General features: G+C 70.0%; 40 protein-coding genes. 20 read left to right on the top strand and 20 right to left on the bottom strand.

Annotated features, from left to right (window positions below; all coding sequences use genetic code 11):
* Positions 1–579: M23 family metallopeptidase (locus tag HKK74_RS35180; protein ID WP_187247744.1), on the bottom strand; the 579-nt coding region annotated here is incomplete at its 3' end.
* A gap of 63 nt (positions 580–642) precedes the next feature.
* Positions 643–825 carry a hypothetical protein gene (locus tag HKK74_RS35175; RefSeq protein ID WP_187247743.1) on the bottom strand — a complete coding sequence of 61 codons (183 nt, stop codon included), beginning with the start codon at positions 823–825 and terminating at the stop codon, positions 643–645.
* A gap of 533 nt (positions 826–1358) precedes the next feature.
* Between HKK74_RS35175 and HKK74_RS35170 the strand changes: the two genes are divergently transcribed.
* Positions 1359–4382 carry an AfsR/SARP family transcriptional regulator gene (locus HKK74_RS35170; RefSeq protein WP_187247742.1) on the top strand — a complete coding sequence of 1008 codons (3024 nt, stop codon included), beginning with the start codon at positions 1359–1361 and terminating at the stop codon, positions 4380–4382.
* A 109-nt stretch (positions 4383–4491) separates the two neighbouring features.
* Here HKK74_RS35170 and HKK74_RS35165 read toward each other — a convergent pair whose 3' ends face one another.
* The 3 genes from HKK74_RS35165 to HKK74_RS35155 all read right to left on the bottom strand — a co-directional run bounded on the left by HKK74_RS35165 (position 4492) and on the right by HKK74_RS35155 (position 8281).
* Entirely contained in the window at positions 4492–5685 is a 1194-nt protein-coding gene (locus HKK74_RS35165; protein WP_187247741.1) for an acyl-CoA dehydrogenase family protein, read from the bottom strand.
* A gap of 207 nt (positions 5686–5892) precedes the next feature.
* On the bottom strand, positions 5893–7299 hold the full coding sequence (locus HKK74_RS35160) for a CPBP family intramembrane glutamic endopeptidase (RefSeq protein WP_187247740.1): 1407 nt from the start codon (positions 7297–7299) through the stop codon (positions 5893–5895).
* A 43-nt stretch (positions 7300–7342) separates the two neighbouring features.
* On the bottom strand, positions 7343–8281 hold the full coding sequence (locus HKK74_RS35155; protein ID WP_187247739.1) for an HpcH/HpaI aldolase/citrate lyase family protein: 939 nt from the start codon (positions 8279–8281) through the stop codon (positions 7343–7345).
* A gap of 53 nt (positions 8282–8334) precedes the next feature.
* Here HKK74_RS35155 and HKK74_RS35150 point away from each other — a divergent pair, with 53 nt between their 5' ends.
* Positions 8335–8847, top strand: coding sequence for a hypothetical protein (locus tag HKK74_RS35150; protein WP_187247738.1), 513 nt, complete (start codon positions 8335–8337; stop codon positions 8845–8847).
* Between the two features lie 88 nt (positions 8848–8935).
* Here HKK74_RS35150 and HKK74_RS35145 read toward each other — a convergent pair whose 3' ends face one another.
* Positions 8936–9823 carry an RNA polymerase sigma-70 factor gene (locus tag HKK74_RS35145; RefSeq protein ID WP_187247737.1) on the bottom strand — a complete coding sequence of 296 codons (888 nt, stop codon included), beginning with the start codon at positions 9821–9823 and terminating at the stop codon, positions 8936–8938.
* A 127-nt stretch (positions 9824–9950) separates the two neighbouring features.
* Between HKK74_RS35145 and HKK74_RS35140 the strand changes: the two genes are divergently transcribed.
* From HKK74_RS35140 to HKK74_RS35130, 3 genes are all read left to right on the top strand, one after another.
* Complete coding sequence (locus HKK74_RS35140) at positions 9951–11273, top strand: magnesium transporter MgtE N-terminal domain-containing protein (RefSeq protein WP_187247736.1); 1323 nt, start codon at positions 9951–9953, stop codon at positions 11271–11273.
* Positions 11270–11764 carry a DUF1003 domain-containing protein gene (locus HKK74_RS35135; protein WP_187247735.1) on the top strand — a complete coding sequence of 165 codons (495 nt, stop codon included), beginning with the start codon at positions 11270–11272 and terminating at the stop codon, positions 11762–11764. Before HKK74_RS35140 ends, HKK74_RS35135 begins: the two co-directional genes overlap by 4 nt.
* Before the next feature lie 157 nt (positions 11765–11921).
* Positions 11922–13064 carry an Mrp/NBP35 family ATP-binding protein gene (locus tag HKK74_RS35130; protein WP_187247734.1) on the top strand — a complete coding sequence of 381 codons (1143 nt, stop codon included), beginning with the start codon at positions 11922–11924 and terminating at the stop codon, positions 13062–13064.
* 82 nt (positions 13065–13146) lie between these two features.
* Here HKK74_RS35130 and HKK74_RS35125 read toward each other — a convergent pair whose 3' ends face one another.
* The 5 genes from HKK74_RS35125 to sigE form a co-directional block, all read right to left on the bottom strand.
* The gene (locus HKK74_RS35125) at positions 13147–13494 is read right to left on the bottom strand and encodes a sec-independent translocase (RefSeq protein WP_187247733.1); all 348 of its coding nucleotides are present in this window, start codon (positions 13492–13494) and stop codon (positions 13147–13149) included.
* Positions 13495–13582: 88 nt separating this feature from the next.
* A complete protein-coding gene (locus HKK74_RS35120; RefSeq protein WP_187247732.1) occupies positions 13583–15121 on the bottom strand; it encodes a S1C family serine protease in 1539 nt (512 codons plus the stop codon).
* Between the two features lie 111 nt (positions 15122–15232).
* A complete protein-coding gene (locus HKK74_RS35115) occupies positions 15233–16312 on the bottom strand; it encodes a sigma-E factor regulatory protein RseB domain-containing protein (RefSeq protein ID WP_187247731.1) in 1080 nt (359 codons plus the stop codon).
* 100 nt (positions 16313–16412) lie between these two features.
* Positions 16413–17006, bottom strand: coding sequence for an anti-sigma factor family protein (locus HKK74_RS35110; RefSeq protein ID WP_187247730.1), 594 nt, complete (start codon positions 17004–17006; stop codon positions 16413–16415).
* Positions 17007–17022: 16 nt separating this feature from the next.
* Positions 17023–17673: an RNA polymerase sigma factor SigE gene (sigE, locus tag HKK74_RS35105; protein WP_312882093.1), complete on the bottom strand. Its 651-nt coding sequence runs from the start codon at positions 17671–17673 to the stop codon at positions 17023–17025.
* 213 nt (positions 17674–17886) lie between these two features.
* Here sigE and HKK74_RS35100 point away from each other — a divergent pair, with 213 nt between their 5' ends.
* The 4 genes from HKK74_RS35100 to HKK74_RS35085 all read left to right on the top strand — a co-directional run bounded on the left by HKK74_RS35100 (position 17887) and on the right by HKK74_RS35085 (position 26550).
* Positions 17887–18489 (top strand): O-methyltransferase, encoded by a 603-nt coding sequence (locus tag HKK74_RS35100; protein WP_187247728.1) that lies wholly within the window; start codon positions 17887–17889, stop codon positions 18487–18489.
* 135 nt (positions 18490–18624) lie between these two features.
* On the top strand, positions 18625–22473 hold the full coding sequence (gene hrpA, locus HKK74_RS35095; protein ID WP_187247746.1) for an ATP-dependent RNA helicase HrpA: 3849 nt from the start codon (positions 18625–18627) through the stop codon (positions 22471–22473).
* Between the two features lie 176 nt (positions 22474–22649).
* Positions 22650–23741 (top strand): FKBP-type peptidyl-prolyl cis-trans isomerase, encoded by a 1092-nt coding sequence (locus HKK74_RS35090; protein ID WP_187247727.1) that lies wholly within the window; start codon positions 22650–22652, stop codon positions 23739–23741.
* A gap of 265 nt (positions 23742–24006) precedes the next feature.
* On the top strand, positions 24007–26550 hold the full coding sequence (locus tag HKK74_RS35085) for a transglycosylase domain-containing protein (protein ID WP_187247726.1): 2544 nt from the start codon (positions 24007–24009) through the stop codon (positions 26548–26550).
* Between the two features lie 46 nt (positions 26551–26596).
* Here the strand turns inward: HKK74_RS35085 and HKK74_RS35080 are convergent, their stop codons facing one another.
* On the bottom strand, positions 26597–27997 hold the full coding sequence (locus HKK74_RS35080; RefSeq protein WP_187247725.1) for an SLC13 family permease: 1401 nt from the start codon (positions 27995–27997) through the stop codon (positions 26597–26599).
* A 300-nt stretch (positions 27998–28297) separates the two neighbouring features.
* On the opposite strand from HKK74_RS35080, the gene HKK74_RS35075 reads away from it, so the two are divergent.
* The 4 genes from HKK74_RS35075 (at position 28298) to HKK74_RS35060 (ending at position 34185) form a co-directional block, all read left to right on the top strand.
* A complete protein-coding gene (locus HKK74_RS35075; RefSeq protein WP_187247724.1) occupies positions 28298–29461 on the top strand; it encodes a pyridoxal-phosphate-dependent aminotransferase family protein in 1164 nt (387 codons plus the stop codon).
* The gene (locus tag HKK74_RS35070) at positions 29458–32457 is read left to right on the top strand and encodes an FAD-binding and (Fe-S)-binding domain-containing protein (RefSeq protein WP_187247723.1); all 3000 of its coding nucleotides are present in this window, start codon (positions 29458–29460) and stop codon (positions 32455–32457) included. The genes HKK74_RS35075 and HKK74_RS35070 overlap by 4 nt, the downstream gene beginning before the upstream one ends.
* Positions 32458–32559: 102 nt before the next feature.
* A complete protein-coding gene (locus HKK74_RS35065; protein ID WP_281398172.1) occupies positions 32560–33342 on the top strand; it encodes an IclR family transcriptional regulator in 783 nt (260 codons plus the stop codon).
* Positions 33343–33429: 87 nt separating this feature from the next.
* The gene (locus HKK74_RS35060; protein ID WP_187247722.1) at positions 33430–34185 is read left to right on the top strand and encodes a 2-keto-4-pentenoate hydratase; all 756 of its coding nucleotides are present in this window, start codon (positions 33430–33432) and stop codon (positions 34183–34185) included.
* Between the two features lie 73 nt (positions 34186–34258).
* On the opposite strand, the gene HKK74_RS35055 is transcribed toward HKK74_RS35060, so the two are convergent.
* The gene (locus HKK74_RS35055; protein ID WP_187247721.1) at positions 34259–34624 is read right to left on the bottom strand and encodes a hypothetical protein; all 366 of its coding nucleotides are present in this window, start codon (positions 34622–34624) and stop codon (positions 34259–34261) included.
* Between the two features lie 265 nt (positions 34625–34889).
* Here HKK74_RS35055 and HKK74_RS35050 point away from each other — a divergent pair, with 265 nt between their 5' ends.
* From HKK74_RS35050 to HKK74_RS35035, 4 genes are all read left to right on the top strand, one after another.
* Positions 34890–37556 (top strand): SseB family protein, encoded by a 2667-nt coding sequence (locus tag HKK74_RS35050; RefSeq protein WP_187247720.1) that lies wholly within the window; start codon positions 34890–34892, stop codon positions 37554–37556.
* Positions 37553–37921: a UCP033725 family protein gene (locus HKK74_RS35045; RefSeq protein ID WP_187247719.1), complete on the top strand. Its 369-nt coding sequence runs from the start codon at positions 37553–37555 to the stop codon at positions 37919–37921. The genes HKK74_RS35050 and HKK74_RS35045 overlap by 4 nt, the downstream gene beginning before the upstream one ends.
* A gap of 163 nt (positions 37922–38084) precedes the next feature.
* Positions 38085–38981, top strand: coding sequence for a hypothetical protein (locus HKK74_RS35040; protein ID WP_187247718.1), 897 nt, complete (start codon positions 38085–38087; stop codon positions 38979–38981).
* 375 nt (positions 38982–39356) lie between these two features.
* Positions 39357–42584, top strand: coding sequence for a DUF4132 domain-containing protein (locus tag HKK74_RS35035; protein WP_187247717.1), 3228 nt, complete (start codon positions 39357–39359; stop codon positions 42582–42584).
* A 74-nt stretch (positions 42585–42658) separates the two neighbouring features.
* On the opposite strand, the gene HKK74_RS35030 is transcribed toward HKK74_RS35035, so the two are convergent.
* Entirely contained in the window at positions 42659–44935 is a 2277-nt protein-coding gene (locus HKK74_RS35030; RefSeq protein ID WP_187247716.1) for an ATP-binding cassette domain-containing protein, read from the bottom strand.
* A 95-nt stretch (positions 44936–45030) separates the two neighbouring features.
* Complete coding sequence (locus tag HKK74_RS35025; RefSeq protein ID WP_187247715.1) at positions 45031–45417, bottom strand: VOC family protein; 387 nt, start codon at positions 45415–45417, stop codon at positions 45031–45033.
* A gap of 88 nt (positions 45418–45505) precedes the next feature.
* Here HKK74_RS35025 and HKK74_RS35020 point away from each other — a divergent pair, with 88 nt between their 5' ends.
* The gene (locus HKK74_RS35020) at positions 45506–46285 is read left to right on the top strand and encodes a TetR/AcrR family transcriptional regulator (protein ID WP_187247714.1); all 780 of its coding nucleotides are present in this window, start codon (positions 45506–45508) and stop codon (positions 46283–46285) included.
* Here the strand turns inward: HKK74_RS35020 and HKK74_RS35015 are convergent.
* Both HKK74_RS35015 and HKK74_RS35010 read right to left on the bottom strand, forming a co-directional pair.
* On the bottom strand, positions 46282–46548 hold the full coding sequence (locus HKK74_RS35015; protein WP_187247713.1) for a DUF397 domain-containing protein: 267 nt from the start codon (positions 46546–46548) through the stop codon (positions 46282–46284). The genes HKK74_RS35020 and HKK74_RS35015 overlap by 4 nt on opposite strands.
* Positions 46549–46573: 25 nt before the next feature.
* Positions 46574–47428 carry a helix-turn-helix domain-containing protein gene (locus HKK74_RS35010; RefSeq protein WP_187247712.1) on the bottom strand — a complete coding sequence of 285 codons (855 nt, stop codon included), beginning with the start codon at positions 47426–47428 and terminating at the stop codon, positions 46574–46576.
* Between the two features lie 326 nt (positions 47429–47754).
* Here HKK74_RS35010 and HKK74_RS35005 point away from each other — a divergent pair, with 326 nt between their 5' ends.
* The gene (locus HKK74_RS35005) at positions 47755–48510 is read left to right on the top strand and encodes a nucleotidyltransferase family protein (RefSeq protein ID WP_187247711.1); all 756 of its coding nucleotides are present in this window, start codon (positions 47755–47757) and stop codon (positions 48508–48510) included.
* Positions 48511–48818: 308 nt separating this feature from the next.
* On the opposite strand, the gene HKK74_RS35000 is transcribed toward HKK74_RS35005, so the two are convergent.
* The 3 genes from HKK74_RS35000 to bla all read right to left on the bottom strand — a co-directional run bounded on the left by HKK74_RS35000 (position 48819) and on the right by bla (position 51479).
* The gene (locus HKK74_RS35000; RefSeq protein WP_187247710.1) at positions 48819–49076 is read right to left on the bottom strand and encodes a hypothetical protein; all 258 of its coding nucleotides are present in this window, start codon (positions 49074–49076) and stop codon (positions 48819–48821) included.
* A 148-nt stretch (positions 49077–49224) separates the two neighbouring features.
* Positions 49225–50499 carry an MFS transporter gene (locus tag HKK74_RS34995; RefSeq protein ID WP_187247709.1) on the bottom strand — a complete coding sequence of 425 codons (1275 nt, stop codon included), beginning with the start codon at positions 50497–50499 and terminating at the stop codon, positions 49225–49227.
* Positions 50496–51479, bottom strand: a complete 984-nt coding sequence (bla, locus tag HKK74_RS34990; RefSeq protein WP_187247708.1) for a class A beta-lactamase — start codon at positions 51477–51479, stop codon at positions 50496–50498. The genes HKK74_RS34995 and bla overlap by 4 nt, the downstream gene beginning before the upstream one ends.
* 616 nt (positions 51480–52095) lie before the next feature.
* On the opposite strand from bla, the gene HKK74_RS34985 reads away from it, so the two are divergent.
* The coding region (locus HKK74_RS34985; RefSeq protein WP_187247707.1) for a hypothetical protein at positions 52096–52316 on the top strand (221 nt) is incomplete at its 3' end.

Here is a 52316-nt window from a genome sequence, read left to right as displayed (position 1 = left end):
AGGCGGAGCGCAGCCGTTGTTGCTGGTGACATTGCGCCAGGTCATGCCGTCAGTCGTGCCGTAGTTCACCCCATTGAAGACGGCGGCCACCCGTTCGGTGCCCTCGGCTCCCCAGGTGGCGCTGCCGTTGTTGTCGGCGTCGATGGCCTGCTCCATGTGCAGATGCGGATGGCCGTTGGAGGTCGGCCCTGTCTTGCCGACCCGCCCGATCGTCGCTCCCTGCGCCACGTTGGCGCCCACGCCGACCGCCCGCGACTGCAGATGGATGTAGGTCGTGAACCACCCACCACCGTGATCGATCTGAATCATGTTCCCGGCGTTGGAATGGTAGAACGACTGATTCACCCGCCCCGCCGCCGGAGCCACCAGCAGCGCGCCCTCCGTCCCGACCTGATCAGGCTCTTTCACCATGTCCAGCGCCGGAGCATGAGCCCACGTATCCAGCCGCCATTTCTGCCCACAAGGGAACGGCAACTGAAACGCCGGCCGCGGCCCCGCCGCACTCGCCGGCGACGACAACACCGTCACCAGACCACCGGCCACCACAATCCCCGCCGCACCCGCGACGAAGGACCTCACACCCCTCCCACGAATCGACCTCACGAACCGTTCGACGAATGGACTCATCGGGCGTACCTCTCTTCAGAAGATAGCTGTCATCGACTGCTGGCCGATGCCCACCAGGACCCGGCCGCCGGCCCACATTCCCGTACCAATGACATCCGTCGCACTATGCGGATACGCGAACAGATCACCATTCGCCGCACGAGCGATCAGATCCACCCGGTCATCACCATTCACATCCGCCGCCATAATCGCCGTCATCGACTGACGGCCGACCCCTCCCACGAACCGACTTCACGAGCCGTTCGACGCATCGGTGCATCTGTGTTCCCTTTCTCCTGTGCCATCCCATGCGATGGGAACGGATCCGGCCGTCCCACTGACGAACCAGGGATGTCGTGGTGCGGAACCGGGTGTGGCACCCTACGAGAAGGTGTCAGCGGACAAAGCGTAAGTAGCGCTCCTTGCAAATCGCTTACACACTGCGGTGACCTGCGATTTCGCCTTCCACGAAACGCTCTACCCGGCCCGCGCATCACGGTTTTGCGGGATCCGCCGCGAGAAAGGTGGGCGTGCGGGTCGCGCGTCCAGAACCGGTGTGTCACCCTGCAGTAGTGCATCAGCGCGCAGAGCGTAGGACGGGCCGGCTCTTAGCTCGCACCCTGATTCCGTTGACTTGCACCTCCGCAATCATGTGACGCACTCTTCCTCTCGGGCCGCTCGCCTTTCATCACCGCCGTACCGGCTCGAGCGCCGATCGACCGGCGCTCGGGTACGGAACGGGGAGGGGACACATGAACGAGCCGCGACTTCGTTTCGGTGTACTTGGGCCTCTGGTCGCAGAGAAGCACGGCCGGCCGATCGACCTGCCCCGGTCAAAGATCATGCGGGGGCTGCTGGGCGTCCTGCTGCTCGCCCAGCCGCAAGCGCTGTCCGCGGAGCGAATGCTCGACCTGGTGTGGTCGGCGCGCGGCTCCCGTACCGGCCGCGGCACCGTGCAGGTCGGCATCTCCCGCCTCCGGGAGTGGCTCACCGAGTTCACCGCCGGCGAGCCCGGCCTGATCAGCGTCGATCACGACGCGTCCGGCTACCGCCTGTCCGTGGATCCGTTGGCCGTGGACATGTCACGGTTCCGGCTGCTGACCGCCGAGGCCGAGGGCGCCGCCCCGGCCGAGCGCCGGCGGCTCCTGGAGCGGGCCGTGGAGTTGTCACGGGGCCCCGTCCTCGCCGACCTCCCCCATCTGGCCTTGGGCGACCGGCTGCTGCGCAGTGCCCACGAAGAGGTTCGCGCCACCTTCCTGGCGTTCGCCGAGACGGCGCTGGCGGAGGGCCGGCCGCACGAGGCCCTCGGGCCCCTCGACGCGATGGCCGCCGCGGCCCCGCTCGACGAACCCGTGCACGCGTGGCTGCTGAAGCTGCTGGCGGCGTGCGAACGGCCGGCGGAGGCCCTCGCGCGCTATGAGTCCCTGCGCACCAGGCTCACCGAGAACCTCGGGGTGAGCCCGAGCACGGAGGTACAGCAGGCGCACCTGGCGATCCTCGCCCGCGACCGCGAGATCATCGTCGCGACCCCGTCGGCTCCGTGCCTTCTGCCGCCCGACATCGTGGACTTCGTCGGCCGCGGCGAGCAGGTGGAGCGGCTGGTGAAACTGCTCGCGGGCGACGGCCGCTCAATGGCGACGGCACTGGTCGTCGGCGAGGGCGGGATCGGCAAGACCACCCTCGTCACGCACGTGGCGCACCGGGTCAGGACGGCCTTCCCCGACGGCCAGATGTACGTCGATCTGCAGGGGGCCGAGGCGCTTCCGGCCGATCCCGGCGAGGTGCTCGGGCGGTTCCTGACCGCACTCGGGGTCGACGGCCGGGCGCTGCCCAAGAGCGTGGCGGAGCGCGCGGAGCGGCTCCGGAGCCTGGTCGCCGACCGGCGCGTCCTCATGGTGCTCGACAACGCCGCCGACGAACGGCAGATCCGGCCCCTGCTGCCCGGCGGCAGCGGCTGTGCCGTACTCGTCAACGGCCGCCGCAGGTTGCCCGGACTCAGCGCCCACACCATGCAGCTCACGGCGTTCGACGCAGAGACCGCGCTTGCACTGCTCCGCCGGATGATCGGGCACAAGCGGGTGCTGTCCGAACCCGACGCGGCCAGGGAGATCGTGGATCTGTGCGGCGGCCTGCCGCTGGCCGTACGGATAGCCGGGGCGCGGCTCGCGGCGCGGGAGCGGTGGAGCCTCGCACACCTCGCGGACCGTCTGCGCCTGGAACGGCGGCGGCTCGACGAACTCTCCGCCGGAGACCTCACCGTCCGGGCGAGCCTGACCATGAGCTACCGGACGCTCGACGCCCCGGCGAGGCGCGCGTTCCGGCTGCTCGGGCTGCTCGATGTACCCGACTTTCCGGTATGGGTCTGTGCGGCGCTGCTCGACATCGCCACTGACGAGGCCGAGGCCCTGCTCGACGCGCTCATGGACGCGCTGCTCCTGGTCTGTGTCGGCACCGACGCCTGCGGCAACTTCCGCTACCGCTTCCACGACCTGGTGCGGCTGTACGCACGAGAGCGCGCCGAGGCCGAGGACGGCTCGGCCGAGTGCGCGGCGGCGGTCGGCCGCGCACTCGGGGCGTGGCTGGCGCTGGCCGAGGCGGCGGACCGCGGGCTGCCCGAGCGCGTGGCCGCCGACATCGACGGCCCGGCCCGCCGTCGGCCGCCGTACCCCCCGATCGAGCCGGTCGCGACGGCCGACTGCCTCAACTGGTTCGACAGCGAGCGCGCGGCTCTCGCCGCCTGCGTCGCGCAGGCCGCCGCGGCCGGGTTCACCGACCTGGCGTGGGAACTGGCGGCGCGCTCGCTCAGCTACTACGCGTTCCGCGGTCTGTACGAGGACTGGTCGCACACCCATGAGGTCGCGCGCCGCGCCTGCATGCTGGCCGGCGACCGCCTCGGCGAGGCCGTCATGGTGCGCAACCTCAGCTGTCTGCGCATGACCGGCGTCAAGGCCGGACCTGGAACGGTCCCAGCGCGCATCGCGGCGGCCCTGCGGACGTTCCGCGAGTCGGGCCTGAGGCACGGCGAGGTAGACATGCTGGGCATGTTCGTCTTCTCGCTCCGTGGCGGTCGCCCGCTCGACGATGTCCTGGCGATGGCGGACGCGGCCATGGACAAGGCCGAGGGCATCGGATACGAGCTCGGCCAGACCCGCCTTTGGTACATGCGGGCGCTGGCCCACCGCGAGCAGGGGCGCTATCCGGACGCCATTCGGTGCGCGGAGCGCTGTCTCGACATGGCCGCCGACGCGGGCACCGCTCACGACCGGGTCCTCGCGCTCTGGGAGATGGCGGCCGCGTGCCACGGCGAGACCGACTCGGCACGGATCTCCGAACGGGTACGGGAGGGGATCGACGTCTGCCGGCGCCGGGGCGAACGGCTGCTGGAGGCCTACCTGCTGCTGTCGCACGGCGAACTCCATCTCCAGGCAGGGCGCCTCACCAGCGCTCGTGCGCAGACCGAGAAGGCCCTCGCGGTGTTCGACGAGCACGTGATCCTGTTCGGCCGGGGGGCCGCACACCGCCTGCTCGGCCGGTTGCACCATGTCGAGAACCGTCCCGCGCTGGCGGTACCGCACTTCATCCGCGCCGAGCGCGCCTTCCTCCGGCTGCGCAACACCCTCGAACAGGCCATGACGCTCAAGGCCATGGCGGAGAGCATGTACGCCAACGGGCAGCACACTGCCGCCGAGCGCACGCGCAGACGGGCGCACACGCTGTTCGTACGCATCGGCAACGGCACCGAGGCCGCCGCCGTACGGGGCCTCGGCGCGCTGTGACACGGCCGGTGCCTCTACGTCTACGTATACGAAGACGACGCCCCGGGCGCCGGGCCCGGCCTCACCTTCTGGCCGGGCCCGGCGCGGCGGCCTTTCCGCGGACCACTCGTCACGCCGATCGCTGCGCGTACTCCTCGAGCAGACGGCGACCGATGATCATTTTCTGGATGTCGGCCGTTCCCTCGCCGATGAGCAACATGGGCGCCTCGCGATAGAGCCGCTCGATCTCGTACTCCTTGGAATACCCGTAGCCGCCATGGATTCGAAAGGCGTCCTCGACGACCTCTTTGCAGTATTCGCCGGCGAGATATTTGGCCATGCCCGCCTCGAGGTCGTTGCGTGCCCCGCTGTCCTTGCGCCGCGCGGCCATGACCGTCATCTGGTGCGCCGCCTCGACCTTGGTGGCCATCTCGGCGAGCCGGAACTGCACGGCCTGGTGGTCGGCGATCCGCTTGCCGAACGTCTCGCGCCGCTGGGCGTACGACGCCGCGAGCTCGAACGCGCGCAGGGCCACTCCGCAGCCGCGCGCGGCCACGTTGACCCGGCCCACCTCGACGCCGTCCATCATCTGGTAGAAGCCCCGGCCGGGCTCGCCGCCGAGGATCTGCCCGGCACCGACGCGGTGACCCGCGAAGATCAGTTCGGTCGTGTCGACGCCCTTGTACCCCATCTTTTCGATCTTGCCTGGCACGGTGAGCCCGGGTTCGACCTCGCCGAAGCCGGGTTCCTTGTCGATGAGGAACGTCGTCATGCCGCGGTGGCCCGCGTCCGGATCGGTCCGGACCAGCGTCGCGACGAGGTTCGCCGACGCCCCGTTGGTCAGCCACATCTTCTGGCCGTCGATGACGTAGTCGTCACCGTCCCGCACCGCCCGCGTCTTGATCGCCGAGACGTCGGAACCGCAACCCGGCTCGGACATGGAGAACGCGCCGCAGATGCTCCCCTCGGCCATCCGGGGCAGATAACGCGCCTTCTGCCGCGGGGTGCCGTGCTGTTCGATCATCCACGCAACGATGAAGTGCGTGTTGATGATGCCCGAGACGCTCATCCAGCCCCGGGACAGCTCCTCCACCACGAGCGCGTAGGTCAGCAGCGACTCACCGAGCCCGCCGTATTCTTCGGGGATCACGAGCCCGAAGAGCCCCATCTCCCGCATGCCCTCGACGATCTGCGATGGGTAGGCGTCGGCGTGCTCCAGCGCGGTCGCGACCGGCAGGATCTCCCTGTCGACGAACTCCCGCACCGTGGCGAGCATCTCGAGCTGGACGTCGGTCAGCCCGTCCGTCTGCGCGAGGCGTCTCACGAAACGCTCCCTTCATCAAGATCCGTCCAGACTCTAACCCTCCCCTCCGGAACCCCTCATCCGGGTCATGCGGAAGGACCGCCGCGGCCCTTCGGCACGTGTCTTCGGGGGCGCTGGACGGCCGCCGGATGGCTCGACCACCCGGCATTCGTGGCCGTGCGCGACGTCATCACCCGCGGCGCGGAGGCCGGTTCGCTGAGGTGAGCGTCACGCAGGCGCGCTCAATGGATCGTTCGGGGATCTTCGTGGGGTGACCGCGTCGAGGCCGCGCCGCCGGAAGGCGAAGAGCACGATCAGGGCGAACACGCCGAGTTGGGCGGCGGTGCCCACGATGCTCTGCCAGGGCGCGTCCGTGACCTGGAGCACGTCGCTCAGCTGCCCGGTCGCCGCCGGCAGCAGGAACGCCACGAGGTTGTTCAGTACGTGCAACGCGATGGGCGCTTCGAGCCCGCCCGTGCGCACTGCCAGCCAGCCCGTCATGAGCCCGAACAGGAAAACGTCGAGCAGCGCCCAGCTCCGGTGGGCGTGACCGGCGGTGAACACCATGGCGCTGATGACGATGGCCGGCCACGGTGTGCGGAAGACGACGCTCGCCGCCCGCCCGATCCGGCCTGTACGCGTCTCCAGAGTGCACGAGGCGATGGCCTGCAGGAGCCAGCCGCGAAAGACGTACTCCTCCGCCGCGGCCTGGAACGGCACCAGCAGAATGATCATCAGCGCGGCGGGCAGGAAGGTCCCCCAGCCGATCCAGCCGACCGTCGAGGAGTCCTCCTCGCCGGTACCGGCGAACGTCATCCACGACACGGCGTACGACGCCAGGCACGCGAGGACGGCGATCCCGGCGCAGACGAGCAGCCAGCGGCCCCGCACTCGGCCCGTGACCGAGGACAACGACCCGGCCGGCCGGCGCTGCACGACCCAGGCCGCCAGCAGTACCACCGGCGTGAGGACGGCGAGCGACACGAGCTGGACCCCGAGGTCCACGGTCGGGTCCTTGAAGATCTGACCGGCGCCCATGTCGGTCATGGGAGCCTCGCCCAGGATGATCGCGACGGTCATCGCGCCCATCGACACGCCCAGCAGCACCGCGAGTCCGACGGCGATGGCGAACAGCGTGCCGACGAGCGGTCGCCACCATCGGTGCACCTGCGTGCGGGCCTGCCGGTGGAAGGCCGTGCCCGGTTCCGGCCGGACGACCCACGATCGCCTCGCGGGCGGCGCCGGGATCCCCGTCGCTCCCCCGCCATACGGCCCGTACGGGCCAGGCCACCCGGCGGGCGCGTTCGGAGGGTAGGGCGCGTACTGCCCTGGGGGTGGGCCCTGTGCGTAGGGAGGGTATTGCCCCTCGGATGCGTACTGTCCCTCGGGCGCGTACTGTCCCTCGGGCGCGTACCGCCCGTCGGGTGCGTACGGCCCGTGGGACGGGCGCTGCTCGTGGGGTGGCTGCTGCTCGGGACGCCGCTTGGGCGGTGCGGGCTCGTGAGCGGGCTCGTGAGCGGGCTCGTGGGAGGGCTCGTGAGAGCTGCCGGCACCGAGTGACGGGACGTGAGGAGGGGGCGCCAGACCAGGGTCGGGCAGAGCCCAGCCCTCGCCCGGTTGGTCGGGCGTCTTCATATTTGGGAGCTTATGGCATATCGCCTAATCTCCCGGTAAGAGGTCATACGGGCGGATTGAACGTTTTAGTCCGCATTAGTCCCGCTATGCGGCCTTTGGCGGCAATGACGAGCGCCATCTTCCGCGATGCCTCGTCGATCATCTCGTCGCCGAGCATGGCCGCCCCGCGCTTCTCGACGGTCGTGTAGTAGTCGTAGGCGTCGAGGATCAGCTCGGCGTGGTCGTAGTCGTCCTGCGCCGGGGAGAAGACCTCGTTGGCCGCGTCGATCTGGCTCGGATGCAGCACCCACTTGCCGTCGAACCCGAGCGCGGCCGAACGGCGGGCCACCCGGGTGAAGGCGGGCACGTCGCGGACGTTGAAGTACGGGCCGTCGATGGCCTGCAGGTCATGTGCGCGGGCGGCCATCAGGATGCGCATGAGGATGTAGTGGTAGGCGTCGCCCTCGGTGTAGCCGGGCGGCTGCTCCCCCACCACGAGCGTCTTCATGTTGATCGACGCCATGAAGTCGCCGGGCCCGAAGACGAGCGTCTCCATCCGGGCGGACGCGGCCGCGATCTCGTCGACACGGGTGAGGCCGCGCGCGTCCTCGATCTGCGCCTCGATGCCGATGCGCCCGACCTCGAGCCCCATGTTCCGCTCGATCTGGGTGAGCAGTCGATCGAGCCACTGGACATCGGCGGGGTCGCGGACCTTGGGCAGCATGACACAGTCGAGGTTGGCGCCCGCGCCCTCGACCACCTCGATCACGTCGCGGTAGGTCCACCGGGTGTCGAGGTCGTTGACCCGGACGACCCGGACCTTGCCCGACCAGTCGCCGTCGTTCAGGGCTGCGACGACACTGCGCCGGGCGTCCTCCTTGGCCGCCGGGGCGACCGCATCCTCGAGGTCGAGGAAGATCTCGTCGGCGGGCAGGCCCTGCGCCTTCTCGATGAAGCGTGGATTGCTGCCCGGCACGGCCAGGGTCGAACGACGGGGACGCATACGGCGGATGCTACCCACGCGGCTCTCGCGCCCGGATATGAGACGCTTCCCATATGAGCGATCTCACGCCGCTGATCGAGGAGGCCTCGAAGAAGTCGGGGATGCTGTGGATCGCGTTGCCCGGCCTGCCGCAACCGAGGGCCGCCTGGCACATCTGGCACGAGGGCTCCGCCTATGTCCTCACCGGCGGCGAAGGCGAGCAGCCGCTGCCCGGCCTGCCCGAGGCCGAGCAGGTCACCGTGATCGTTCGCAGCAAGGACAAGGGCGGCCGGCTGCTGTCGTGGACCGCCGCCGTCAGCGAGGTCGAGCCCGGTGACGAACTCTGGGAGACCGTGGTGCCCCAGTTGGCCAAGGACCGTCTCAACGCGGCCTCCCACGGGGATCAGGCTGATCGCTGGGCGCGCGAGTCCTACGTCATGCGGCTCACCCCCACCGGCGAGGTGTCCGAGGCGCCCGGGAGCCAGCGCGACGACTACGCCGCAGTGCGGCCGGTACCGACGCCCGCGTCGACCGCCGGCAAACGGCCCTTCATGATCGGCGGCCGTCGCCGCCGCGCCGACCGCTGATCCCTGACCGGCGCGACCGATATCGATCAAGGATCGCCATACGCAGAGCTCCCGAAACCCTTGATCGACCCGACCGCCGAACCAGCGGTCACAGCTGTAGTTCCCGGCCTTCGGCGATGGGGCGTAGCTTGTCGGGGTTGGCGACGAGATGGATCGTCTGCGCGCGGCCGTCGGAGTCGACGTCCACGGTCACCGTGCCGAGCAGCCGGTGCGGGCCCTTGATCAGTACGCCCGGCACCCCGTTGATCTCCGCGAGCTCCAGCCGGATGTCCTCGGGCGCGACTCCGTCATAGGGCCGCTCCGCCACGGCCGCGAGCCAGCGCGCCACCCTCTCCGCACCCGTCATCGTACGGAGCGCTGCGCGCACCTTGCCGCCGCCGTCGGTCCACAGCGTGACGTCGGGAGCGAGCACCTCCATCAGCTCGTTGAGGTCGCCGCCGAGGGCCGCCGCGAAGAACCGGTCGGTGGCCTGGCGGCGCTCGGCCGCGCCCGTCTCGAAGCGCGGCCGGCGCGCCTGCACGTGCTCGCGGGCGCGGTGGCCGAGTTGCCGGACCGAAGACTCCGACCGGCCGAGTGCCTGGGCGATCTCGCCGTGCGGGAAGCCGAACACCTCCCGGAGTACGAAGACGGCGCGCTCCAGTGGGCTCAGCGTCTCCAGCACGACCAGCATCGCCATCGACACCGACTCTGCCAACTCCACGTCCTCGGCCACGTCAGGGGCGGTGAGCAGCGGTTCGGGCAGCCACGGTCCCACGTACGACTCCCGCTGGACCCGCGCGGACCGCAGCCGGTCGAGGGCCAGGTTGGTGGCGATCCGGACGAGATAGCCCTTGGGCTCGGCGACGTGGGACCGGTCCGCCGAGGTCCAATTCAGCCAGGCGTCCTGCACCACGTCCTCGGCGTCGGCGACCGTGCCGAGCATCCGGTAGGCCACCGCGAAGAGCAGATTGCGGTGGTCCTCAAAGACCTCGTTCATGTGCGTCCTCCTTCTCCCTTGAACGACGGGACGCCGCGGCCGGATGTGACATCCGCGCGGAACCGGCCGGGGCTGCGGGAGCGCTCCGGTGCCTCCACGGTGCACGATCATCGGTAATCTCGACCCTATGACCGGATTCCCGGCACGGGTCTTCATCGCCCGGCTCGCCGGAGTCGCCGTCTTCGACCCGGCCGGCGATCAGGTAGGGCGGGTGCGCGACGTCGTCGTGGCGCTGCGCGACGGTGTCAAGCCGCCGCGCGTGCTCGGGCTGGTCATCGAGGTTCAGCCGCGCAGATCGGTGTTCCTGCCGATCACCCGCGTGACCACGATCGACGCCGACGCCATCATCTTCGACGGGCGTCTCAACGTGCGCCGCTTCCAGCAGCGCGCGTCCGAGACGCTGGTGATCGGCGAGGTGCTCGACCACACGGTGGAGCTCATCGAGGACGGCGAGACCGTATCGGTGGTCGACGTGGCGATGGAGCAGTCCCGTAACCGCGAGTGGCTGGTCACCAAGGTCGCCGTCCAGCGCGGCGGGCGTGCCATGGGCGGCCGCCGCGCCCGGCTGGGCCTGCGGCGGCGTGGTGAGACCTTCGTCGTCGACTCGGCCGCCGTCCGCGGCCTGACCGTCGTCGAGGAGGGGCAGGGAGCGCAGAACCTGCTCGCCATATTCGAGCGGACCAAACCGGCCGACATCGCCGGGATCCTGCACGAACTGCCCGCCAAGCGACGGTCCGAGGTGGCTGTGGCGCTCGATGACGAGCGGCTCGCCGACGTCCTCGAGGAGCTGCCCAGGAGCGATCAGGTCGCGATCGTCGGCGGGATCGATCCCGATCGTGCCGCCGACGTCCTCGATGTGATGGACCCGGACGCCGCCGCCGACCTGCTCGGCGAGCTGCCGGCCGAGCAGCGTGAGCGGCTGCTGGCCCTGATGGAGCCCAAGGAGGCGGCTCCGGTACGCCGGCTGCTGTCCTACCCCGACGACACGGCCGGCGGCATGATGACCACCGATCCGGTGACCGTGCCGCCGGACGCGACCGTGGCCGAGGCTCTCGCGCAGATCCGCAACCCGGATCTGAACCCGGCACTGGCCGCCCAGGTGTACGTGTGCCGCCCGCCGGTCGAGACGCCGACAGGTCGATATCTCGGGCCGGTGCATTTCCAGCGGTTGCTGCGCGAACCCCCCTCGTCGCTGGTCAGCGGCATCCTGGACACCGAGCTGGCACCGTTGCGGCCGGCCCTGTCGCTGACGACGGTGGCGAGCTATCTGGCCACCTACAATCTGGTCTCGGTGGCGATCGTCAACGAGGCCGGGCAGCTGATCGGCGCAGTGACGGTGGACGACGTCCTCGACCATATGCTGCCGGAGGACTGGCGCGAGAACGTGATGGAGAGCGACACCGACGAGACGGGCGACCCGGAAGAAGAAGCCGTACGGAGCGAATCATGAAGGCACGACTGGATCAGCCGATCGAGGTCCGCCGGACGATGCTGCCCCAGGCGCACTACGACCCCGAGTCCTTCGGCCGGCTCTCCGAGCGGATCGCGCGTTTTCTCGGCACCGCCCGCTTCCTCGTCTACATGACCGGGTTCGTCATCGTGTGGATGGGCTGGAACAGCCTGGCACCGGCCGACCTGAGGTTCGACCCCTTCCCCTTCATCTTCCTGACGCTGGCGCTGTCGCTTCAGGCCTCGTACGCGGCGCCGCTGATCCTTCTCGCGCAGAACCGGCAGGGCGACCGCGACCGCGTGCAGTACGAGCAGGACCGGGCGCAGAACGAACGGTCCGTCGCCGACACCGAGTACCTCGCCAGGGAGATCGCCGGGCTGCGGATGGCCCTGAACGAGGTCGCCACCCGTGACTTCCTGCGCTCGGAGCTGCAGCAGTTCCGCAGGGAACTCGACGGCGACCGCGCCGCGACCGGCGCCTATCCCACCTGACCGCGATCAGGTCCCTGACGCCGACCCGGCGGTGGGTCACGAGGCGACCGTGGGGGCGTGCGGCAGATCACGCGATCGCGACGCGGCACAACCTCCATGACGCGGGTCACTGCCGGCGGATTAGTCGGGTTCGCAGTTGACTCCTTACCATGGACGCATGGCCTCCTCACTCACCGTCGAGACGGTGACCTCCGCGCTCGCGACGGTCAACGACCCCGAGATCCGGCGCCCGATCACCGACCTCGACATGGTCAAGAGCGTCGACATCGCGGCTGACGGCGCGGTGCACGTCGGGATCTTCCTGACGGTCGCCGGCTGCCCGCTGCGCGACAAGATCACCAAGGACGTCACGGCCGCCGTGTCCAAGCTGCCGGGGGTCAGCGCTGTACGGGTCGAGCTCGATGTGATGAGCGACGAGCAGCGCAAGGGGCTGCAGCAGAAGCTGCGCGGCGGCGAGCCCGCCAAGGAGATCCCGTTCGCCAAGCCCAACTCGCTCACCAAGGTCTATGCCGTGGCGAGTGGAAAGGGCGGCGTCGGCAAGTCCTCGATCACCGTGAACCTGGCCGTCGCGATGGCGACCTCGGGGCTCAAGGTCGGGGTCGTGGACGCCGACATCTACGGCCACTCGGTGCCTCGGATGCTGGGCGTGACGGGCACCCCCACCAAGGTCGAAGACATGATCATGCCGCCGTCCGCGCATGACGTGAAGGTCATTTCGGTCGGCATGTTCACGCCGGGCAACACCCCCGTCGTCTGGCGCGGGCCGATGCTGCACCGCGCGCTGCAGCAGTTCCTCGCCGACGTCTACTGGGGCGACCTCGACGTCCTGCTGATGGACCTGCCGCCCGGCACCGGTGACATCGCCATCTCGGTGGCCCAGTTGCTGCCGTCCGCCGAGATCCTCGTGGTCACGACTCCACAGCAGGCGGCCGCCGAGGTCGCCGAGCGGGCCGGGGCCATCGCCGCGCAGACCCACCAGCAGGTCGCCGGCGTGATCGAGAACATGTCGTACCTGCCCTGCCCGCACTGCGGCGAGCACACCGAGATCTTCGGTTCCGGCGGCGGCGAGCAGGTGGCCGAGGCGCTGACCACGACGCTGGGCGCCCGCGTGCCGATGCTCGGCCAGGTGCCGATCGACGTGCGCCTGCGTGAAGGCGGCGACAACGGGCAGCCGCTGGTACTGACCGACCCGGACGCCCTGGCCGCCAAGGAACTGCGCACGATCGCCGACAAGCTGGCCGTCCGCTCCCGTGGTCTCCTCGGCCGTCAGCTGGGCATCAGCCCCATCCGCAAGGGTTGAGCCGACACCGCCGCTGAGCCGCGGCCGAAGCGCGGCCAGGCGTGGTCGGGAAAGCGGCCGGACGTGGCCACCGCGATCGGGGCTACGTCGCCTCGGGGTCGAACGGCGGGCGCTTGCCGTAGTCGAGGGTCGGCGCCGCCTGCGCGGTCTCGAGGCCGCCGCCGAGGTCGTCGGCCGCCTTGAAGTCGTCGTCGAGATCGTCGAACAGATGCTTTCTGACGAAGTTCTTCGGGTGCAGGTCGGTGACGTCGAAGTCGGCGAACTCGGGGCCGAGACCCTCTTTGAGATCACGCTGAGCGGTGTTGGCCAGCTCGCGCAACTGCCGGAGGGCCCGCCCGGCCTGGCTTGCGGCCTTGGGCAACCGATCCCCGAAGATCACCAGGGCGAGCACGACAAGAACCAGCATCTCGCCCAGTCCGACGTCGAACACCCAATCCTCCACGGGGGCCTGAGGGGGGCCGGCCATCCGGTCCGGCCCCCCAAGCGTATCCTCGGCGCCGGTTAACTCGAACTGAACATCAATCCGTCTCGCCGAGCGTGACCTCGACGGTCTGCTCGGCGCTGCCGCGCTTGTAGGTGAGCTTCACCTTGTCGCCGGGCGCGTGACTGCGGATCATGGCGAGCAGGTCGTCGGGACCGCCGACCGGCTTCCCGTCGAAGGCGGTGATGATGTCACCGGCCTTCAGCCCCGCCCGCTCGGCCGGGCCGCCCTTGATCAGCGGCGGCTCGCCGGTCTGCCCTCGCTGCGCGATGCGCACGCCGCTGCCCTGGTACTGAATGTCCATCGTGGCGCCGATTCTCGCGTGCGTCGCCTTGCCGCTGTTGATGATCTGCTCGGCCACCCGCTTGGCCTGGTTGATCGGGATGGCGAAGCCCAGGCCGATGCTGCCGCCCTGGCCCTGGCCGCCGAAGCCGCCGCCCCCGCCGAGCGTGGCGATCGCGGTGTTCATGCCGATGACGCGGCCCTGCGAGTCGACCAGGGGACCGCCGGAGTTGCCGGGGTTGATGGCGGCGTCGGTCTGGATGGCGTTGAGCACAGACGAGTCGCCGCCCTCACGGTTTGTGGGCACCGCCCGGTTCACCGAGCTGACGATGCCCGTGGTGACCGATCCCTGCAAGCCGAGGGGCGATCCGATCGCGATGACGGAGTCGCCGACCGCGATGTCGTCGGAGTTGCCGAGCTGGAGCGCCGGCAGCCGGTTGGTGGTGGCCGGCTTCAGGACGGCGACGTCGGAACTCGGGTCGCGCCCGACGACGGTGGCCGTGGTTTTTGTCTTCTGGTCGTTGAAGACGACTTCGAGATTGCCGCCGACGGCCGGGGCGACGACGTGGTTGTTGGTGATGATGTAGCCGTCCCGGACGATGAAGCCGGTTCCGGCCCCGCTCTCGCCGTTGCCGCCCTGCACCTTGATCATGACGACGCTGGGCAGCAGCCGCTGGGCCACGCCCGCGACCGTGCCGGCCGGGCGGCTCTTGCCGCCGGGGTTGCTGGACGTGCCGCCGAGGTCGACGGAGCCGCCGGCGGTGTCGTTGCCACCGGTGGCGATCACACCCACGCCGGCTCCGACCGCTCCGGCGACGAGCGCGACAACGAGCGCCACGAGGGCGAGCACGCCGAGGCCGGGGGCGCCGCGTGGCGGTGCGGGCGGTGATGGGGCGGGCGCCCAGTTCGGTCCGTTGCCCGGCCCGCCGAAGCCGGCCGGCGGCGCTCCGTGCGCCATCGGCGGCGCCCCGGGGGGCGGCGGGCCGCCGAACGGCGTCCTGGCCGGCGGCGGCGCGGGGTGCTGTGGCGGCCAGCCGAAGGGCGGCGTACCGGCTGGATCCTGGTCATGAGGTACGAAAGCGGGCCGCGGCGGCCGGGGCTGTTCGAGGCCGACGGGCTGGTCGGCCGGCCCCGAGACCAGCAGTTTGTCCGCCGGTGGCGGCGGAGGCTGCTCAGCGGGCGCGTCCGGCGGGGCGAATCCCCACTTCTCGGCCGAGGCGTTGTCGGTCCGCGGCGCCTGCTGGTCCTCTTCGTTCGACGGCGTGCCGACAGACCCGCGGTTGTGTTCCGTCATCCCCGTCTCTCCTTGCGAGCGTGATTCCTCGTCCTATGACCATGGTGCCGGGCACGGCATGTGGTGAGCATAAGACCTTCCGCGACCGGGGCGCGTGATGCCGCAACCCTGTCAATCAAAGGGATTCAGCCGCCGGAAGCCCCGGCCGAGGCGCTGCCAGAAACCGGCCCCGCTCCGGGGCATTGCGGCCGCGATGGCGTCGGAGGTCCCCTCGGGGGCGTCCGCCAGCACCGTGTAGACGTATCCCCCGTTCTCCCACACGGCCCATCGGTGGAGGGCGTCCTGCTGGAACACCGTACGTCCGGCGGTGATCTTGCGATGCCAGCGGGCGAACCGTCGCTCGTCGAGCCGGCCCCGCTGGACGAACACCGACACCATCGACAGGCCGTCGGAGTAGCTGAGATGCACGACCTCACCGGACCGCCGGGCCTCCCGGAGGCTGAGCCCGCCGGGCAGCCCCTCAGGGAGCGCCCAGCCGTGATCACGAAGATCGCCGAGCTCGGCGGAGGCGAGCGGGCGCCCGGGCGGCGGGGATGCGTCGGGGCGCTCGCCCGAGGTGCCCGAGGTGCCCGCCCCCGGCCGGATGACGCTCAGCGAGCGGAACCCCGTGACGTTGGCGACCCGTCCAACCGGGTCGAGCAGTTCTCGGTGCAGCATCAGCCCGGTGTCGCGGTCGATCCAGAACCGGCCGGCCGCCGAGCCGTCGGGGCGGCGGGCCTCGATGACGTGCGCGGTGCGGCCGCAGATGGAACCGTCGTCGGCACGCACCACCGAGTAGTTCCGGGCGAGCAGGTCCAGCATGGACCCGCTGAAGCCGCCGAGCCCGCCGTGGACCTCCTCGACACCGGCCTGCCGGGCGTCCGAGCGCCGGTCGACGGCTCTGCCCCGCACGAAGGTCCCGGTCCCGAGATTGTGCGCCACCCGCTCCTGCGCGGTGGCGGGGGCCCCGCGACTCCAGGTCGTCGTGGTCTGCGTGCCCTCGTACGTCGTGGTACGGGCCGCACCGGCCGCGTCGCCGAGCATCTTGAGCGCGTCGGGATCGCTGCCGGGCCTGCGGGCGGCGATCGCGTCGCCCGCGGTCACCAGCGAGAGCAGGAGCACCGCGGCCGCGAACCCACCCACCACGAGGTTGTGGGCCGGGCCGTCGGCCGGCTGCGCGGCGGGTGCGGGGCGGCGCGACGGTGTGCTCACCCGAGTCGCGATGTGCGACCTCTGTCCGCGGGCCAGGCGGGTGCGGCGCATTTCTCCCTCGGAAGGTCGGTCGGTCTGGTCACGCCTCGTACGCGGAGCGTCAAGGTCCGACAGGAGGATCTCGGAGCACGGTCGGATCGGCGATCGACACATCGCCGGCCGTCAACGCGTGGTCGACCGCGAACTGCTCCAGGGCGGGCGTGACCGGCGGCAGCCGCTCGGGCTGGGCGCCCGCGGCGAAGGACGCCCCCACGCCGAGCACGGCGAGCGTCGCCGCGCCCGCGATGAGATAGCGGCCGCGTGGCGCGTCCCGGCGGGCGGCCACGGCGGGCGCGCGCAGAGCCCCTCCGGCGGGTGCGCGGCGGCCGGGGCGGCGAGTGCGCCGGCGGCGTACGGCCGGAGACGATGACCCGGTTCGGGCCACCGAAGATCCGGTGCGCGCGGACGTGGTGCCTGACGGGTCACCGAAAGGGCCCGGCCGGGTCGGGTCGCCCATGGCGTCGAGACGGTGGAGGAGGCCGGGAGCCGGATCCGCTCCCCGCAGCGCGCGCAGCTGGCTCTTCAGCCGGCGCAACGCCTCGGCCTCGGCCCGGCACTGCTCGCAGGCGGCGAGGTGGGCCAGCGCGCGGTCGCGCTCATCGTGCCCCAGCTCGCCGTCGACCAGTGCGGTGAGGCGCTCCCCGAGATGGCTCACACGTCTCCCCTGTACTTCATCTGGCCTCGGTGGAAGTCGCCTCCGCCGACGCCTCCAGGTGCCGGCGCGGCGCCCGGTGGCCGAGCGCCGCTCGCAGCTGTGCACGCCCCCGATGGATGCGGCTGCGAACGGTGCCGAGCTTGACCCCGAGCGTCGCGGCGATCTCCTCGTACGACAGTCCTTCGATGTCACAGAGCACGACCGCGGCGCGGTACTCCGGCGTCAGCGCGTCGAGCGCGGACTGGATGTCGGCGTCGAGGTTCCGGTCGTCGTACGCCTGCGCGGGTGTGGGCTCGCGGCCCTGCAACCGCTCGGCGGCGTCGTCGCCCAGCCCCTCGAAGCGGATCCGCTGGCGACGGCGCGCCATGTCGAGGAAGAGGTTGGTCGTGATGCGGTGCAACCAGCCCTCGAACGTGCCGGGCGTGTAGTTGGACAGGGAGCGGAACACCCGAACGAAGACCTCCTGGGTGAGGTCTTCGGCGTCGTGCTGGTTGCCGGTCAGCCGGTAGGCCAGGCGGTAAACGCGCGCGGAATGCTCGCGCACGACCTCGTCCCACGTCGGAGGCGTCCATGCGGCCTCTGGCGCATGAGCGCGGTCTCCCAACTTGCCTCCAGCCCTCAGGCGGGGGACGACCCCCGCCACTCCACTGCATGTAAGCGCTGCCACCACCATGGTGCCGTGTGTTCCTCTCTACGCCGCGCGTCGGTACGACATTGGTCTCGCCTGGGCTGGGGCGGTTATGACCGTCGCTTCATTGAACGCCACAGAACGCGCCATCGTTCCCACGCAGCGATAAGGTTCCCCCAGCAGGCTCGTGGCCCTGAGGAGGCAGCCATCGACGAGGTTCAGCGGCGGGGCCCGGATCTGAACCTGGCCTACGTGGAAGATTTCCTCCCCGAGGACGAGGCGCTGGTGACCGCCCGCCGCAACGGCGAGGAGGTCGGCGCGGTGCCCATCGGCCCGGCCGGAGGGGCGACGTTGCGCTTCCTCGCCGCGATGCTCGACGCCCGCACCATCGTCGAGGTCGGCTCGGGGTGCGGCGTGTCGGGCATCTGGCTGCTCCGCGGCATGCGCAAGGACGGCGTGCTCACCAGCGTCGACGTGGAGCTCGAACACCAGCGGCTGGCCAAGCAGGCCTACGCCGACGCCGGGTTCTCCAGCTCCCGCACCCGCATGATCGTCGGACGTGCCCTCGATGTTCTTCCCCGGCTCACCGACGGTGCCTACGACCTGGTCTTCTGCGACGCGATGAAGCGGGAGTACCCCGACTACCTGACGGCGGCGCTGCGGCTGCTGCGGCCGGGCGGGGTCGTCGCCTTCGACAACGCGCTGTGGCACGACCGGGTGGCCGATCCCACTCAGCGCGACGCCGACACCGTGGCGATCCGCGAGGTGGGGCGGCTGGTCAGGGACGAGGAGCGGCTGATGCCGCTGCTGCTCCCGGTCGGCGACGGTCTGCTGTGCGCCCTGAAGCTCGAGTAACGCCGGAGTGATCGACGAGCGGCGAGGGGCGAGGAGCACCGGGCGATAATTCGGTGGCGAAGTGATGGGGCCGCGTGCCTATCCTTGCCGGTTGTGAAGTCGTTCGCCGCTCAGCGTGCCCGTCTGCCTGAGCTGATGCTGCGTGACCGGCACAGGTTGCAGCGCCGGATCGACGGCGCGGGCAAGGTGCGCGATCCCTCGAAGCGGCAGGCGATCGCGGCCGAGATCGCCTCTGACATCGACACGGCCGAGCGGCGGATCGCGCGGCGCCGCGACGTCGTGCCCTCCGTCACCTATCCGCCGGCCCTGCCGATCGCCCGGAAGAAGGACGAGATCCTCGCGGCGATCCGCGATCACCAGGTCGTGATCGTCGCCGGCGAGACCGGCTCGGGCAAGACCACCCAGCTGCCGAAGATCTGCCTGGAGCTGGGGCGGGGCGTGCACGGGCTGATCGGGCACACCCAGCCGCGCCGGCTGGCCGCCCGTACGGTCGCCGACCGCATCGCCGAGGAGCTCGAGACCCCGCTGGGCACGGCGATCGGCTACAAGGTGCGGTTCAGCGACCACTCGGGCGACGACACGCTGGTCAAGCTGATGACCGACGGCATCCTGCTCGCCGAGATCCAGAGCGACCGGCTGCTGCGGCAGTACGACACCCTCATCATCGACGAGGCGCACGAGCGCAGCCTCAACATCGACTTCATCCTGGGCTATCTGAAGCAGTTGCTGCCGAGGCGCCCCGACCTCAAGGTCGTCATCACCTCGGCGACCATCGATCCGGAGCGCTTCTCCCGCCACTTCGACGGCGCCCCGGTGATCGAGGTGTCCGGCCGTACGTATCCGGTCGAGGTCCGCTACCGGCCCGTCGTCGAGGACGCCGAGGATCGGGACCAGATCCAGGCGATCACCGACGCGGTCGGCGAGCTGTGCGCCGAGGGGCCTGGCGACATCCTGGTCTTCCTCAGCGGCGAACGTGAGATCCGCGACACCGCCGACGCCCTGACCAAGCACTTCACCCGGGCGGGAGCGGCGTCCGGCACCGAGGTGCTCCCCCTCTACGCGCGGCTGTCGACGGGCGAGCAGCACCGGGTGTTCCAACCACACCGCGGCCGGCGGGTCGTGCTGGCCACCAACGTCGCCGAGACGTCGCTGACGGTTCCCGGGATCAAGTACGTCATCGACCCCGGCACCGCGCGCATCTCCCGCTACAGCCACCGGCTCAAGGTCCAGCGGCTGCCCATCGAGGCGATCTCGCGGGCCTCCGCCGACCAGCGCAAGGGACGCTGCGGCCGCACCTCGGACGGCGTCTGCATCCGGCTCTACGACGAGGACGACTTCGCCGGCCGGCCCGAATTCACCGATCCCGAGATCCTGCGCACCAACCTCGCCTCGGTGATCCTGCAGATGACCGCGCTCGGGTTGGGCGACATCGCGGCGTTCCCGTTCCTCGAGCCGCCGGACCGGCGCAACATCAAGGACGGGGTCGACCTGCTCCACGAGCTCGGCGCCCTCGACCTCGGCGAGCAGGACGTCCGCAGGCGGCTGACGTCGACGGGCCGGAAGCTGGCACAGCTGCCCGTCGACCCGCGGCTGGCGCGCATGGTGCTGGAGGCCGACGCCAACGGCTGCGTGCACGAGGTACTGGTCATCACCGCGGCGCTGTCGATCCAGGACCCGCGCGAGCGGCCGTCCGACCGGCAGCAGGCGGCCGACCAGCAGCACGCCCGCTTCGCCGACAAAGAGTCGGACTTCATGTCCTTCCTCAACCTGTGGCGCTACCTGCGGGAACGCCAGGAGGAACTGTCGTCGAGCCAGTTCCGCCGGTTGTGCAAGGCCGAGTTCCTGCACTACATGCGCGTACGGGAGTGGCAGGACCTGTACGGCCAGCTGCGCCAGGTCGCCAAGGACCTCGGCTTCACCGTGAACAGCACCCCCGGCGACCAGCAGAAGGTGCACGCGTCGCTGCTGGCGGGCCTGTTGTCGCACATCGGGCTGCGCGATCCGGAGACCCGCGACTATCTCGGGGCGCGCGGCGCCCGGTTCGGCGTCTTCCCGGGGTCGGCGCTGTTCAAGAAACAGCCGCGCTGGGTGATGGCGGCCGAGCTGGTCGAGACCTCCCGGCTGTGGGCACGGGTCGCCGCGAAGATCGAGCCGGAGTGGGTGGAGCCGCTCGCCGGGCACCTGGTGAAGCGCTCCTACAGCGAGCCGCACTGGGAGAAGTCGCAGGGCGCGGTGATGGCGTACGAGAAGGTGACGCTCTACGGCGTGCCGATCGTCGCCTCCCGCAAGGTCGGTTACGGGCGGATCGACCCGCCACTGTCCCGCGAGCTGTTCATCCGCCACGCGCTGGTCGAGGGCGACTGGGAGACCCACCACGCGTTCTTCCACGAGAACCGCAGGCTGCTGGACGAGGTCGAGGACCTCGAGCACCGGGCCCGGCGGCGCGACATCCTGGTCGACGACGAGACGCTGTTCGGCTTCTACGACGAGCGCGTGCCCGCCGACGTGGTCTCCGGCCGGCACTTCGACGCCTGGTGGAAGAAGGCCCGCTCCGAGCAGCCGGATCTGCTCTCCTTCGAGAAGACGATGCTGATCAACGCCTCGGCGGGCGACGTCAGCGAAGAGGACTACCCGGACGTCTGGCGGCACGAAGGCCTGGAGCTGAAGCTGACCTACCAGTTCGAGCCGGGCGCGGACGCCGACGGGGTGACGGCGCACATCCCGCTGCCGATTCTGAACCAGGTGACCGCCGACGGGTTCGACTGGCAGATCCCCGGCCTGCGTGAGGACCTCGTCACCGCGCTGATCCGGTCACTGCCCAAGCCGATCCGGCGCAGCTTCGTGCCGGCGCCCAACTTCGCCAAGGCGGTGCTCCAGCGGGTGACGCCCCGGCGGGAGCCGCTGCTGGACGCCGTCGAACGCGAGCTCCACCGGATGGGCGGCGTCGCGGTGTCGCGCGAGGCCTGGGAGCTGGACCGGGTGCCCGACCATCTCAAGATCACCTTCCGGGTGGTCGGCCGGCGGGGCGGCACGGTGGCCGAGGACAAGGATCTCGACGCGCTCAAGCGGCGGCTGAAGCCCAAGATGCGGTCCACGCTCGCCCAGGCGGCGAGCGGGCTGGAGCGCGAGGACCTGCGCACGTGGGACTTCGGCACGCTTCCGCAGGTGTACGAAGGGGGTGCCGGAGGCGAGGGCTCCGCGCAGGTCAGGGCCTACCCGGCGCTGGCCGACGAGGGCGGCAGCGTCGCCATCCGCACCTTCGGCACCGAGGCGGAGCAGCGGCACGCCATGTGGACCGGCACCCGGCGACTGCTCCTGTTGAACGTCCCCTCCCCCGTGAAACTCGTCAACGCGCGGCTGAGCAACCAGGCCAAGCTGGCGCTCAGCCACAACCCGCACGGCAACGCGGCGGCCCTGCTCGAAGACTGCGTCGCCTGCGCGGCCGACAAGCTGATCGACGAGGCGGGCGGGCCGGCGTGGGACGAGAGCGGCTTCACCCGGCTGCACGACAAGGTACGGGCCGACTTGCACGATGTGACGCTCGACACAGTGGGAAGGGTCGAGCGCGTCCTGGCCGCCGCGCACCGGATCGAGATGCGGCTGAAGGGCACCAAGAGCCTGGCGCTCGTGCCGTCGCTCACCGACGTCCGCACGCACCTGTCGGGACTGATCTTCCCCGGCTTCGTCACGGTGACCGGATGGCGCCGGCTGCCGGATCTGCTGCGTTACCTGCGCGCCATCGAGCACCGCCTGGACAAGCTGCCGGACAATCCGGGGCGCGACCGGCAGCTGACGGCGCAGGTCGAGCGGGTGGTGGCGGCCTGCCGGCCGGTGCTCGACCGGACGCCGCCGTTCGACGGCGCCGAGCGCATCCGCTGGATGATCGAGGAGTTCCGGGTGAGCCTGTTCGCCCAGCAACTCGGCACGCCCTATCCGGTCTCCGAGAAACGTGTTCTCAAGGCACTGGACGAGATCGCTCGTTGATCCCCTGGCGGGGCGACATGACAGATCAAGACGGATCCACGACACTGCCACAGTGGTCTAGGCAGGCGGTAGATTGCGGACTCGGCTTCTTTGAGCCGATTTCACACGGTCTTTAGCCTCAGGCTGACAGGGTGTGTGTGCTCCGCAGTGTCCGTCGAGCCGAAGCAGTGAGGAACATGTCTGAGGATGACAAGCCCCGCGGGGAACCCGCCGTCAAGGCGAAGCTGCCCAGCAGGCGCGACATAGCCCGCAGCGAGTTCACTCCGCATGGCATCGGCGGCCGAAGCAGGAACCGGCCGTCGGCGATGACGGCCGCCAAGGCGAAGCGGCGGCAGCGCCTGCTGGCGGGTGCCCTCGTGGTCGTGGTGCTGGCGTCGACCGGTGTCGGGATCTTCATCGCCACCCGGCCCGAGCCGGCCATCGAGGTCACCGGCAAGTTCGGCCAGGCGCCGAAGGTCGTCATCCCCAAGGAGGTCGTGCAGCCCACGGCGCTCCAGCGGAAGACCTTGATCACCGGTGCCGGCGGCGCCAAGGTGGCCGATGGCGACGTGAGCTTCGTCAACGTCGACAGCTATGTCTGGAGCGGCAAGGGCGTCAAGAAGCCGCTGGACTCGACCTACAAGAACAAGAAGCCCGTCCCCCTGCAGCTCAACGAACAGGTCCTCCCCGGGTTGAAGAAGGGCCTGGTCGGCCAGACGGCCGGCAGCCGGGTCCTGGTGCAGGTCCCGCCCAAGGACGGCCTGGGCGCGCAGGGCAACCCGCAGGCCGGGATCGGCGGCACCGACACCCTCGTGTTCATCGTCGACATCGTGTCCACGATCTCCAAGACCGCCGCCGCGTCCGGCACGGAGCAGCAGCTCGACGACTCGAAGCTGCCCACGGTGACGGCGGGCGAGGTCGGCAAGCAGCCGTCCGACCTGAAGATGCCCAAGAACGACCCGCCGAAGGACCTCGTGTCCAAGACCCTCATCGAGGGCTCGGGCCCGGCGCTCGCCAGCGGCCAGGTCGTGGTGGCGCAGTACAAGGGCCAGCTCTGGCGCAACGGCAAGGTGTTCGACGCGAGCTGGAAGAACGGATCGCTCTTCCTGTTCCCACTCGGCGGACAGGGCGCGATCAAGGGCTTCACCACCGGATTGACCGGCAAGAAGGTCGGCAGCCGGGTCATGCTGGTGATCCCGCCCAAGGACGGCTATGGCAAGCAGGGCAGCGGCGAGATCAAGGGGACCGACACCATGGTCTTCACGGTGGACATCGTCGGCGCGGCCTGAGCCGTCCGGCCCGGAAGATCGCAAAGCGGAAACCGCACAATGACATATCGCACGGCATAAGCCCCACGCGACTCACGCGGCGGACGGCGACCGGCAATTACCGGTCCGGACCGGCCGTCCGCCGCGGAATCGCCCGCGCCACAAGGACAACCGGCCCGCCCCCTCGGCCGTCCTGATGTAGAGGCTGATAGTTACGGTTTCAGCGCGGCCGGACGAGCAGACCCCCTGAGGTATCGTACGGTAACGAACGGGTCACGGGGGGCGTGTGAGCAGCGACGACGAAGACGCGGTGGGCGGTCGGCCCACCGTGGCGGACGACGACGGCACCGACCGCACCAAGGCGATGGCAAGGGTCGAATCCGACGTCGCCGACGATGCGGACTCACGGGCGGGCTCCCCCGCGTCCGGCCCCGGCGACACACCGGGCGAGCCGGAACATAACGACACCGAGGCCGAGCCGCCGAGCGCCGAAACCCAGCCCGACGACACCCCGGCCGACGACTCCTCCGTGGACGAAGGGTCTGCCGCCGGCACACCCGCCGACGTCGATGACACGCCCGCCGACACACGCCACGGCACACCCCACGACACAGCCGACGACACGCCCGTCGACGGCATCCCCGTCGGCGACGTACGGACGGACGGCTCCTCGGGCGGGCAGGCCTCGACCGACACGGCGCCGATCGCGATGGCGGGCGGCCTGCCGCCAGGGCGCAGGCCGCCCGCGAAGCGGCCGCGCGGCCGGTTCGCGCGCTACGCGCGGCGCACCGGGCTCACGATGCTGGGCCTCGTCGGCTTGGGCGTTCTCGGCTTCGCGATCGCCTATCTGCTGACCCCGATCCCGTCGGCGCAGAGCGGCGCCAAGGCCGAGGGCTCGGTGTTCTACTACGCCGACGGCAAGACGGTCATCGCCAAGCAGGGCACCAACCGCGTAGTGGTGCCGCTCTCCTCGGTGCCGGCGCCTGTACGGGCGGCGGTGATCTCGGCGGAGAACCGCAGCTTCTACAACGACCCCGGAGTCTCGCTGACGAGCACGACCCGGGCGCTGTGGTCGACCGTCTCGGGTGAGCAGGTCCAGGGCGGGTCCACGATCACTCAGCAGATGGTCCGCAACTACTACAGCGGGCTCAGCCAGGAGCGCACCGTCTTCCGCAAGCTCAAAGAGATCATGGTCGCGTTGAAGGTCGGCCGGGAGAAGGACAAGGACTGGATCCTCCAGCAGTACCTCAACACGATCTACTTCGGCCGCAACGCCTACGGGATCCAGGCGGCGGCGAAGGCCTACTACAACACCGACGTCAAGAAGCTCACCCCCGAGCAGGGCGCCTACCTGGCGGCGGCCATCCAGTTGCCGTCGTACTTCGCCGATCCCTACGGCGACAAGCGCGCGCCCGCCGAGGCGCGCTGGCGGTACGTCATTGAGGGGATGGTCCGGCTCGGCGCCGTCACGCCCTCCGACGCGGCCGCGATGAAGTTCCCCGTGCCGCCGGAGCAGAAGCACACCGACGTCCTCAAGGGCCAGGTCGGCTACATGATGGACACCGCCAAGGCGGAACTCGAGGCCCGGGGATACGCCGAGGACGAGGTCAACAGGGGCGGCCTGAAGGTGGTCACCACCTTCGACAAGAAGCTGATGGACGCCGCCGCGCGGGCGGTCAACTCCAACGTCCCGGACGACACCTCCAAGAACGTGCTCACCGGGCTGGTGTCGATCAATTCGGCCAACGGTGAGGTCGAGGCGTTCTACGGTGGCCGCGACTACCTGCAGCGGCAGCTCAACTCGTCGTTCGGCTCCTACGCCCAGGCGGGTTCGGGGTTCAAGCCCTACGTCCTGGCCGCCGCGCTCGATGACGGCCTGGGCCTCGACACCACCGTGAACGGCAGTTCCCCGCAGACGTTCAACAACGTGAGCCTGGAGAACAACAACAACACGAGCTACGGCATGGTCGACCTGGTCACCGCCACCCAGCAGTCGATCAACACGGCCTACATCAACCTGGGGCAGGAGGTCGGGCTCGACAAGGTCACCGCCATGGCCGAGAAGCTCGGCATTCCCGAGCGGCAGCTCACCGCGAACAGCGCCAACACCTCACCGACCTTCCCGCTGGGCACGGTGTCGGTGAGCCCGCTGCAGCAGGCGAGCGCCTACGCCACCTTCGCCGCGGAGGGCGTCCACCACCAGCCGCACGTGATCAAGTCGATCACCCGGCCGGGCGGCAAGCCGGAGAAGATCACCGACAAGGGCACGCAGGCGTTCTCGAAGGGCGTCGCGCGTGACGCCACCTACGCGATGTCCAAGGTGGTCGAGGCCGGCACGGGCACCGCCGCCCAGTTGTACGACCGCGAGGTCGCGGGCAAGACGGGCACCACCACCAAGGGCCGCGCCATCTGGTTCAACGGTTTCATCCCGCAGATGGCCACTTCGGTGGGGATCTTCCGGACCGACAACAAGCCGCTGGAGATCCCCGGTTACGCCATCTACGGCGGCGTGCTGCCGGCGCAGATCTGGCGTTCGTACATGGCCGAGGCCACCCAGGACATGCCGGTGAAGAACTTCGCCGGGCCCACCGTCTCGAACAGGATGCCGCGCGACACCGCACCGGCGACTCCCCGGTCCACCGAGAGCACCAAACCCACGCCCACCGCGCCGCCCGAGTTCGAGCCGTCAGAGGAGCCCGTCGAGCCCGTTCCGCCACCCGAGGAGGAGCCGTATGAGCCGCCGATCGAGCCGCCGCCCGGCACGACCGAGCCACGTCCGCGGCTCGTACAGCCTCCTCGCGCCGAACCTCGTGGCGGCCACGCGCCCTGAGCGGGGCCGCCATGAGGTTCGGGTCGGATCCGGTTCAGGTTCGGGTTCACAGCCAGCCGGGGACGACGAGGATGGCCCAGGTGGCGATCGGGGCGAGCACCACCATGCTGAAGCCCCATCGCATCAGGCCCTTGTAGACGTCGTCCCTGCGGTCCTCCGGCGAGTTCGCCACCACGAGCGCGCCGCTGGTCGAGAACGGGCTCGAGTCGACCACCGAGGACGAGATGGCGAGAGCGGTGATGAGCCCGACCGCGCCGACCGCGTCGCCTCCGGTGAGGAACGGAACGGCGAGCGGGATGAGCGCGCCAAGGATGCCGGTCGTCGAGGCGAACGCCGACACCGCACCACCGATGAAGCAGATGATGAGCGCGGCGAGCAGCGGAGCCCCGATGGTGGCGACCTCGTCGCCGAGCCACTTGATGGTGCCGAGGGTCTCCATGACGCTGACGTACATCACGATGCCGCAGACGAGCAGTACGGTCGGCCAGGCGATCTGGTTGACGGCGTCCTTGGCCGAGGTGGGCGAGATGAGGGTGAGCACCGCCGCCACCGTGATCGCCACCATGCCGACGTTCAGGTCGAAGAACAGGGCACCGATGGCGAGGGCGAGCAGGCCGACCAGCGTCAGGCTGCGGTCGCGGTCCAGCGAGACCGCTTCGTAGACCCCGGCCGGTGAGGTGGTGACGGTCGCGACCCCGCCAGTCGCGGTCGCGGCCGGGCTCTTCGGGGCCGCGGAGCCCGCCGGCTCGGCGTCGCCCGGCGTGTCACGGGTCTCGGCCGCCTCGGCCTTGCCCGCGGTGTCGTCGACGAGGTCCTCGGCGCGCCGGCCGAGCAGGTCCTTGCCGCCCCAGAGGAAGAAGACCACCACGCTGATGGCGAGGTTGAAGAAGAACGACGCGAGGAACAGCAGGGTGGGGTTGCCGGGCAGGCCGGCCTTCTCGACCACGCCGTTGGTGATGCCGCCGAAGATGCTCATCGGCGAGAACCCCCCGGCGCTCGCCCCATTGATGATCATGAGGCCCATCAGCAGCGGGTTGATCTTGTAGCGGACGGCGAAGCCCATGCCGATCGGGGCGATGATGGCCACCGACGCCGGGACCACCGCGCCGATCGCGGTGAGACAGGCCGTGACCAGGAACATGATCCAGGGGATCAGTCCCACCCGCCCGCCGACCGCCCGGATGGCCGCGTGCACGAGCCAGTCCACGGTGCCGTTGTTCTTGGCGATGGCGAACAGGTACGTGACGCCCGCGAGGATGATGAACAGGTCGCCGGGGAATCCGGCGAAGATCTCGTCGGTGCGCTCACCGACGTCCGACCCGTCCAGCGCGATGATGCCCAGAACGAAGGCGGCGACGATGGCGAGCGCGCCCAGGTTGATCGGCCGGACGGTGGCCAGGAGGAAAATGCCGACGAGGATCAGGATCGAGACGATTTCTACGGACATACAGCCTCCCGGAGCAGGGGGTCGGGGAGTTCGCTGGCACGGGCGACGGCAGAGGTAGGTTTCCGGAATGTGAAAGCCGTGTTCCGTTTTGGGAGTATGAGGTACCTCACATCCCATGGTCAAGACCCTGCCGCCGACCTCCTTCCGACACCGGGCACGGGACCGGGCGACCGAGTCCGGCCCTGACGAGGCCTGTTGATCATTCTTGGCGCTCTATCGACAAGGCATCCATATTTCGATATAAAGTTTCCGTATCATGGACTATCGATAACGACTTGGTCACGAGAGGCGCCTCTCCGGATGACGCACACTGGTCGCCACTTTCTGCAGATCCCCGGCCCCACCAACACTCCCGATCGGGTGCTGCGCGCCATGGCGGCGCCGACTCTCGACCACCGCGGCCCCGAGTTCGCGGAGCTCGCGGGCGAGGTCATCGACGGCATCCGGCCGGTGTTCGGCACCACGCGGCCGGTCGTCATCTACCCCTCGTCGGGTACGGGCGCCTGGGAGGCGGCCCTCGTCAACACGCTGAGCCCGGGTGACCGGGTGCTCTGCTTCGAGACCGGCCACTTCGCGACGCTGTGGCAGGAGATGGCACGGAACCTGGGCCTCGACGTCCAGGTGATCCCCGGCGACTGGCGGCACGGCGTCGATCCGCAGCGGGTCGCCGACGAGCTGACCGCCGACACCGAGCGCGCCGTCAAGGCCGTGCTCGTCGTGCACAACGAGACGTCCACGGGCGTGACGAGCCGCGTCGCCGAGGTGCGCGAGGCGATCGACTCGACCGGGCACCCGGCGCTCCTGCTCGTCGACACGATCTCCTCGCTCGGCTCGATCGACTACCGCCACGACGAGTGGGGCGTCGACGTCACGGTGGGCGGATCGCAGAAGGGGCTCATGCTCCCGCCGGGCCTCGGCTTCAACGCCGTCAGCGAGAAGGCGCTGGAGGCGTCCGAGACGGCGAAGCTGAGCCGGTCGTTCTGGGACTGGCGGCCGATCCTCGCCGCCAACGAGAAGGGCGCCTTTCCCTACACCCCGGCGACGCACCTGCTGTACGGCCTGCGCGAGGCGCTGCTCATGCTCCAGGAGGAAGGGCTGCCGAACGTCTTCGCCCGCCACCAGCGGCACGCCGAGGCGACCCGGCTCGCGGTGCGCGGCTGGGGCCTCGAGGTGCTGTGCGCCGACGAGCGCGAGCACTCCGGCTCGCTCACCGGCGTGATCGTCCCGGCGGACCACGACGCCGACAAGATCCGCGCGGTCATTCTCGACCAGTACAACATGTCCCTCGGCGCCGGTCTCGGCAAGCTCGCCGGCCGGGTGTTCCGCATCGGGCACCTCGGGGACTTCAATGACCTGATGCTCGCCGGCACGCTCGCCGGCGTGCAGATGGGCCTGTCGGTCGCCGGCGTGCCCGTCGATCCCAGCGGCATCAACGCGGCGCTCCAGCGTCTTCAGCTCCCATGACGCGGCCGGCGGTCCAGGCACGGGACCTGGAGCACGACCTCGGCGGTGAGATCGAGGGCGAGGTTCGGTTCGACGACTACACCCGCCATCTGTTCTCGCGCGACGCGAGCATGTACGCGATCACGCCGCTCGGCGTGGTGTTCCCGCGGCACGCGGACGACGTCGCCGCGGCCGTCGCGGCGGCCGAGCGCCACGGCGTGCCGCTGGTGCCGCGCGGCGGCGGTACGAGCCTCGCGGGCCAGACCGTCGGGCCCGGCCTGGTGCTGGACCTGTCCCGGCACATGAACCGCATCATCGAGATCGACGCCGAGGCACGTACGGCACGCGTACAGCCCGGGGTGGTGCAGGACGAGCTCAACGGGGCGGCGGCGCCGCACGGGCTGATGTTCGGGCCGGACACCTCGACCAGCAACCGCGCCACGATCGGCGGGATGATCGGCAACAACTCCGCGGGCAGCGGGTCGGTGCGCTACGGGATGACGATCGACCATGTCCGCGAGCTCGACGTCGTGCTCTCCGACGCCTCGACGGCCCACTTCGCCCCGATGTCCGAGGCCGAGCGCGCCCGCCGCGCCGGGCTGCCGACGCTCGAAGGCCGCCTCTACCGCGAACTGCCCGAGCTGCTGGCGGCGCACGAGTCGGCGGTCGCGGGCGGGTTCCCGCCGTACTGGCGGCGGGCGTGCGGCTACCGACTGGACCGGCTCGCCGGTGACGGGCCCTTCGACCTGGCGAAGTTCGTCGTGGGGTCCGAGGGCACGCTGGTCATCGCCACCGAGGCGGTGGTCGACCTCGTCCCGAAGCCGCGCCGCACCGTCATCGCGGTCGGCCATTTCACCTCGACGCTCGCCGCCATCGCGGCGACCGAGGACGCCATGGCCTGCGACCCGTCGGCCGTGGAGCTGATGGACCGCACCATCCTCGACCTGTCCCGCAGCAAGATCGAGTACGCCGAGCTGGGCACGATCCTCGAGGGCGACCCGGACGCCCTGTTGTTCGTGTCGTTCAGCGGTGACGACGACGAGGAGCTCCTCGCCCGGCTCGACCGGCTGACCGCCCTGTGGTCGAAGCACGACCACGGCTATCACACGCTGCGGGCCGAGACCCCGGCCCAGCAGGGCGCCCTGCTCAAGGTCCGCAAGTCCAGCCTCGGCCTGCTCATGGCGGCGGGCACCGGCTCGCTCCGCCCGCTCGCCTTCGTCGAGGACACCGCGGTCGACCCGAAGCACCTCGTCGACTACACCGCGCGGTTCAAGGAGGTCCTCGACAAGCACGGCCTGACGGCGGGCTTCTACGGGCACTGCTCGGTCGGCTGCCTGCACGTTCGGCCGTTCGTGGACGTCAGCAAGCCCGACGACGTGCGTACGATGCGCAGCGTCGCCGAGGAGATCAAGGACCTGGTCAAGGAGTACGGCGGGGTCAACTCCAGCGAGCACGGCGACGGCCTCGCGCGCAGCGAGTTCAACCGCGAGATCTTCGGTGACGAGCTGTACGAGGCGATGCGGCAGGTCAAGCGCATCTTCGACCCCGATGACCGGATGAACCCCGGCAAGATCGTCGACGCGCCCGCGATGACCGAGCACCTCCGCGACGCCGCGTTGCCCCCGGCGCCGCCGATCCGCACCCGGCTGACCTTCGAGGTCATCGGCGGCAGCGGGCCCATCGGCGCGGCCGCCGGTGCCGGTTCGTCCGCCGCCTCGGTGAGCGGCATGCGCGACGCGGCCGACCGGTGCATGAACATCGGGCTGTGCCGCAAGAGCGCCACCGGTGCGATGTGCCCGTCGTACATGGCGACCCGGCAGGAGGAGCACGCCACGCGCGGCCGTGCCAACGCGCTGGTCAAGGCCCTGTCCGAGCCGGACCCGGCCGCGGCGCTCGGCGGCGAGCGGCTGCACGAGATCCTCGACCTGTGCCTGATGTGCAAGGCGTGCAAGAGCGAGTGTCCGCTCGGGGTCGACATGGCCGCCCTCAAGGCCGAGGCGCTCTCGCACAAGCACGACGCCCACGGCGTGCCACGGCGCTCCCTGGCCTTCGGCCGCATCCGCACTCTCAACCGGCTTGGCTCGGCCACGGCCCCCCTGTCCAACCTGCCGGTCGGCGTACGGCCCGTACGCCGGATCATGGAGCGTCTGATCGGCATCACCGCCGAGCGGCCGCTGCCCAGGTTCCAGCGGCGGAACCTGGTCCGCTGGTTCCGCCGGCGCCCGGCCGGGTCCGCAGGCGCGACGGTCGGCGCGGCCCCGCTCGGCGAGCTGACGTTCCTCGCCGACTCCTTCACCACGTACACCGAGCCGCTGATCGGCCAGGCGGCGATCGAGCTGCTGGAGCAGGCCGGCTGGAAGGTACGGCTGGAGAGCCGTGGCTGCTGCGGCCGCGCCGACTACTCCAAGGGCCTGCTCGACAGCGCCAAGGACAAGGCCGGCTCGCTCGCGGCGCTGCTGGTCTCGTCGGCCGAGCCGGGGTCGCCGATCGTCGGATGCGAGCCGTCGTGCGTGCTGACGCTGCAGGACGAGCACACGCGCCTGCTGCCCGACGACCCGAACGTCCGCGACGTCGCGGGGCGGGTGCGCCAGGTCGAGGAGCTGCTGGTCGAGGCGATCGACGCGGGACGGCTGACGCTGCGCGAGTCGTGGCTGTCCGGGCGCCGGGTCCTCTACCAGGGGCATTGCCACCAGAAGGCCGAGGTCGGCACGGCCGCGACGGTGGCGCTGCTGCGCCGCCTGCCGGGCGTCGAGGTCGTCGAGCTGGACGCCGGATGCTGCGGCATGGCCGGGTCGTTCGGCTTCGAGGCCGAGCACTACGACCTCTCGATGACCGTCGGGAACGACCGGCTCTTCCCGGCCATCAGGTCCGCGGCCGACGGCACCGTGATCGCCGCCACCGGCGTGTCCTGCCGCCAGCAGATCCACCACGGCACCGAGCGCACCGCATGGCATCCGCTGGAACTCGTGAAGGAGGCGTTCACCGCAGCCGAGGAACCGGCCCGACGCGGCGACTAGACTTCTGCGATCCGGCCGATCGATGTCATCGCCGGATCACGGGGTGCCCGGCGGGGCGGGGGAACAGAACGGAGAGCTCGCTTGACCGAGCCGAACGACAGCCTGAACGAGGACGACGCCGACCAGAGACCGGCCCACCGCCCGCGCGGCAGTGGCGTCCAGTCCGTCGAGCGTGCCTTCGAGCTGCTCGAGACCATGGCGGCCGCCGGCGGGATGGTGGGCCTCTCCAAGCTCGCCCAGGAGTCCGGGCTGGCGCTGCCCACGATCCACCGCCTCGTGCGTACCCTCGTCGACCTCGGCTACGTCCGGCAGGAGCCGTCGCGGCAGTACTCCCTGGGCCCGCGGCTGATCCGCCTCGGCGAGAGCGCGAGCCACCTCCTCGGCACCTGGTCGCGACCGCACCTCACCCGCTTGGTCGACGCGGTCGGCGAGAGCGCCAACCTCGCGATGCTCGACGTCGACCAGATCGTCTACGTGGCCCAGGTGCAGTCACGGCACTCGATGCGGATGTTCACCGAGGTCGGCCGCCGGGTCCACCCGCACTGCACCGCCGTCGGCAAGGCCGTGCTCGCCCACCTGCCGCCCGACGACGTACAGGCGCTGCTCCAGCGCACCGGGATGCCGGCCCAGACCGAGCACACGATCACCGATCCGGCCATGTTCGCGCAGGTGCTCGACCGGGTCCGGGTACAGGGCTACGCGATGGACGACGGCGAGCAGGAGGTCGGGGTGTGCTGCGTCGCCGTTCCCGTGCTCGGCACCACCAATCCCCTCGCCATCTCGGTGTCCGGGCCGGCCCCGCGGATGACCAACGAGGTCGTCCAGCGGGCGGTCCCGCTGCTCCACCGGGCCGCCGAGGAGCTCGCCCGCGAACTCGCGCCGTGACGCCGCCGGGCTCCGCCGCCGGCCACGCACGACGTACGCGTGCGCCCGTCGATCCGGTGGCGCTGACGCCCGTGAGGAGAGAGTGGCATGTCCGACGAGACTCTCGTAGAGGCTCTGTTCCAGGCTCGCCGCAAGGGCTTCGCCGACCCTGAGCCGACCGCGGCCGAGCATGATCTGGGGAAGGCCCTGGGCCTCCAGCTGGCCGTCCTTGATCGATTGGTCGCGTCAGGAGAGCGACTTGGAGGGTGGAAGGTCGGGCACACGGCGGGCCCTCGGCGGGGCCTGCTGGGCCGGGACTTCCGTCCGTTCGGATACATCCTCGACAGCCGGATCGTCGGATCGGGCGCCACTCTCCGGCACGGGCAGATCACTTCATGCTTCGTCGAGCCCGAACTCTGCGTCGTGCTCGGCGCGCCCCTGCGCGGTGACGATGTCGATCCCGCCACCGCCAGAGCGGCCGTTCGGGCGGTCGCTCCGGCGTTCGAGTTGAACGAGATCCGGCTGGCGCCGGACGCCGGCCATTCGGCGATGCTGGCCGACGGCCTGAGCAACTGGGGCATCGTGGTGGGGCCCGAGGCACCCGTACGGTCGAACCTGACCGGCACCACGGCCGAGTTGTGGCGCGACGGGGAACTGGTCACCACGAGGACGCCCGGTGACTCCATGGACGACCCGTTCCTCTCGCTGTCGCGCCTGTGCGCCCTGCTGCACCAGTACGGCCGCGGGCTGGAGCCGGGGCAGCGAGTGATCACCGGCTCGTTCTGCAACGAGACGGTCGAGGGCCCGGGCAGCTGGCGTGCCGTCTTCTCGGGCATCGGCGAAGTGGCGGTGCGGTTCGCCTGACGGTCGCCGGAGAGCCGGGGAACCGAGCCACCGCGCGGGTTCTCGGGCCGATTTCCCCGGAACGGACGGCCGCTCAGGAACAGGCGGCGCCGACCCGTGACGGCTGCTCGGCGAGGAATCGCTGGAGCGGCGCCATGTCGCCCTTGCCCGCTCCGGTGGCGGCGCCGCGAGCGGCCGCCGCCGCCTGTTCGAGGGTCTTCTTCAGCTTCGCGTCGTCGCTCTTCTTGGCCAGTGAGTCGAGCCGGGCGGCGAACCCGCCCACGGCCTGTTTCCACCGGGCGGCGTCCGTGGCGGGCGCCGTGCGCACTTGTGCGGCCAGTCCCTCGAAGGCCGCTCTGGTCTCGTCGCAGACCTCGGTCCTGTTCCCGCAGCCGGAGAGCAGTGCGAGTACGGCGACGCCGCAGACCATGGCAGAGCAACCCCGCAACTCGCGAAACATCGACGCTCCTCATTCTCCCCGGGCTCCGGGACAACCTATGGCATCGAGACGCCTCCGGCGGATCGTGCCGAACGGCCGGGATCCGTCGCTTAACGTGAAAACGCTTTCACCGCGCCGGGCTCGGCCCGGCGCGCAGCGGCCACCACCGGACAGCCGGACACGCGAGCAGGACGAACCCCCCGCCATGACCGCCGACATGGCTGAGAGAGTGTCGCGGTCTCCGTTTGTGCTGCTTCGCCCCGTGTAGCGTTATGAGCTCCGTGGCATGGTCAGGAGAGTGCAGAACGTGGTCGAAGCATGGCAGCCCGCCACTGAGCTCGAGGGCAGGATGCGCGATGCGCTCGACTCCGGCGACGACGAGGCCTACTACGGGCTTCTCGCCGAGGCCGAGCTGGTCATCCCCGTCGCACCGGAGCTGGTCGACGAGGTGCTCACCAACCGCGCCCAGCCCACATGGCCCACGCAGGAGCACGACGGGCGCACGCACGTGCTGGTCTTCACCTCTCCCGAGGCCATGCAGGCCACGCTGGGCCCCACGGTCGAGCACTTCATCCTGCTGAAGCTCGGCGAGATCGCCGACACCTGGCCACAGCCGCAGTGGTGGCTCTCGGTGAACACCGGCCTGCCGGTCCAGGGACTGGTCCCCGCGTGGTTCGTGCGGCAGATCGCCGACGGCGACGCCCGCCCGCCGCGCGCCGGGCTGCCCGCCCGCTCCGACGCGCTCCGCGTTCCGGACGTTCCGCCGGGACGGGCCACGGCCGAGGTCCCGGTCGTACAGTCGCCACCGCCCGGGGTCGCGGCGCCCCCCATGCCGGGCGGCGGCACCGAGCCCGTCGCCCAAGCGGCCCCGGTCGGCCCGTCGCCCGCCGTCGACGGCCCGGCCGAGCCCGTACGGCACCCGGACGGCCCGTCGCCCGCCGTCGGCTTCCGGCCGGCCAACGACGTCGAGCGGGCCCTGCTGCGGGCCGACGCCGAGAGCGACGAGGACACCTTCATCAAGACGCTCATCGGCGCCGAGGTGCTCATCCTGGTGCCCGAGCAGACAGACCCCACCAGGCGTCCCGGCCGTCCCGGCTTCCCGTGGCAGATCAGCGAGGCCGACGGCGAACGCACCATCGCACTGTTCACCTCGCAGGAACGCATGCTCGAGTTCCTCGGCGAGGACACCAAGCCGGGCACGGGCGGCGCGCCCGACTTCATGAAGTTCCCCTTCAGGTCCGTCATCCGCTACTGGCCGGATCGCGAATGCTCGCTCCTGCTCAACTCCGGCACCCTGGTCGGCAAGTCCTTCGCCGGCGAGCGGCTGCTCGGCATCGCCGAGTGGGCCGACCGGACGGCGGCGCAGCGGATGTCCGAGCGGTTCGAGCCGCAGAACGACGTGGAGCGTCGGCTGTACGACGCCACCACGCGACGCGACACCGAGACCTTCTTCAAGGTCCTGCGGAACGCCCAGGTGCTGATGCCGGCCGACCCCGAGACGCCGTGGGGCATCCAGCCCGGTGATCCCGGGTTCCCCTGGCGGCCCCTCACGATCCAGGGCGAGAACTCCATTCAGATCTTCACTTCGCTGAAATGGATGCACGACGCCATCGGGCCGTCGCGGTTCATCATGCCGAGCTTCCTGGACGTCGTGTCCTCGTGGCCCGACCCCGAGTGGACGCTGGTGCTCAACCCCGGGTCGCCGATCGACGCGGCCGTGTCGGGCGACCAGGTCGCCGCCCTCCGACCCACGGCCGCATCCGAGCCGGCCGCCGCCCCGGTCGAGCCGGTGGTGGAGCCCGAGGCCATGAGCGCCGCGCCCGGCGAGCCGGCTGCCGCGGCGCAGACCGGGCCGCAGCAGCCGCCGCTGCCGGAGTTCGAGCCGGGCAACCGCATCGACCAGGAACTCTACGAAGCGGCCGTGAACGGTGACACCGACACGTTTCTCCAGGTGCTGCTCAGCGCCGACGTGCTGGTGCCGGTCCCGGCCGACGCCCCGCTCGACCGCACCCCGATGGACCCGCACTTCCAGTGGAAGGCGGCGCTGCGCGACCCCTCGGCGGTGCAGGTCTTCACCTCGCTCGTCCAGCTCCACGCGACCCTGGGCGGCGCACCCGGCGCGAACCCCGCCGGGCCGGAGCCACGGTTCGTCTACATCGACTTCCGCGATCTGATCGACAGCTGGCCGCACGCCGAATGGACGATGCTCCTCAACCCCGGCACCCGCATCGGCGCGTCACTGCGCGGCGACCAGGTGCAGGCGCTGAGCGAGTGGGCCTTGCGGGTCGGGCTGATCCGCCGCGCCGACTCGGCCGCCACGGATGGCCGGCCGCCGGAGCCGCGACCGGCCGAGACGCCGGCGCCGCACGCTCCCGCCGTCGACGCGCACGGCCGGCCCATCGCGGCCGCGCCATACGAGGCCGTGCGCCGGTCGCCGGTCATGCAGAAGGTCCTGCCGCACGGCCACGTCACCTGGTATCTCGACCAGGGCTACGACCGGGTCGGCGGCTTCGTGCACCTGTCCTCCGACGTCGGCGATCTGCAGACGCCCGCACAGCTGTACGAGGTACTGGGCCTGCTGACCGCCGACTCCTCCTTCTCTCCGGACGACGACGGGGTCTACGTCATCCGCTGGACCGCGCACTGCGACGACCTCTACCGGATCCCGTTCGGCGGGCAGACCGAGGAGGACCGGCAGGTATGGGGCGACGCCGGCTGGATCGTGGAGCGGGCGCCCTTCCACGGCGACGGCTTCGCGCCCGGCAGCTTCGGCACGATCCGTGAATTCAAGGTGGACAGTGTCCGGCTCCCCCACGGCGCCGAGATGTACTACCTCGGGCGGGATCGCTCCGAACGCTTCGTGGCGGTCTATGACCCCGACGTCCTCACCTGGCTGCGGCAAGAGGACGAAGCCGATACGGCCCGAGACGAGCGCACGGAGGCCCCCCAGTGATCCGGGACGGTTACATCGCGAGCTGGGGCGGGGCCGAGTACGAAGCGAGCCCGGGCGCCGACTCGACCGTCCGGCTGTACACCGCGGAACCGGCCGAGGGCTTCGAGGAGACCAGGCCGGGCCGGTACCGCCGCGTGGTCTCCGCCGCCGAGCTCGACTCGCTCAACTACATCCGTACGGTCTGCACGTGGCGCGGCGAGCCCTTCGTCATCGTCGGCGAACACGAGAGCTGGCTACGGGTGGAGTACACCGGCGGGCTGGCGCCCGTCGCCGAGGCGCTCGGCCTGGACAGGATCGACCAAGGAGTCTGGCAGACGTGGGCACCGCGGACCGAAGTGGTCGACCTCCGTGAGGAAACCCTTTAGAGTCGACTAGCCGGACAAGTTAACCATCGGAGTTGATTTTGCCCGGCGGAATGATGTTCGCTTGGCTTCGGAAGACCGTGAGCGGGTAGCTCGCACTACATCTGGTCGACAGCGATGTGACGGAGGTGCTGTACCGGTGGTCTCCCGGTCGGTAAGCAAGCCGATGTTCGTAGGGCTCAGCGCGGGAGCCATCATCGCCTTGACGACAGGCGTCTCCGCGGCCCTTGTCGCGGACCCCTCCGCCTCGCCGTCGACGGGCACGGAGGTCACCAAGGAGCCGGCTACGGATCCATCGACGTCTCCCACGCCCGAGCCGCCACCCCCCGCACCCGTGCTCTATGTCGACCTGGTCCTGCCCTCCGGATCGGTACACGCCGGCGACTCGGTGAAGGCACGCGTCCACGTGTGGGCCACCCGAAACGTCGCCCAGAACACGAAGCTGCGCCTCGACACCAACGCCAACGCGACGGTGAGCTCGCAGCAGACTCTCGGCAAGGTCGGAGAGGCCGGCGTTTATCGCACCATGACGGTGACGATCCGTAAGGGCTTCACGAAGGGCTCCGTCCCCGTCACCGCGATAGCCACCGCGACGGGGGCCAAGACGAAGACCGACGGCGCCACCATCACGGTGACCAAGAAGCCGACGCCGAGCAGCACGTCGTCCAGTAATTCCAGCGGGTCCGGATCCAGCAGTTCGGGCTCGACCGGGTCGACCGGCACGTCCACCGGTACAACGGGCACCACTCCGTACGTGCCGCCGAGTCCGACGGGCGGGCTGGAGAGCCCGCAGGTCTCGCTGCCGGAGATCCCCGCGAGCGCGCCGTCGATGGCGCCCACGCTGCCGGCGGCCGCGCCTTCGCACACGCTGCGCAGCGGCGGCTCGCCCCAGGCTCAGGAGCTCACCTTCGAGCGGCTGGCCAGCACCCAGGCCGCCTGGCTGGCGGCGCTGCTGGTCGCCTTCTCGGTGCTGCTGACCCAGGTACGCCTCGGCCGCCCGGCCGCGGACCGGCGTCCCAAGGGCGACCACCGCCGTCCCCGGCACGGCCTCTTCCAGCGCTGATCGGCACCAGGCAAGACCCCTGTGACGCCCGAAGGGCGCGCTGCCACATGGCGGCGCGCCTTTCTGCGTCTCGGGGCGATCCCGGTGAAAGGACCTTGAATCCCGCGCATTCGACGGCGCACATCGCCGGGCCGCGATCACGCTGATGACCCGATTGCAGCGTCACTGTCACCGGACGTGAGTAGCCTGCCCCGTGCTGATCGACTTCCGGCATCACCGGTGGATCAGGCGAACCGGCCACGTGCGACGAAGAGGACACCCATGCCAAGAACCACGCCATCGCCCGGTACCGCTTCAGCGGATGAGGACACCCTCCTCCTACCGAAGGCGTGGCTCGGTTCCTTCCACCCGCGGCGCGGCGGTGCGGCCGGGCCTGTGATCGAGCTGGATCAGGACGCCGCCGCGACCGTACGGCGACGGGTGGCGGAGATCCGGGACGCGCTGGATCACCTGCTCGACGCCGAGCAGAGCCGCCGTGATCTGGTCGAGCCCGCGCGGGCCCATCTCGCGGGCGAGGTGAACGCCCAGGGTGCGGCCGTCATCGCCGCCGTCGTCGCGGCCGAGACCCAGATGGGGGACGACACCATCGGCTATGAGGGGCTCGGGGTGTTCGCCGACGCGTGGGTCCGCGAGCACGGGCTCGTGTTCGCGGCCACCGCGACGGCCGAGCTCAGCCGTGTCTTCGTCGCCGGGTACGACTGGGGGGAGAAGAAGCACCAGCGCCATCTCCGGCTCCGCAGCCTCGACGAGCGCGACCCCGGCTATAACCGTGGGCAGAAATGCCTCGACCTGGTGGCGGCACGGGTGCGCGCGCTCCTCGCGGTCGCCGGTGACGGCGAGTACCAGGAGGCGGTCGAGGCGCTGGCGGGCTGCCGCCGCGACGAGGTACAGCACCTCATCACGGCATATCTGATGCCGACGCAGACGGAGTGGGTCGACGCGTTCTGTGCCGCCCTGCCCCCCGACCTCCACCTGGAGCCCTACAAGCGTTCGAAGCTGATGTGCGCACTGGGCTCGATCGAGCAGCTCGAACGGGTGTACAGCGACGATCGGTGGTCCTGGCTGGCCGAGGAGATCCGCACGGTCGTCGACGGTGTCGGGTCCGCAGTCGTACCGATGCTGCTCCGGACCATCGACAACTGCACGTATTCCGCGGAGCCGTTGTTCCAGGCTCTTGGCGTTCTGCCCACGGATGAGGCGTTCGAACTGCTCGTGGCGCGGCTCGACATGCCGCATGCGCATGCCGCCGCGATCGAAGCCGCTGGGCGCTTCCCCAAGCGCGCGGTCCGGGTGCTTGCCGATGCGGCGACCTCCGGCCCGGCGACCATCGCCTCGTACGCCGTCCGCCTGCTGCGCGACCATGTGGCGGCCCATCCGGAGCTCGCCACCGAGGACGTACGCCAGGTGATCGAGAAGAGCACGTGGGCGGTGGAGGCGCCGCCGGAGTCCCTGCCGCGGTTGCTGGTCGAGCCGCCGTGGAACCGCGAGCATGCGAAGACCAAGCCCGTGACCGTCAGGGGCCTGAAGGCGCCGGACGAACCGGCGCTCGCCTGGGAGCCGGGGGAACGGGAGGCGTGGGCGGCGGCGGACGCCCCGTCGGCCGAGGACACGAACTGGGACGAGACCATCCAGCGTTTCCAAGATCGCCGGCTGCCGCCCGAGCAGGAGCCGGCGCTGTTCCTCGACGCCCCCGAGGACCGCGTCCGCCCGTTGCTCACCGACTGGCGACCCAGCCGGATCCACGACACCGACGGCGCGTGGATGAAGCCGATCGTGGCGCGCTTCGGGCTGGACGCGCTGCCCGCGGCGCTGGACTTCGCCGAAGCGCAGCCGGCGGTCGGCACCGGTCTACTGCTGCCGTTCAGCGACGCCAAGGTGGCAGCGCTGATGGCCGGGTGGCTGGTACGGCGCCCGAAGCTGCGTCCGGTCGTCCAGGACTGGTTCGGCCGGCACGCCCCGGCGGCGGCCCGCGCGCTCGTACCGGCGGCGCTGGGCAGGGCCGGGCAGCAGCGGCGCGACGCGGAGGCGGCGCTGCGGTTCCTCGCCTCGGGCGGACGCCACGATGAGGTCGTCGACGCGGCCCGCGGCCATGGGGACAAAGCCGCCCGCGCGATCGAGACCCTCCTGGCCACCGACCCGCTGGAGGACTTTCCGGCCGACCTGCCCTATGTCTCAGAGCGGCCCGACCCATACCTGCTCCCTGAGGTGCTGCTCCGGGACGGCGGCCGGGCCCTTCCCACCGAGGCCGCCGATCACATCATCACGATGCTCCTCATGTGCCGGCCCGACCATGTCTATGCGGGCATCGACGTGGTCAAAGAGATCTGCGACCCGGCCTCGCTGGCCGCGTTCGCCTGGGGGCTGTTCGAACGGTCGGCCCTGCACGATGAGAAAGGCATTTCGGGAGACGTGGCCTGGGTCTTCACGGCGCTCTCCGTGTTCGGTGACGACGAGACGGTACGCAGGTTCACGCCCATCATCCGGACCTGGCCGGGCAAGGGAGGCCACCACAGAGCGGTCGAGGGCCTCGACGTGCTCGTCGCGATCGGTACCGATGTCGCGCTCATGCACCTGAACGGCATCGCGCAGAAGGTGAAGTACAAGGGGATCAAGGCGAAGGCCCAGGAAAGGATCACCGCCCTCGCCGCCGAGCTGGGGCTGACTCCCGAACGGCTGGCCGACCGGCTCGTCCCCGACCTCGGGCTGGACGCCGCCGGCAGCCTCACCCTCGACTACGGCCCGCGCCGCTTCACCGTCGGGTTCGACGAGCAGCTCAAGCCGTACGTCCTGGACGAGGACGGCGTACGGCGCGCGGCCCTGCCCAAGCCCGGCGCCCGCGACGACCAGGAACTCGCCCCCGCCGCCTACAAACGATTCGCCGCCCTGAAGAAGGACGTCCGGACCGTGGCGGCCAACCAGATCGACCGCCTGGAACAGGCCATGGTCACGCAGCGCCGCTGGACGGCGGGCGAGTTCCGGGACCTGATCGCCCGGCATCCGCTGCTGTGGCACATCGCCCGGCGGCTACTCTGGATCACCGAGGACGGCCCGGCGTTCCGCATCGCCGAGGACCGCACGCTGGCCGACATCGACGACAAGGAGCTGACCCTTCGCGACTCCGACCGGGTCGGCATCGCCCATCCTCTCCTCCTGGGTGCCGATCTCAGCGCCTGGGCCGAGATCTTCGCCGACTACGAGATCCTGCAGCCGTTCCCCCAGCTGGGCCGCCCCACGTATGCGCTGACCGACGAGGAGCGCGCCGCCGCCGCACTCGAACGGTTCCACGACATCACCGTCCCGGTCGGCCAGGTACTCGGCATGGAACGCCGCGGCTGGCTGCGCGGCACCGCTGAGGACAACGGCATCCAGTGCTGGATCTACCGGCCGCTTCCCGGCGGTCGGGGCGTGGTCGTCGATCTCGACCCGGGCATCACGGTCGGCGACCCGAGCTACTGGTCCGAGCAACGCATCACGCAGGTATGGCTCAGCCCCAGCACCAAACTCAGCTGGCGCATCGACCGCGTCCCGCTCCCGTTCTCCGACCTGGACCCGGTGACCGCCTCCGAGGTCCTCACCGACCTCACCGCCTTGGCCACCGCCTGAGCCTGCGGACCCGGCTTGTTCACTCGTGGCGTGTCGGCGTCCAGCGACCCGCTGTGACCCCGACACGCCACGAGTCAACGATGGGCCACGTATTCGCGCAGGTGCCGGGCCGTGAGGGTCTCGGCCTTCTCGACGAGTTCCGCCGGGGTGCCCGTGAAGACCACCTCGCCGCCGTCGTGCCCGCCGCCGGGTCCGAGGTCGATCAGCCAGTCCGCGTGGGCCATCACCGCTTGGTGGTGCTCGATGACGACCACCGTGTTGCCGTCGTCGACGAGGCGGTCGAGCAGGGCGAGCAGCTTGTCGACATCGGCCATGTGCAGGCCGGACGTCGGCTCGTCCAGGACGTACACCGAGGACTTCTCCGCCATGTGGATGGCCAGCTTGAGGCGCTGGCGCTCACCGCCGGACAGCGTGTTCAGCGGCTGCCCGAGCCGCAGATACCCAAGGCCCACATCGCGCAGGCGGCCGAGGATCGTACGGGCCTGTCCGGAGCGGAAGAAGTCGTACGCCTCGGCGATCGACATGCCGAGGACCTCGCTGATGTTCTTGCCGTGGAGCGTGTACGTGAGCACCTCAGGCGTGAAGCGCTTGCCCTCGCACTCCTCGCACACCGACGCGACCCCGGCCATCATCGCGAGGTCGGTGTAGACGAGACCGATGCCGTTGCACTTCGGGCAGGCACCCTGGGAGTTGGCGCTGAACAGGGCGGCCTTCACCCCGTTGGCCTTGGCGAAGGCGGTACGGATCGGGCCCAGCAGCCCCGTGTACGTCGCCGGATTCGAGCGGCGCGAACCCCGGATCGGCGACTGGTCGGCGACGACCACGCCGTCCCGGCCGGAGAGGTGGCCGTGGATGAGGGAGCTCTTCCCCGAGCCCGCCACACCGGTGACCACGGTCAGGACGCCCGTCGGGACGTCGACCGAGACGTTCTTCAGGTTGTGGACGGTGGCGCCGGTGATGGGGATCCAGCCCGTGGGCGTACGGACCTCGTCGCGGAGGCCGGCTCGGTGCTCGAGATGGCGGCCGGTGAGGGTGTCGGACGCGCGCAGACCGGCCACGTCGCCCACGTAGCAGATCTCGCCGCCGTCCGAGCCGGCGCCGGGGCCGAGGTCGACGACATGGTCGGCGGTGACGATGACCTCGGGCTTGTGCTCGACGACCAGGACGGTGTTGCCCTTGTCGCGCAGGCGCAGCAGCAGGTCGTTCATCCGCTGGATGTCATGCGGATGCAGCCCGACCGTCGGCTCGTCGAAGACATAGGTCACATCGGTCAGCGAGGAGCCGAGATGGCGGACCATCTTCACGCGCTGTGCCTCGCCGCCGGAGAGGCTGGACGAGGTGCGGTCGAGGCTGAGGTAGCCGAGGCCGATCTCGACCAGTGAGTCGAGGGTCTGGCGCAGGGTCGCGAGCAGCGGGGCGACCGACTCGTCGTCGATGGCGGCGATGAACTCGGCCAGGTCGCTGATCTGCATCGCCGAGCACTGGGCGATGTTGACGTCCTTGATCGTGGAGGAGAGCGCGGCGGCGCTCAGCCGCGTCCCCCCGCAGGACGGGCAGGTAGCGAAGACCACCGCGCGGTCGACGAAGGCCCGGATGTGGGACTGCATCGCCTCGCGGTCCTTGGAGAGATAGCTCCGCTCGATCCTGTTGATCAGACCGTCGTAGGTGAGGTTGTGCGTGCCGATCTTGACCTTGCACGTTGGCTTGTGGAGGAGGTCCTCCCACTGCTCGGGCGTGTAGTCCTTCAGCTTGACGTCCGGGTCGAAGAACCCAGAGCTCGCGAAGACCTGCCACTGCCAGGAGTCGACCGCGTATCCGGGTACGGTGATCGCACCTTCGTTGAGGGAGAGTTCGCGGTCGACCACCTGATCGATGTCGATCTTCGACACCTGGCCGAGCCCCTCGCATTCGGAGCACATGCCCTCGGCGCTGTTGAAGCTGAAGGCCGTCGAGGTGCCGATGTGCGGGGTACCGAGCCGGCTGAAGATGATCCGCAGCATCGTGTAGGCGTCGGTCGCCGTACCCACCGTGGAGCGGGAGTTGGTGCCCATCCGCTCCTGGTCGACGACGATCGCCGCGCTCAGGTTGCGCAGGGCGTCGACGTCCGGGCGGCCCATGCTCGGCATGAACGACTGGATGAACGCCGCGTAGGTCTCATTGATCAGGCGCTGCGATTCGGCGGCGATGGTGCCGAAGACCAGCGAGGACTTTCCGGAACCGGAGACGCCGGTGAAGACCGTGAGCCGGCGCTTGGGCAGGTCGACCGAGATGTCCTTGAGGTTGTTCTCGCGGGCCCCGCGGACCTCGATCACGTTGTGGTGGTCCGCGGCGGTCTGCTGGTCGGCGGTCATGCCGGCTCTCTCGCTCTCTCTCGGGGGGTGATGCTCGCTTGCCTACTGCCGGTGCTCACTGCCCGGTGTTCGGCTGTGCTTCGGCCGTCCGGTGTTCACTGGCCGGCGGGGGCGACCCAGTCGACGAGCTGGATGACGACGCCGTTGGGGTCGGTCACCTGGAACAGGCGCTCGCCCCACGGTTCCTCGCGCAACTCCATGGTGATGGCGACGCCCTCCGCGCGCAGCCGTTCGTACTCGGCGAACAGATTTTCGACCGTGAACGCCACGATGATGCCCGACGCGTGCTGGTCGCGGAAGCCCTCGGGCAGGACCTCTGTACCGCGCCTCAGGTAGACGACGTTCGCCGCGTCATCGCGGACGAGCGAGGCGAAGCCGTCCGCGGCGGCGGCCTCCTGGAAGCCGAAGTGAGTGGCGAGGAAGCCCGCGGACGCGGCGACGTCGTCGACGGTCAGCGAGACGGCGGTCGAGGTGATCTTCATGAGGGCTCCTGCGCTCGTCGGGCATCGAACTCTGTACAATGTACTCTATACGACGTATAAGAAAGTTCGTCGCGAGAGGATGGGCGTCATGGCGAAGGATCGAATCGGCACGGGCGACCCGTCCCGCACGCTGGAGCTGCTCTGGCGGGAACCGGGCCGCGGCGGCGGCAAGGGACGCGGCCCCAAGCAGGGGCTGAGCGTCGACCAGGTGGTCCGGGCCGCGATCGAGCTCGCCGACGCCGAGGGACTGGACGCCGTCACCATGCGGCGGGTGGCCGAGCGGCTGGGCGTCACGCCAATGACGCTCTACACGTACGTGCCCGGCAAGGCGGAGCTGCTCGACCTCATGCTCGACGCCGTCTACCTGCGGATGGAACGCACCGACCATTCCGGCGAGCCGTGGCGGGAGAGGGTGACGGCCGTCGCCCGCGAGAACCTGGAGCTCGCCGACCGGCACCCGTGGACGACGGCGCTCACGGTGACCCGGCCGCCGCTCGGGCCGGGGCTCGTGGCCAAGTACGAGCACGAGCTGCGGGCCTTCGAGGGGCTCGGCCTCGATGACGTCGAACAGGACGCGGCGCTGACGCATCTGCTCGACTTCGTGCAGTCGACGGCCCGCAAGGCGCACGACGCGGCGGCGGCCGAGCGCGACAGCGCGATGTCGGACGAGCAGTGGTGGGCCGCGAACGAGCCGCTGCTCGCCCGGGTCTTCGACCCCGAGCGCTACCCCGTCGCCACCAGGGTGGGAAGCGCGGCGGGAGAGGCGCACCAGAGCGCGTACAGCGCGGAGCACGCCTACGAGTTCGGGCTACGGCTCATCTTGGAGGGTCTCGCGGGGTTGGTCGGCGAGACCGCCGCGCGCGGTTAGTCCAGCGCTCCCGCCTTCACCCTGCCGAGGAAGTCGCTCCACTCCGGACGCGTGAAGCACAGCACCGCACCGTCCGGATCCTTGGAGTCTCGCATCGCGACCACCTGGCCCGCCGAAGCCGCGACTTCGACACAGGTTTCTCCACTGCCCCCGCTACGAGTGCTCTTCCGCCAAGCAGCGGCTACTTCGACACAGGTTCCTTCTCCTCCACCGCTACGAGTGCTCTTACGCCATGCAACAGACGAAAGATCCAGTCCAGTCATACAGTCCTCATCTCTGGCCCGGCGCTTACAACCTCGACATTACGCGCTCGATCAACGCCAGAGAATCGGCTGGCGAAAGTGCGGCGGCACAAAGGTGGTCGAAGACGAGTTTGTAGCGATGGATGTCCTCGTCTTCCTCGAGGTACCAGCTGAGCGTCAGGCTCTCGATGAGCACGACCATGAGTTCGCCTCGATCTCCCACATCCAGAAGCGTGAACGGGCCTTCCTTACCAGGATGCGCACCGGCCGCGAATGGGAGCACCTGAAGGGTCACGCACCCGCGCTGGGAGATCTGGAGCAGGTGACATAACTGGTCACGCATGACCTCACGGCCTCCGAACGGTCGGTGCAACACGGCCTCATCGACCACTGACCACAGCACGGGTCGTGGTGTCTGGAGGAGACGCTGACGAGCCGTCCGAATGGAGATGAGCTCATCCACTCTCCGAGGTGTGAGCCCGGGAACGCCCGATCCAATGATCGCCCGAGCGTAATCCGTGGTCTGCAATAAGCCGGGCAGGTGGAGAGCCTCGAAAGTGCGGATGGCGGACGCGTCGGACTCGAGGCTGATGTAGTCCAGCAGAGACGGCTCGATCCGGCCCTTGTAGTCGAGCCACCAGCCCTTTTTGTTGGCGTCCTTGCGGAGGGTGAGCAAGGCACGCCGGAGGTTCTCGTCTCCGACGCCGTACTGGTCAAGTATGAAGGCGAGCTCGCCCTGGCGCAGGCCCTGCATGCCGCGCTCGATTTTGCTGAGTGACGAGAACGTACGGTCGAGCCGCCGAGCGGCGGCCTCCAGGGTGAGTCCACGGTCCTCACGGAGCCGACGCAACTCCCGGCCGAGGCGGCGGCGCCGTACGGTCGGCCGCAGGGGATCTGCCATGCCGTACATGGTGGTTCATCACCCAACGCGAGGTTACGGATTCAGCGAGTATCGACAATTGTCCGAGCCGGTAGTTCGCGGACAAAGCCAACCACCTGCTCATCGGTCCGGTCCGATCCAGCCGCCCTGGCCGCGGGCTGAGGCGCGCCAGTACGGCGCGGCCGACAGTAGGCTCATGGACATGAAGTGATGATGAGGTATCCGCGAAGCGCCCGGCGCTGGATCCGCGAAGCGCCGGCCACTGACGCCGTTCGAGCCTGCTGCTCCGGCGTCCGCGGTCTCGTTCAGGCATGCCCGTCAGCTACTTCGAATGAAACGGCATCTTCATGACCACTGCGGCCGACCGGACGTTTCTTAATCAAGTCGCCGACCGGCTTGCTGCCCTGCCCGCCGTCCACGCTGTCACCCTCGGGGGCTCCCGCGCCCAGGGCACTCACACTGCGGACAGCGACTGGGACTTCGCCCTGTACTACCGGGGCGGCTTCGACCCCGATGATCTGCGAGCCATCGGCTGGGACGGCGAGGTCTCCGAGATCGGCGGGTGGGGCGGCGGCGTCTTCAACGGCGGCGCCTGGCTCAGGATCGACGGCAGGCATGTCGACGTCCACTACCGTGATCTGGACGTCGTCGAGCACGAACTTGCCGAGGCGGAACAGGGCCGGTTCCGCTGGGAGCCGCTGATGTTCCACCTTGCAGGCATCCCCAGCTATCTGGTGGTCGCCGAACTGGCCATCAATCAGGTCCTGCGCGGCACCCTGCCCCGCCCGACCTACCCGGAGCCGCTGAGGGCGGCCGCGCCCCCGATGTGGCGCGACCGGGCGGCCCTGACGCTCCAGTACGCCAAGGCGACATACGCTCCGCGCGGCCAGGCCGCCGAGGTCGCGGGTGCCCTCGCCACCGCCGCAATGCAAACAGCCCACGCGGTCCTCGCCGCACGCGGCGAGTGGGCCACCAACGAAAAGCGGCTGCTGCATCAGGCAGGACTGCGCGGAATCGACGCAATCGTGGCCGAGCTGGCACCTGAGGCGAACAAGCTGACACGGGCGATCGCCGAGGCGGAAGCACTGTTCAAGGCGGCTTGATCCCATGGCTGCGGCAAAGCCTCGAGAGGCCCCCGCGTCGGCCACGAGTTCGTTCCATGGCCATCGGCCGAATGCCTGGTTCCTCGCTGCGGTCTGCGCTGCTTTCCCAGGCTTCCACCCGAAACGGGGAGACCGATGGCGCGGTGGAAATGGATGACGGCTGGGCTGATGGCAGTCTGTGGGGCGGACGAGAAGCCGGGGCCGGCCTCCTCCTACTGGACGGATGAGCGCGGGCGAGAGGCGTCTCCGGCGCAGATGCCCAGGCCGTGAGCCGGCCTCCAACTTCACCCTGGCGACAGTAAGGACGCTCAGCGGGTGCGGCGCTTGAACACCGGTTCACCGATCCGCACGCGGAAGACGACGCTTGCGGCGAAGCTGAGGGCGGCCAGTCCCACAAGGCACAGCGCCAAGAGCAGAGCACGATGCGGCCCCGCACCCGTCGACGCCGATCCCCACATGACCAGCGCTGCGAGGAAGGGAAACACCGAGAGACCGGCGCACACGATGCTCGTGGTCAAGCCGGCCTCCGCGATGAACCGCTGTGAGCCGGTGTGGTTGCCGCCCATGGTGGGTCTTCCTTCGGCAAGGGGCCAGATGACGATCTACAGTGCGCCCCATCCTGCTCGGTTCAGGTAACGGATCAGGCGCAATGCCGTTCGCCGTGCCGGCCGTGCGGTCGTGGGACCCGAACCATGATCTACCCGCCCGACCCGATCACGGAGTGTGGGGCAGAGCCCGGCCACAGGCGGCGGCGGAGAGGATGCCCAGGAGACCGAGGCCGACGAGGGCCGTCGCCATGCCCGCGGCTCCGGCGTCGAAGAGCCGCCCCACCGCGAGGCCGCCCGCGAAGGCGACCATCCCGGACAGGAAGGCGGCCACTCCCAGGTACGCCCCGATCTGTGCGGGAGGGGCGTATCGGGCGGTGGTCTGGAAGAGCGACGGCTGCAAGAGGCCCTTCGCCAGCCCATTGAGCACGGCGGCCGTGAGCAGGCCGGTCAGATGTGCGCCACCCAGGGGAGCGAGCAGCACGTATCCGGCGCCCGCGGACAGCAGTCCTGTGCGCAGCACCCACGGGCGTCGGGCCCGGTCACCGGCCGCGCACCACGGCTGGATCGAGGCGGCGACCGCCGCCGACAGGCAGAAGAACAGCGTCGTCGTTCCCGAGTCGATCCCCTTGAGAGGGACGACCGTCACCGTCGCGTCGGCGAGCAGCATGCTGGGTGCGCTCACGGCGGCGAACCGGAGGAACACCCGGTCATGGAGCACCGCCGTCACACCGCCGGCGACTCCCCGTGCACCGATCGAGCGAGGGCGCCGGACCACAGGGTCGCGGCGCCGCCGGTGCAGCATCGCGAACAGGACGGCCGCGATCGTCCACATGGCCGCCGCCGTACCGGCCAGGAGCCCGAACCCGCCCGGCAACCCGAACCCGCCCGGGAGATCGACCCCGCTCGGCAGGCCGAACGCGACCGCCGACGCGAGACCGCCGGACAGCAGCACCAGCCCGACGGGCGGGCCGGCGACCGCCGCGACCTGGCCGGTGATCACGTAGGCCGCGAACCCGCGGGCGCGCCGTGCCGGCGTCACCCCGGCCAGCAGGGACTGCGCGGCCGGGTGGAACAGCGCGCCGCCCACGCCCAGCAGGACCGCCGCGCCGAGCAGGTCGGCGAGCCCGTCCGCCGTCCCCAGCAGTGCGAAGCCGCCCGCCCGCAGGACACAGGCCAGCACTCCCATCCGCGTCGCCCCGAGCAGGTCGGTGACCGCGCCCACCGGAAGGAGCAGCGCGTACTGCACGGCCATGCGCACGCCGAGCACCAGGCCGATCGCCCCGGCGAGCAGGCCGAGGTCGTCGCGCATGTGCGCCACGACGTGCGCCATCACCGCGTAGAAGCCGAGCGCGGCGGCGAGTTGCACACCGACGATGACCCCTATCACCTGCCGGTCACCGTCGGCGGCCCGCGGCGGGGCGGGCGCGACAACCAATGTCAACTCATCTTGCCCAGGCCACGCGCCAGGATGGTGGCCGTGCTCGCGACGACGGAGTCGTCCAACGCGGCGTCGGCGGACCGGCGGTTGGTGTAGATCGCGATGATCAGTGGCGCGCCGGAGGGCGGCCAGGCGATCGCGATGTCGTGCGCGCCGCCGTACGCCCCGGGGGTACCGGTCTTGTCGCCGACGGTCCAGTCCTTCGGCAGGCCGGCCCGGATGCGGCGGTCGCCGGTGGTGTTCGCGCGCAGCCAGCCGATCAGCCGCGCTCTGTCCGGCTCGGCGAGTGCGCTTCCGGTGGTGAGCTTGGCGAGGTTCCGGCCCATGAACGCAGGCATGGTGGTGTCCCGCTTCTCGCCCGGGCTCCACTCGTTGAGCTCGGTCTCCCAGCGGTCCAGCCGGGACACCGGGTCCCCGAGGGAACGGAAGTACCTCGTCAGTCCAGCGGGCCCGCCGATCTGCTTCAACAGCAGGTTGCCCGCCGTGTTGTCGCTGACGGTGATGGTCGCATGGCACAGCTCCGCGACCGTCAGACCGGTGTCGACGTGCTTCTCGGTGACCGGCGAGTAGGGCACCAGATCACTCTGGTTCCACCGGATGAGCCGGTCGAGCAGACCCGGGTCGGACCGGCGCGCCTTGTCGAGCACCGCGGCCGCCACCATCGCCTTGAAGGTGGAGGCCATGCCGAAGCGCTCGTGGCCCCGGTGGTCGATGGTGGCGCCGGTGCCCGTGTCGAGCGCGTACGCGCCGATGCGTCCCTGGAAGGACGCCTCCAGCTTGCGCAGTTCCTTCTGTACGTCGTCCTTCTGTACGTCAGCGCTCCGGGCCGGTGTCGCAACGGTGATCTGAGACGTGCCGCTCTGTGGAGCCGCGTTCTTGATGGTGCCGTCCGTACCGCAGGCGGCCGCACCGAACAGTGTGGTGACGGCCAGCGCGGCGGCTCCCAGAGCGGTCCGGCTCCGCCGGGCGTTGTGGTATCGCATCCAATCTCCTCGCTCTCGATCTCCGGATGGAGAGAGCAGACCAGAGCGGCTCGCCCGGCGTCCAATCTCATCTGGGTTGACGACCCATATGAGATTCCCTATCGACGCAGGTCAGAGTGTGGAGGAGAGCGGATCCCCGCCGCTGAGACCACGACCGCCCGGCTCAGGCAGTCGGCAGCAGCGAGGGGTCGGACCCTCGGCGAACGCGGCGCCGCCACCCTCGAGAACTGGCACCCCCTGCGCAAGGCCCGCTGCTCACCCAGCCGACTGACCACCATCGTCAAGGCCATCCTCACCCTGCACCACCAGGCCGCATGAAGATGGAATGGACTCCCTGTACAAAGCTCAGAAAAATCGGTATTTCATAACCAGGCGATATTGCTACATATGACCTATATTGCAAAGATTGGTATTCGGCTTCGCGGTCACACGACACAAGAATCCGAGAGGAAGGGAACGCACCTGCGATGGGTCACATAGAGCGCTTGCCATTCGAACAGATGAGCGATACTCTTTAATGGCATACAGAAGCAGGTTACGTGATGTTGGAAGCCCTGTTCGGTGCCTCTTTTCCGTCCGCCCCGATTCCTTTGGCTCTTTCGATAAGGAGTGTGTTGTGGCATTCGGTCCGGTGTCCGCTGTGCCGTCGCCGTCCTGTGCGGCTGAGGCGTTGGCGATGGCGGAGGCCGCGTTCGATTTCTTCAACAGGGGGGATCTGCCCGGCCTGCCGGTCGCCGTGCAGGCGGAGTCGTTGCGGGTGTGGGCGCGGTTGGAGGCCAAGCAGGCGGCGGCGCATGCGCGGCTGCTGGGTGCGTTCGATGCCGGTGAAGGGCCGAA

Source organism: Actinomadura alba (assembly GCF_014323705.1).
In the GTDB taxonomy this organism is placed as follows: Bacteria; Actinomycetota; Actinomycetes; order Streptosporangiales; family Streptosporangiaceae; genus Actinomadura_C; species Actinomadura_C alba.
The sequence above is the reverse complement of the archived record's forward strand: the minus strand, read 5'-3'. Positions and strand labels throughout refer to the sequence as shown.

Bases quoted from the DNA above. Each gene is read 5' to 3' on its own strand.
- HKK74_RS35175 (WP_187247743.1), bottom strand. From the start codon at position 825: ATGACGGCGATTATGGCGGCGGATGTGAATGGTGATGACCGGGTGGAT.
- HKK74_RS35170 (WP_187247742.1), top strand. From the start codon at position 1,359: ATGAACGAGCCGCGACTTCGTTTCGGTGTACTTGGGCCTCTGGTCGCA.
- HKK74_RS35160 (WP_187247740.1), bottom strand. From the start codon at position 7,299: ATGAAGACGCCCGACCAACCGGGCGAGGGCTGGGCTCTGCCCGACCCT.
- HKK74_RS35155 (WP_187247739.1), bottom strand. From the start codon at position 8,281: ATGCGTCCCCGTCGTTCGACCCTGGCCGTGCCGGGCAGCAATCCACGC.
- HKK74_RS35150 (WP_187247738.1), top strand. From the start codon at position 8,335: ATGAGCGATCTCACGCCGCTGATCGAGGAGGCCTCGAAGAAGTCGGGG.
- HKK74_RS35145 (WP_187247737.1), bottom strand. From the start codon at position 9,823: ATGAACGAGGTCTTTGAGGACCACCGCAATCTGCTCTTCGCGGTGGCC.
- HKK74_RS35140 (WP_187247736.1), top strand. From the start codon at position 9,951: ATGACCGGATTCCCGGCACGGGTCTTCATCGCCCGGCTCGCCGGAGTC.
- HKK74_RS35135 (WP_187247735.1), top strand. From the start codon at position 11,270: ATGAAGGCACGACTGGATCAGCCGATCGAGGTCCGCCGGACGATGCTG.
- HKK74_RS35130 (WP_187247734.1), top strand. From the start codon at position 11,922: ATGGCCTCCTCACTCACCGTCGAGACGGTGACCTCCGCGCTCGCGACG.
- HKK74_RS35120 (WP_187247732.1), bottom strand. From the start codon at position 15,121: ATGACGGAACACAACCGCGGGTCTGTCGGCACGCCGTCGAACGAAGAG.
- hrpA (WP_187247746.1), top strand. From the start codon at position 18,625: ATGCTGCGTGACCGGCACAGGTTGCAGCGCCGGATCGACGGCGCGGGC.
- HKK74_RS35090 (WP_187247727.1), top strand. From the start codon at position 22,650: ATGTCTGAGGATGACAAGCCCCGCGGGGAACCCGCCGTCAAGGCGAAG.
- HKK74_RS35080 (WP_187247725.1), bottom strand. From the start codon at position 27,997: ATGTCCGTAGAAATCGTCTCGATCCTGATCCTCGTCGGCATTTTCCTC.
- HKK74_RS35075 (WP_187247724.1), top strand. From the start codon at position 28,298: ATGACGCACACTGGTCGCCACTTTCTGCAGATCCCCGGCCCCACCAAC.
- HKK74_RS35070 (WP_187247723.1), top strand. From the start codon at position 29,458: ATGACGCGGCCGGCGGTCCAGGCACGGGACCTGGAGCACGACCTCGGC.
- HKK74_RS35060 (WP_187247722.1), top strand. From the start codon at position 33,430: ATGTCCGACGAGACTCTCGTAGAGGCTCTGTTCCAGGCTCGCCGCAAG.
- HKK74_RS35055 (WP_187247721.1), bottom strand. From the start codon at position 34,624: ATGTTTCGCGAGTTGCGGGGTTGCTCTGCCATGGTCTGCGGCGTCGCC.
- HKK74_RS35050 (WP_187247720.1), top strand. From the start codon at position 34,890: ATGGTCAGGAGAGTGCAGAACGTGGTCGAAGCATGGCAGCCCGCCACT.
- HKK74_RS35040 (WP_187247718.1), top strand. From the start codon at position 38,085: ATGTTCGTAGGGCTCAGCGCGGGAGCCATCATCGCCTTGACGACAGGC.
- HKK74_RS35030 (WP_187247716.1), bottom strand. From the start codon at position 44,935: ATGACCGCCGACCAGCAGACCGCCGCGGACCACCACAACGTGATCGAG.
- HKK74_RS35025 (WP_187247715.1), bottom strand. From the start codon at position 45,417: ATGAAGATCACCTCGACCGCCGTCTCGCTGACCGTCGACGACGTCGCC.
- HKK74_RS35020 (WP_187247714.1), top strand. From the start codon at position 45,506: ATGGCGAAGGATCGAATCGGCACGGGCGACCCGTCCCGCACGCTGGAG.
- HKK74_RS35015 (WP_187247713.1), bottom strand. From the start codon at position 46,548: ATGACTGGACTGGATCTTTCGTCTGTTGCATGGCGTAAGAGCACTCGT.
- HKK74_RS35010 (WP_187247712.1), bottom strand. From the start codon at position 47,428: ATGGCAGATCCCCTGCGGCCGACCGTACGGCGCCGCCGCCTCGGCCGG.
- HKK74_RS35005 (WP_187247711.1), top strand. From the start codon at position 47,755: ATGACCACTGCGGCCGACCGGACGTTTCTTAATCAAGTCGCCGACCGG.
- HKK74_RS35000 (WP_187247710.1), bottom strand. From the start codon at position 49,076: ATGGGCGGCAACCACACCGGCTCACAGCGGTTCATCGCGGAGGCCGGC.
- bla (WP_187247708.1), bottom strand. From the start codon at position 51,479: ATGCGATACCACAACGCCCGGCGGAGCCGGACCGCTCTGGGAGCCGCC.